The 57,671-nt window shown below is 40.6% G+C and carries 50 protein-coding genes (2 of these 50 running past the window's edge); 22 read left to right on the top strand and 28 right to left on the bottom strand.

All coding sequences use genetic code 11. From position 1 onward, the window contains the following. On the bottom strand, positions 1-67 hold the 5' end (the start) of the coding sequence (locus tag FPK91_RS10045) for a DEAD/DEAH box helicase (protein ID WP_144210989.1). The gene continues 1,352 nt to the left of window position 1, outside the view; the window shows 67 of its 1,419 coding nt (coding positions 1-67); the start codon lies at positions 65-67; the stop codon falls past the left edge of the window. A 296-nt stretch (positions 68-363) separates the two neighbouring features. On the opposite strand from FPK91_RS10045, the gene FPK91_RS10040 reads away from it, so the two are divergent. Next, positions 364-1,434, top strand: coding sequence for a DUF3626 domain-containing protein (locus tag FPK91_RS10040; RefSeq protein ID WP_144210987.1), 1,071 nt, complete (start codon positions 364-366; stop codon positions 1,432-1,434). A 65-nt stretch (positions 1,435-1,499) separates the two neighbouring features. On the opposite strand, the gene FPK91_RS10035 is transcribed toward FPK91_RS10040, so the two are convergent. Then, positions 1,500-2,381 (bottom strand): diguanylate cyclase domain-containing protein, encoded by an 882-nt coding sequence (locus FPK91_RS10035; protein WP_144210985.1) that lies wholly within the window; start codon positions 2,379-2,381, stop codon positions 1,500-1,502. A 352-nt stretch (positions 2,382-2,733) separates the two neighbouring features. On the opposite strand from FPK91_RS10035, the gene cydD reads away from it, so the two are divergent. Then, positions 2,734-4,620, top strand: a complete 1,887-nt coding sequence (cydD, locus tag FPK91_RS10030) for a heme ABC transporter permease/ATP-binding protein CydD (RefSeq protein ID WP_144210983.1) — start codon at positions 2,734-2,736, stop codon at positions 4,618-4,620. Then, positions 4,620-6,407, top strand: coding sequence for a heme ABC transporter ATP-binding protein/permease CydC (gene cydC / locus FPK91_RS10025; protein ID WP_144210981.1), 1,788 nt, complete (start codon positions 4,620-4,622; stop codon positions 6,405-6,407). The genes cydD and cydC overlap by 1 nt, the downstream gene beginning before the upstream one ends. Before the next feature lie 92 nt (positions 6,408-6,499). Here the strand turns inward: cydC and FPK91_RS10020 are convergent, their stop codons facing one another. Next, positions 6,500-7,210, bottom strand: a complete 711-nt coding sequence (locus FPK91_RS10020; RefSeq protein ID WP_144210979.1) for a Rossmann-fold NAD(P)-binding domain-containing protein — start codon at positions 7,208-7,210, stop codon at positions 6,500-6,502. Between the two features lie 168 nt (positions 7,211-7,378). Here FPK91_RS10020 and FPK91_RS10015 point away from each other — a divergent pair, with 168 nt between their 5' ends. The 3 genes from FPK91_RS10015 (at position 7,379) to FPK91_RS10005 (ending at position 8,901) form a co-directional block, all read left to right on the top strand. After that, positions 7,379-7,753 (top strand): PH domain-containing protein, encoded by a 375-nt coding sequence (locus FPK91_RS10015; protein WP_144210977.1) that lies wholly within the window; start codon positions 7,379-7,381, stop codon positions 7,751-7,753. Between the two features lie 166 nt (positions 7,754-7,919). Then, positions 7,920-8,108 (top strand): YbaM family protein, encoded by a 189-nt coding sequence (locus tag FPK91_RS10010; RefSeq protein ID WP_144210975.1) that lies wholly within the window; start codon positions 7,920-7,922, stop codon positions 8,106-8,108. 121 nt (positions 8,109-8,229) lie between these two features. Beyond that, positions 8,230-8,901, top strand: a complete 672-nt coding sequence (locus FPK91_RS10005; RefSeq protein WP_144210974.1) for a nitroreductase family protein — start codon at positions 8,230-8,232, stop codon at positions 8,899-8,901. A 31-nt stretch (positions 8,902-8,932) separates the two neighbouring features. Here FPK91_RS10005 and FPK91_RS10000 read toward each other — a convergent pair whose 3' ends face one another. From FPK91_RS10000 to FPK91_RS09990, 3 genes are all read right to left on the bottom strand, one after another. After that, positions 8,933-9,148 (bottom strand): TIGR02450 family Trp-rich protein, encoded by a 216-nt coding sequence (locus tag FPK91_RS10000; RefSeq protein WP_144210972.1) that lies wholly within the window; start codon positions 9,146-9,148, stop codon positions 8,933-8,935. 377 nt (positions 9,149-9,525) lie between these two features. After that, positions 9,526-10,011, bottom strand: coding sequence for a VOC family protein (locus FPK91_RS09995; RefSeq protein ID WP_144210971.1), 486 nt, complete (start codon positions 10,009-10,011; stop codon positions 9,526-9,528). A gap of 364 nt (positions 10,012-10,375) precedes the next feature. Continuing rightward, a complete protein-coding gene (locus FPK91_RS09990) occupies positions 10,376-10,816 on the bottom strand; it encodes a SirB2 family protein (RefSeq protein ID WP_144210969.1) in 441 nt (146 codons plus the stop codon). A 1,790-nt stretch (positions 10,817-12,606) separates the two neighbouring features. Here FPK91_RS09990 and FPK91_RS09985 point away from each other — a divergent pair. After that, positions 12,607-12,951, top strand: a complete 345-nt coding sequence (locus tag FPK91_RS09985; protein WP_144210966.1) for a hypothetical protein — start codon at positions 12,607-12,609, stop codon at positions 12,949-12,951. Positions 12,952-13,017: 66 nt separating this feature from the next. Next, positions 13,018-13,848, top strand: coding sequence for a leucine-rich repeat domain-containing protein (locus FPK91_RS09980; RefSeq protein ID WP_144210965.1), 831 nt, complete (start codon positions 13,018-13,020; stop codon positions 13,846-13,848). 290 nt (positions 13,849-14,138) lie between these two features. Here the strand turns inward: FPK91_RS09980 and FPK91_RS09975 are convergent, their stop codons facing one another. The 3 genes from FPK91_RS09975 to FPK91_RS09965 all read right to left on the bottom strand — a co-directional run bounded on the left by FPK91_RS09975 (position 14,139) and on the right by FPK91_RS09965 (position 16,960). Next, positions 14,139-14,738, bottom strand: a complete 600-nt coding sequence (locus tag FPK91_RS09975; RefSeq protein WP_144210963.1) for an HAD family hydrolase — start codon at positions 14,736-14,738, stop codon at positions 14,139-14,141. 118 nt (positions 14,739-14,856) lie between these two features. Beyond that, on the bottom strand, positions 14,857-15,411 hold the full coding sequence (locus FPK91_RS09970) for a CIA30 family protein (RefSeq protein WP_144210960.1): 555 nt from the start codon (positions 15,409-15,411) through the stop codon (positions 14,857-14,859). A 163-nt stretch (positions 15,412-15,574) separates the two neighbouring features. Beyond that, positions 15,575-16,960 (bottom strand): DUF4397 domain-containing protein, encoded by a 1,386-nt coding sequence (locus FPK91_RS09965; RefSeq protein WP_144210958.1) that lies wholly within the window; start codon positions 16,958-16,960, stop codon positions 15,575-15,577. Positions 16,961-17,164: 204 nt separating this feature from the next. Between FPK91_RS09965 and FPK91_RS09960 the strand changes: the two genes are divergently transcribed. Then, positions 17,165-18,361, top strand: coding sequence for an endonuclease/exonuclease/phosphatase family protein (locus FPK91_RS09960; protein WP_227006726.1), 1,197 nt, complete (start codon positions 17,165-17,167; stop codon positions 18,359-18,361). A 134-nt stretch (positions 18,362-18,495) separates the two neighbouring features. Here the strand turns inward: FPK91_RS09960 and pepN are convergent, their stop codons facing one another. From pepN to FPK91_RS09930, 6 genes are all read right to left on the bottom strand, one after another. Continuing rightward, positions 18,496-21,129: an aminopeptidase N gene (pepN, locus tag FPK91_RS09955; RefSeq protein ID WP_144210956.1), complete on the bottom strand. Its 2,634-nt coding sequence runs from the start codon at positions 21,127-21,129 to the stop codon at positions 18,496-18,498. 104 nt (positions 21,130-21,233) lie between these two features. Further along, positions 21,234-21,827, bottom strand: coding sequence for a penicillin-binding protein activator LpoB (gene lpoB / locus FPK91_RS09950; RefSeq protein ID WP_193559187.1), 594 nt, complete (start codon positions 21,825-21,827; stop codon positions 21,234-21,236). Positions 21,828-21,953: 126 nt separating this feature from the next. Further along, the gene (locus FPK91_RS09945; protein WP_168926919.1) at positions 21,954-23,321 is read right to left on the bottom strand and encodes a COG3014 family protein; all 1,368 of its coding nucleotides are present in this window, start codon (positions 23,319-23,321) and stop codon (positions 21,954-21,956) included. Next, positions 23,321-23,857 carry a peptide deformylase gene (def, locus tag FPK91_RS09940; RefSeq protein WP_144210950.1) on the bottom strand — a complete coding sequence of 179 codons (537 nt, stop codon included), beginning with the start codon at positions 23,855-23,857 and terminating at the stop codon, positions 23,321-23,323. Before def ends, FPK91_RS09945 begins: the two co-directional genes overlap by 1 nt. Before the next feature lie 90 nt (positions 23,858-23,947). Further along, complete coding sequence (locus FPK91_RS09935) at positions 23,948-24,160, bottom strand: SlyX family protein (RefSeq protein WP_144210948.1); 213 nt, start codon at positions 24,158-24,160, stop codon at positions 23,948-23,950. 21 nt (positions 24,161-24,181) lie between these two features. Beyond that, entirely contained in the window at positions 24,182-25,147 is a 966-nt protein-coding gene (locus FPK91_RS09930) for a WD40 repeat domain-containing protein (protein ID WP_144210946.1), read from the bottom strand. A 149-nt stretch (positions 25,148-25,296) separates the two neighbouring features. Between FPK91_RS09930 and fkpA the strand changes: the two genes are divergently transcribed. Beyond that, on the top strand, positions 25,297-26,049 hold the full coding sequence (fkpA, locus tag FPK91_RS09925) for an FKBP-type peptidyl-prolyl cis-trans isomerase (RefSeq protein ID WP_144210944.1): 753 nt from the start codon (positions 25,297-25,299) through the stop codon (positions 26,047-26,049). Between the two features lie 81 nt (positions 26,050-26,130). Here fkpA and FPK91_RS09920 read toward each other — a convergent pair whose 3' ends face one another. After that, positions 26,131-27,099, bottom strand: a complete 969-nt coding sequence (locus FPK91_RS09920) for a zinc transporter ZntB (protein ID WP_144210942.1) — start codon at positions 27,097-27,099, stop codon at positions 26,131-26,133. Between the two features lie 254 nt (positions 27,100-27,353). Between FPK91_RS09920 and FPK91_RS09915 the strand changes: the two genes are divergently transcribed. Continuing rightward, positions 27,354-27,725: a YacL family protein gene (locus FPK91_RS09915; RefSeq protein WP_144210940.1), complete on the top strand. Its 372-nt coding sequence runs from the start codon at positions 27,354-27,356 to the stop codon at positions 27,723-27,725. 128 nt (positions 27,726-27,853) lie between these two features. On the opposite strand, the gene FPK91_RS09910 is transcribed toward FPK91_RS09915, so the two are convergent. Both FPK91_RS09910 and narQ read right to left on the bottom strand, forming a co-directional pair. Next, positions 27,854-28,483, bottom strand: a complete 630-nt coding sequence (locus tag FPK91_RS09910; protein ID WP_144210938.1) for a response regulator — start codon at positions 28,481-28,483, stop codon at positions 27,854-27,856. After that, positions 28,476-30,212, bottom strand: coding sequence for a nitrate/nitrite two-component system sensor histidine kinase NarQ (gene narQ / locus FPK91_RS09905; RefSeq protein ID WP_144210936.1), 1,737 nt, complete (start codon positions 30,210-30,212; stop codon positions 28,476-28,478). Before narQ ends, FPK91_RS09910 begins: the two co-directional genes overlap by 8 nt. Positions 30,213-30,459: 247 nt before the next feature. On the opposite strand from narQ, the gene nrfA reads away from it, so the two are divergent. Together nrfA and FPK91_RS09895 are read left to right on the top strand one after the other, a co-directional pair. After that, positions 30,460-31,854 (top strand): ammonia-forming nitrite reductase cytochrome c552 subunit, encoded by a 1,395-nt coding sequence (gene nrfA / locus FPK91_RS09900; RefSeq protein WP_168926918.1) that lies wholly within the window; start codon positions 30,460-30,462, stop codon positions 31,852-31,854. A 115-nt stretch (positions 31,855-31,969) separates the two neighbouring features. Continuing rightward, positions 31,970-32,395, top strand: coding sequence for a GFA family protein (locus FPK91_RS09895; RefSeq protein ID WP_227006725.1), 426 nt, complete (start codon positions 31,970-31,972; stop codon positions 32,393-32,395). A 55-nt stretch (positions 32,396-32,450) separates the two neighbouring features. Here the strand turns inward: FPK91_RS09895 and FPK91_RS09890 are convergent, their stop codons facing one another. From FPK91_RS09890 to lpxL, 4 genes are all read right to left on the bottom strand, one after another. Continuing rightward, positions 32,451-34,058 (bottom strand): insulinase family protein, encoded by a 1,608-nt coding sequence (locus FPK91_RS09890; protein ID WP_158638078.1) that lies wholly within the window; start codon positions 34,056-34,058, stop codon positions 32,451-32,453. Positions 34,059-34,114: 56 nt separating this feature from the next. Further along, a complete protein-coding gene (locus FPK91_RS09885; RefSeq protein ID WP_144214304.1) occupies positions 34,115-35,527 on the bottom strand; it encodes a M16 family metallopeptidase in 1,413 nt (470 codons plus the stop codon). Positions 35,528-35,822: 295 nt separating this feature from the next. Further along, on the bottom strand, positions 35,823-36,788 hold the full coding sequence (locus tag FPK91_RS09880; RefSeq protein ID WP_405127359.1) for a L,D-transpeptidase family protein: 966 nt from the start codon (positions 36,786-36,788) through the stop codon (positions 35,823-35,825). 209 nt (positions 36,789-36,997) lie between these two features. Beyond that, on the bottom strand, positions 36,998-37,924 hold the full coding sequence (gene lpxL, locus FPK91_RS09875) for an LpxL/LpxP family Kdo(2)-lipid IV(A) lauroyl/palmitoleoyl acyltransferase (RefSeq protein ID WP_144210931.1): 927 nt from the start codon (positions 37,922-37,924) through the stop codon (positions 36,998-37,000). 103 nt (positions 37,925-38,027) lie between these two features. On the opposite strand from lpxL, the gene hldE reads away from it, so the two are divergent. After that, complete coding sequence (hldE, locus tag FPK91_RS09870; RefSeq protein ID WP_144210928.1) at positions 38,028-39,458, top strand: bifunctional D-glycero-beta-D-manno-heptose-7-phosphate kinase/D-glycero-beta-D-manno-heptose 1-phosphate adenylyltransferase HldE; 1,431 nt, start codon at positions 38,028-38,030, stop codon at positions 39,456-39,458. Beyond that, complete coding sequence (locus FPK91_RS09865) at positions 39,458-40,486, top strand: hypothetical protein (RefSeq protein ID WP_144210926.1); 1,029 nt, start codon at positions 39,458-39,460, stop codon at positions 40,484-40,486. The genes hldE and FPK91_RS09865 overlap by 1 nt, the downstream gene beginning before the upstream one ends. A gap of 229 nt (positions 40,487-40,715) precedes the next feature. On the opposite strand, the gene FPK91_RS09860 is transcribed toward FPK91_RS09865, so the two are convergent. The 5 genes from FPK91_RS09860 to FPK91_RS09840 form a co-directional block, all read right to left on the bottom strand. Beyond that, entirely contained in the window at positions 40,716-42,080 is a 1,365-nt protein-coding gene (locus tag FPK91_RS09860) for a MipA/OmpV family protein (protein ID WP_144210925.1), read from the bottom strand. Between the two features lie 167 nt (positions 42,081-42,247). After that, positions 42,248-43,285, bottom strand: coding sequence for a sensor domain-containing diguanylate cyclase (locus FPK91_RS09855; RefSeq protein WP_144210923.1), 1,038 nt, complete (start codon positions 43,283-43,285; stop codon positions 42,248-42,250). A gap of 174 nt (positions 43,286-43,459) precedes the next feature. Continuing rightward, positions 43,460-44,839 (bottom strand): NAD(P)(+) transhydrogenase (Re/Si-specific) subunit beta, encoded by a 1,380-nt coding sequence (locus FPK91_RS09850; protein WP_144210921.1) that lies wholly within the window; start codon positions 44,837-44,839, stop codon positions 43,460-43,462. 5 nt (positions 44,840-44,844) lie between these two features. Beyond that, positions 44,845-45,120 (bottom strand): NAD(P) transhydrogenase subunit alpha, encoded by a 276-nt coding sequence (locus FPK91_RS09845; RefSeq protein WP_076540864.1) that lies wholly within the window; start codon positions 45,118-45,120, stop codon positions 44,845-44,847. Positions 45,121-45,125: 5 nt separating this feature from the next. Further along, positions 45,126-46,319: an NAD(P) transhydrogenase subunit alpha gene (locus FPK91_RS09840; RefSeq protein ID WP_144210919.1), complete on the bottom strand. Its 1,194-nt coding sequence runs from the start codon at positions 46,317-46,319 to the stop codon at positions 45,126-45,128. A 316-nt stretch (positions 46,320-46,635) separates the two neighbouring features. Between FPK91_RS09840 and FPK91_RS09835 the strand changes: the two genes are divergently transcribed. The 4 genes from FPK91_RS09835 (at position 46,636) to FPK91_RS09820 (ending at position 53,412) form a co-directional block, all read left to right on the top strand. Further along, entirely contained in the window at positions 46,636-48,420 is a 1,785-nt protein-coding gene (locus FPK91_RS09835; protein WP_144210917.1) for an assimilatory sulfite reductase (NADPH) flavoprotein subunit, read from the top strand. Between the two features lie 90 nt (positions 48,421-48,510). Further along, positions 48,511-50,202, top strand: a complete 1,692-nt coding sequence (gene cysI, locus FPK91_RS09830; RefSeq protein ID WP_144210915.1) for an assimilatory sulfite reductase (NADPH) hemoprotein subunit — start codon at positions 48,511-48,513, stop codon at positions 50,200-50,202. 25 nt (positions 50,203-50,227) lie between these two features. Further along, positions 50,228-50,968, top strand: a complete 741-nt coding sequence (locus tag FPK91_RS09825; RefSeq protein ID WP_405127349.1) for a phosphoadenylyl-sulfate reductase — start codon at positions 50,228-50,230, stop codon at positions 50,966-50,968. A gap of 722 nt (positions 50,969-51,690) precedes the next feature. Continuing rightward, entirely contained in the window at positions 51,691-53,412 is a 1,722-nt protein-coding gene (locus FPK91_RS09820) for a hypothetical protein (protein WP_144210911.1), read from the top strand. 107 nt (positions 53,413-53,519) lie between these two features. On the opposite strand, the gene FPK91_RS09815 is transcribed toward FPK91_RS09820, so the two are convergent. Continuing rightward, positions 53,520-54,416, bottom strand: coding sequence for a phospholipase A (locus tag FPK91_RS09815; RefSeq protein ID WP_144214302.1), 897 nt, complete (start codon positions 54,414-54,416; stop codon positions 53,520-53,522). A 243-nt stretch (positions 54,417-54,659) separates the two neighbouring features. Between FPK91_RS09815 and cobA the strand changes: the two genes are divergently transcribed. From cobA to FPK91_RS09800, 3 genes are all read left to right on the top strand, one after another. Beyond that, complete coding sequence (gene cobA, locus FPK91_RS09810) at positions 54,660-55,493, top strand: uroporphyrinogen-III C-methyltransferase (protein ID WP_144210909.1); 834 nt, start codon at positions 54,660-54,662, stop codon at positions 55,491-55,493. A gap of 530 nt (positions 55,494-56,023) precedes the next feature. After that, positions 56,024-57,385, top strand: coding sequence for a Na(+)-translocating NADH-quinone reductase subunit A (locus FPK91_RS09805; protein ID WP_144210907.1), 1,362 nt, complete (start codon positions 56,024-56,026; stop codon positions 57,383-57,385). Next, on the top strand, positions 57,385-57,671 hold the start of the coding sequence (locus FPK91_RS09800) for an NADH:ubiquinone reductase (Na(+)-transporting) subunit B (RefSeq protein WP_144210905.1). The gene runs 931 nt beyond the window's last position; 287 of the gene's 1,218 nt are visible here — the first part of the coding sequence; its start codon is at positions 57,385-57,387; its stop codon lies off the right edge, out of view. Before FPK91_RS09805 ends, FPK91_RS09800 begins: the two co-directional genes overlap by 1 nt.

Raw genomic sequence — 57,671 nt, 5'->3', positions numbered from 1 at the left:
TGTCATAGCCTTGTTTTTCAACAGCTTTTAAAATTGCTGCACTTAAGCCGAGAGAGGCAAAACTCATAGAATGATCTCTTTGGTCAACGCTAACGTTGTTGTCAATGGATGGGAGCCAGTGTATGGCGGGCGTGAAGCTTACCTGAATCGGTGCTTTAGTGCTAATAAATCGCCTATTTAACCGCTTATAGTGTTGTGAACTATGGATAGTATATTTACTAGAGAATTGCGCTATCAGCTGTTTTGCTTCTCATAATTTGACCCCCACCACTGCCAAGATGAATTTGTCTTAATCTTAGATGGCAAAGCTGTTGAATTAACATACAATGAAATACAGTCACTTACCGAATGGAGTCGCGATAAATGAAACCGCAATTTGCCGCGCAAACCCATATCGAAAAAACAGTGGCTTGCCTGAGAGAGCAAGCAAACTCAGTGATTAAAAATGTTTTACTTATGTCAGACATTCCCACCTCTGAAGTGCAACAAGCCATGCAGGCGCTAAATAGTTTTGGGCAAGTGGCATTGCACTTTCACCCTGATCGCATTGATAGTCGTGGCGTTACCGTGGCGGCAGGCTTATTAAAAGATGGTTTCTATAAAAGCCAGTTTGAAACCCATATTTCCAATGGGCAGCTCTCGCCAGAGTTAGGTGGACCGAGAGACCATTGGGAAAACCAGTTGTTTGGTCATCGATATTCTGGCATTAAACAACGTCCCAAATATGGTGCTCTCGATCTCGGATTATGCTCATTAGGGCCTGCACCACGTTTTGGTAGTTGCTATTTCATGACCACATCCCAAGTGTTATCTCGGTGTACTTTTAGTTACCTAGACTCCTATCGACTGCCAAAAGAAAAGGGCACTTTGCAGTATTTTGAAGTAATACTCGCTGCGTTATTGAGTGAAGCATTTGAACGCCAATATGCACTAGGTGTGGCTAACATCAAACCTGCTGGTGTTATTTCGCATATGCGACAACAGCTGCCTTTAGGGGTTAAGCCTCGTTTTGATCGCCTGCCTTTATGTAATCTTGATCATTATATTGAAGCGCAAATCCATGGTGATGTCTCTTTAGATCGAGACATTGGCTACCTTGTGGCTGATCCCAGCTTTAAAGACACTGATACAAGTGATTGTCTACATGAGCTATGTGCTGAATACGACATTGAATTGCTGTGGCACAAGGGTTATCAACTCCATGTTGATAATGTTGCGAAAGACTTCAGAGGCGCAAGTATGCCTGAGGTTGCCAAGGCGATTGCTGAAGAGGGGGTGATAAATGCGCGAATTATTGGTCAAGCAGCCGCAGCACTGACATTAAAACCGGTTTCATGGAGTGAGCGAGGCAAGCAAGCTCAGCAATTACAGCAGTTAAAATTGATGTGGCATATGCTGGTGAAGTTTGGTGCTAATAACCCATTTAAGCGTTAAAAGTGAGAGTTAAGGCCATATTAAGGAAACCTCAACATTGTTGAACTGACGAACAGGGGTTAAGACTAATTAAAACGGTAGGTGGCTCCACCTTGTCGTTTAGATTTATACATGGCGAAATCAGCTGACTTAATCAACATGTCAAAATTGTCGCCAGAATTAGGGTAAGTGGCAATGCCAATGCTGCAATTAACCAGTGCAGAATGTTCACCTAATTGAAACGGCTTATCTAATGAGGCAATAATAATATCAGCCATTGCGGAAATATCATTGTTGTCATTGAGGTTTTCTAGGATTAGCACAAATTCATCACCGCCTATCCGCGCAAGCGTGTCAGAGTCTCTGATTGCGGTATTTAATCGCTTCACTGTTTCAATGAGGACTTTATCCCCCTCGCAATGACCTAATGTGTCATTCACTTTTTTAAAGTCATCTAAATCGATATAAAACAGACAGAATTGACTGCAATTGCGTTTCGCTCGTTCAATATATTGTGTCACGCGATCGATCAATAAATAACGATTCGGAATTTTTGTCAGCTGGTCGTAAAAAGCAATATTTAATAATCGCTGTGAATCTTCAACTCGGGCAGTGATATCACGGTTAATCCCTAATGCGCCGACAAACTGTTGTTGATCATCAAATAACGGAATGCACATAGATTCAACCCAGCCGATGGTGCCATCTTTATGTTTGAAGCGAACTTCTCCTGTCCATTTACCGTGTTCTTCCACGGCAGCAATAACCATTGCCGTTATTGACTCGATATCTTCTGGCGCATGGAGGATATTGACATTGTGGCCAATCACTTCTTCTTTACTGTAGCCATATAAAGATTCTGAGCCTGTATTCCAATCTCTAATTATGCCCTCTGCATCAGTAACCACAACGGCATCAAATAAATAGTTGAATGCTTGAGCGCGAAGGGCAGAAAGATCAAAATCCATGAAATAATTCTCCGAATAGAATCAATATCAAAATACGTGGTGCAAGTTAATAATAAACAAGTTAAAAAAACTGCTAATAACTCTGTATACGCTATAGCAATTTTTAGCTTAGATTTGTTCACATAGCAAGATTAAAAAGTGGTTTCTGCACTGATTAAAATCAACAAATGATAATCTTATAAATCTGATACGCTTAATGACATTGGCGTATAATGAAAGTTCATCTACTACAATGTTTATTAGCATTGTGTGAATCAGTTAACACTTCTATGCAAACGGCTGTAATCTGCCTCTTTAGCTTGCGATACTGCGGCAATTTTCCACTCTTTACGCTTTCACCTTCAGGAATGAAATGGATAAAACTTTAGAAAAGTCTCTCACCCACTGGCTTAAATCACAGAAATCATCCTGCGGTATTTTCCTTAAACTTGCTATTTTTACAGGTGTGACTAATGGTGTGGCCATTGTTATCCAAGCATATTTACTCGCCACTATTTTGCATGGGGTGATCATGCTCGAGTTGCCTATTGGCAGCTTTAGTGTGCAATTTGTGGCATTAGTTTCGCTTATTTTGCTTCGAGCAGGGTTAGCCTATGCCAGAGAAAGGCTCAGCTTTGAGGCGGGTAAAAGACTTCGAAGTGATATTCGTGAAGCGGTACTGAATAAACTGACAGATTTAGGGCCTGCCTATATCAAAGGTAAGCCAGCTGGGGCATGGGCGAGTATCGTACTTGAGCAAGTTGAAGATTTGCATGACTTTTACGCCAAATATTTACCGCAGATGATGTTAGCGGGCTTTATTCCACTGATTATACTGGTGGCAGTATTTCCAATTAACTGGGCCGCTGGCGTTATTTTATTTGCCACTGCACCGTTAATTCCGATGTTTATGATCCTGGTGGGGATGGGCGCAGCGGATGCCAACCGTAAAAACTTCAGTGCGTTATCACGCTTAAGTGGCCACTTTATGGATCGTTTAAAAGGCTTAAGTACGCTTAAGTTATTTCATCGCGGCGAAGCGGAAATTAAAAAAATAGAAACCGCATCAGAAGACTTTAGACAAAGAACCATGTCGGTCTTACGGATGGCATTTTTAAGCTCGGCGGTATTGGAGTTTTTCGCAGCACTATCCATTGCTGTATTGGCGGTTTACTTTGGTTTTAGCTATTTAGACCATCTTAACTTTGGTCATTATGGCCTTGGCATTAGCTTATTCACTGGTTTGTTTATCTTGATTCTAGCACCAGAATTTTTCCAACCGCTACGTGATTTAGGCACCCATTATCATGCTAAAGCCCAAGCCATTGGCGCAGCAGAAGCCTTAGTTGAATTGTTGGAACATCCCAATCCGTTGAAGCAAGTGAATAACAAGTTTGCCGAGCAAACTTCAAAACTGCATGCTGTCGATTTAACGACGGTCACCATTGTTGCATCGGATCTTGAAGTACAGACATTGGATGACACAAGGTTGCTCGGTCCAATCTCATTTACGGTAAAAGCTGGTGAACATGTTGCCATCGTTGGTCCAAGTGGTGCGGGTAAAACCAGTCTGCTTAATGCATTACTGGGCTTTTTACCCTACAAGGGTTCGCTGCAAATCAATGGCGTTGAGCTAAGTTTGCTGGATAAAAACAATTGGCGATCGCACCTTGCTTGGCTCGGGCAAGATCCACAGCTATTCCATGGTTCTATTCGTGAGAATGTCAGTTTGGCTAATCCCGAATTAACAGATGAAGAAATTATGTCTTTGCTGCAACAAGCTAATATCAGTGACTTTGTTGAGGCACATCCTCAAGGACTTGATGCCATTATCAGCGATCAATCAGCAAGCATTTCAGTAGGGCAAGCACAGCGTATTGCACTGGCTCGGGCAATATCTCAACCAGCCAGTTTATTCCTACTCGATGAACCGACCGCAAGTCTTGATAGCAAAAGTGAGCAACTTGTATCAGCTGCGCTAAATGAAGCGAAGCAACAGCAAACCAGTTTAATGATTACCCATCGATTAGATCAATTGCAGCACATGGACACCATTCTCGTTATCGAAGATGGCCAGATTGTGCAGCAAGGCGATTATGCTTCGCTTAGCCAACAGCAAGGATTATTCAAGTCGATGCAGCAACAAGATGATGGCTTGTCTTTATTTCTCGAAGATGAAAGTGATGCAAATCATTCCCTTGATAACAAGGCCGCTCTTGAGCACAAAACCAACGACAGTTCAGTAAAGGAGGATAAATAATGAAGTTATTATATCCGTTCCTTAAACTGTTTAAGCGCCAGTGGTTCATGATGGCGATAGGGTTATTTCTTACCTGTACCACTATCATTGCGGGTATTGGTTTGCTGTCGCTGTCTGGTTGGTTTTTATCGGCCACAGCCGTTGCTGGCCTTACTGCGGCGACTGCACTCGCCTTTAATTTTTTCACGCCTGCTGGTGGCGTAAGATTCTTATCTATTGCCCGTACAGCAAGCCGTTATGGCGAGCGTTTAGCCACGCACGAAGCCACATTTAAGTTACTGACTGATTTACGGGTCTGGTCTTGGAAAAAACTCTTTCCGCTAAGTGCTAACAACCTTAAAGGCTTACGCCAAGGGGATATGCTCAATCGCTTAGTGGCTGATATCGATACCTTAGATCATTTGTACTTGCGCTTACTGGTACCGATGACAGCATCATTACTCACGGTTTTAGCACTGTACGCCTTTTTATCTTGGTTTGATGCAGCCTTAGCGTTAAGCCTTTGCGGTTTATTGCTGAGCGCATGGATTATATTGCCATTGATGTTTTATCGTTTGGGTCGAAAGCCTGGCGAAGCCGTTGTGGACAGCAGACGCCAGTTTAGGGTGCTAATCCTTGATGTTATTCAGGGGCAAGCAGAACTGACGATATTCTCAGCCAATGCGCGTTATAGACAGAAGCTACGAGATGCTGAAAATGCGCTGTTTAATAGCCAAACAGCCATGGCTAATATTACTGGGTTTAGCCAAGGGCTATTGATCGTGGTGAATGGTTTTGCTGTGGTGATGATGTTGTACCTGGCTGGGCAAGGGGTCGGCGATCAAATACCACCAGGGCCGTTTATGGCGATGATGGTATTTGCGACCATGGCGACCATTGAAATGATGATGCCAATTTCGGGGGCATTTCAGCATTTATCCAGTTGTGTGTTGGCGGCAAAACGGATTTCTGAAGTGACAGATCAACAAACCGATATTACCTATGGTGAACGTCAACATCAGGCGGTTGATACTGATGAGATCGAGATTAACTTGAGCGATATCCACTTTGGCTACCATGCTGATACATCGGTATTGAAAGGCTTAAATTTACAGGTTAAACAAGGTCAAAAAGTCGCGCTACTTGGGCCAACGGGTTGTGGTAAGTCAAGCTTACTGGGGCTAGTGACGCGTGAGTGGTTACCACAACAAGGCAGTATAAGCTTATCTGGCCATGATATTGCCGACTATGATGAAACTTCCCTTCGTAGTGCGATGACAGTCGTTAGCCAGCGGATCCATTTATTTGCCGGAACTGTGCGAGATAACTTAGCGATCGCTTTACCTCATATTGAAGGTCAGAAAATAAAGGCTAATGATGAACGCTTTATTACTGTGTTAAAGCAAGTGGGTTTAGAGACTTTACTGACCTCAAAAACCGTTACTGACCGTGGTGAAGAGATTGGTCTAGATAGCTGGATTGGTGACGGTGGACGTCAATTGTCGGGCGGTGAACAGCGCCGTATCGGGGTTGCTCGTGCTTTATTACGTGATGCACCCATTTTGCTATTGGATGAACCCACAGAAGGACTGGATAAGCGCACTGAACGTGAAATACTAAGATTACTGTTTAGCTTTGCTGAGAACAAAACCTTATTAATGATTAGCCACAGATTGACGGCTATGGCTGAGATGGATCAAATCCATATGATGAATGATGGGGTTATTGAAGCTAGTGGCAACCATGTTGATCTCATGGAAGCTTGTGCAGAATACCAAGGCTTATACCGTCATTTAGCCAGAGACTAATCGGTTAATTTGATAACGGTTTAGCTTCTTATCGATAGAGCTAATTAATCAAGGCGCTTATAATAAAGCGCCTTTTTTATGGAAATTAGATTTTACTTAACGCTCAAATGCATGGCTTTGTTATCTATAATTTGCATTGACGGCATGTCGTAATTTTTATCAATTGGCTCAGCTGTTTGCAACATCACTTTCGCAACGTGTTCACCAGTGATGGGTTTATATTTCAAAAGTGGTCCGACAAATAGGCCTGAGCACAGCTTGAATAATGATTGGCCTATATCTTCAAGTGCTCGCTGACTTTGGCGTTGACCTAGCAATAAACTCGGCTGAAATATCACTAATCTAGGCAAGTTAAGTGCGATTAAGGCTTGTTGAACCTGGCCTTTAGCACGATTATAAAAAATGCTTGAATCGGCATTGGCGTCTAATGCAGTTACCACTGAAAAAGACCATTTTTTTGAACTATTACTATTCACCTTAGCTTGATGCTGTTGAATTAACTTCGCAAAATCAATCACCGCAGTCACATCTACTTTGGTAAAATTCTCTTGGCTACCGGCCTGTTTAATGGTGGTGCCTAAACAGCAGAATGCATGATCGATGTCGATCGGTATCGATAAACTTGGGATATCTTCCAGCTGACAATTTATAAAGCTGAGTTTGTCGATACCATGAGTCTCTGACGGAAGTGTTGGAATGCGGCGGCCTAAAACCAGCACCTTGTTGTAGCGGTCATCAGCAAGTAACCCTGCTAAGACATTTGCACCAATAAGCCCAGTAGCACCAATTATTACAGCATTCATATGTTCTCCTAGATCACCAAGCTTGCTTGGTGACTCATTTTTATAAGCGTAGATGTTAGCATGAAATAAGCTTGTTAAACTGACCTAGATAGCGCAGTATTTTGTGATATAAATAAAATTAATATGCTGACTATTCAGTTTTAAACGTTAGATAACAGGGAGAAAGTTATGGGATTATTCGATGCTATTTTAGGGAACTCGTCAGAGGTCGATTTATCGGAATTACAACAAGAGTTAGGGCCAATTCTTGCTGATAATGAGTCTGTGCATATGGGCTATAAGTTGATTAGAGATATGTTTGTGTTTACCGATAAGCGCCTAATATTGATTGATAAACAAGGTATGACCGGTAAAAAAGTCAGTTATCACTCTATTGCTTATAAATCGATGACCCACTTTATCGTCGAGACTGCAGGCACCTTTGATATGGATGCAGAACTTAAAATTTATATCTCAGGCACTGAACAACCCATAGTGAAAGAACTCAAAAAAGGCACTGATGTTATTGGTATTCAAAAAGCCATTGCTAACTTTTCACTTTAATATCAAATTAATGAGTAATATTGCGCGAGTATGCCTAGGCAATGAGATTCATTGCTTAGCATGAAAATATTATCAGATACGTAAAAATTGCATACTTTAGATATTGATAACTCTAGATATTGATAACTTTAGATATTGATAACTTTAAATATTGGACACATCGCAGATGACGACAGAAAGCCCGCAACCAGCACAATTGAATGATGCATCTAAATCCATTCAACTTGCGGTCGATTTAATTCAGTTACTGGAAGAAAATAAAATAGATACCGCGACGGCCATAGAAGCATTACAAATCACTTTAAATGATTTCAAAAGAAAAGCCGCAACAGAGCGAGACAATACCGCTGTTTAACGACTTTTTGAACAAATTCAGCATAAACCATTGATGGTCCATGAATGCTGAATCAATGTATAAAATATGACTCAAAAAAAAATCGAACTAGAATAATAGACTAGAATAATAAGGAACAGTTATGTCCGAAGCTCACTTACCACTTACTGATTTCATTGAATACTCACCATCAGAAATGATCGAACGGGCAAAGCAAAACTACCAAAATGTGCAGCGTCGCCATTCTATACGTAAGTTCTCAGATAGAGCTGTTCCACAGGAAATTATTGAACAATGTATTTTAGCCGCAGGTACCGCGCCCAATGGCGCTAATCATCAGCCGTGGCATTTTGTTGCCATTAGTAATCCTGAAATTAAAGCGCAAATACGCCAGCAAGCTGAAGCTATTGAGCAAGCGTTTTATGCAGGTCGCGGCGGTGAAGAATGGTTAGATAATTTAAAGCCATTAGGGACTAATGCCAGCAAACCTTATCTTGAAACGGCCCCATGGTTAATTGCGGTGTTTTCTAAAAAACGCAGCGAAGATAATGGTGAGCAAAAACAAAATTATTATGTTCATGAATCTGTCGGTATCGCCACAGGCTTCTTAATCCAAGCATTACACAGCGCCGGACTCGGCACATTAACCCATACTCCAAAACCTATGTCCTTTTTAAGTAAGGTTTGTGGCAGAGACAATGACAATGAGCGACCTTACATGCTTATTATTGCTGGCTATCCGGGAGAGGGCGCCACAGTGCCTGAACATGCACTACAAAAAAAATCCTTAAATGAAATATGTGACTTTATTTAATTATTCACTTAAATCGTTATTGGTAACCTTATTATTTCCAGCCTTGTAACCAGAGGCTGGTATTTTTTAACTCCCGCCAATTTATATCAATCTCCTGTCCGTTAAGTTCTGCTCGAATTAAACATTCTATGACATTTTGGTCTTCATCAAAGCTTACTTTGGTGATTGAAAAATGCTTCAATTTATTGGTCACGTTAACTTTTGTCCATTTGCTATTGAGTAGTTTTTTAGGGTGCAGTGGGTTCATTAACTCCTCCTTCTTGGATTATCTTAATTTCGATTATTCACTTACTTTATTACGTTGAAGTGAGTTAAAAGGTTCAGTTACTTCCATAATCGAATCGATATAAATCAAAGCGTAAAACGGGGATCAGGAAGCAGGTACTAAGTTTGATCGGAATTTACAAACAGCGCTTGAGGGTAGCACTAAGGGTAATTGTAGTTGCAGGTTTTTGTTGGCCAGCAACTTAACAGGTCTATTCGATTTTCCTCAATATTCATTATCAGAGTTTGTACTAACAGGTGTATGTCTCAAATGATTTATGACCACAAAAAAGCATATTCATTACAAAAAAATCAGCAACTAACCTAGGTTAGCTGCTGATTTTTTTAAAGCTATAATTGTTATGTGTATTCAGAAGAATAAGTTTCTGAATAAGAATGTGAATACAGTTCAAATAGATTTCCAAATGGGTCTTCTAAATACACCATTTTATACGGCTTATTATCATCTTCTGGATGATAGCGCATAATGTCCATTCTGACTTTACCGCCAAATTTTTTCACTCGCTCTATAACGCCTTCAAAATCATCTGTTTCTAAAGAGTAATGGAAAATACCGATTTTAGTGAAGTCGACATTATGTCTTTCTTCGCGGTCTTTCATTTCAAATAATTCGAAGCCTATTCCATCTGAAGTGACTAGGTGTGCAATGTTAAAACCTTTAAAGCCATCACCAAATACCGCAATACACATTCTACCAATGGCAGTTTGTTTTTCTTCGATGACTTCAGACTTGCCCATGACAGTTTCAAGACCTAATGCTTGGGTATAAAACTCGACAGCTTTATCCATGTCGCCAACCATAATACCTACATGACTCATTTTCATAATAATCTCGCCCTATACGTTAATTTCTAAGCTGCTGCTTGTTCGTTTTGATGGGAGAATTATATGATGAAGCTTTAATATAATAAAATTATGATAATTTATAATAATAATAATTTTTTGTTATTGATTGGGCGTTATGAAGTATTGGATAAAAACGAAGAGAAATACAGCTAAGCAACCTTCTATGTGCTGAGGCTGCTTAGCTTAATTCTTTAACAAATTTGGTAATGGCAAATAGATAGAGCATTACTCAATCGATTAATTCAAGAGATAATTTAGAAAGGCTTTAAGACTCTAATGTAAGAGTCAGTTTTTATTGGGTAATACAGGTCTAAAATACATTAACCATTGAAATGGTAACAGGCTAGCAAGTTGCTGTTAACATAGAGTATCCCACTTCAAAATAAGCATTAGTATCCTCAAAACCTTTTGATTTTAGGTGATGAGCAAAACCAAGTCTGGCACTCATAACTAACCAAAACGTTGCACTAATAAATCCTGCAATACGCCATAGCATTGACTTGGCCCACTTAAGCGCAAAAGTAATAGAGAGTACATAGAGAGCGAAACCAGCTAATTTAGAAGATGCCCAACCATTTACGAAGGGATATAAATTAAGTGGATTTACTAGAACTAGGTAAATGAAAGTACAGATAAATAGGGTATATAAAATGTGTGGTCCTATCTTAAGCAGTTTATTATTGACCTTGTCAGACCCTTTAATCGTTAACACAAAATTAATGATAAAAAATATAAACGTAAGCGCAATTATTGTCAGGTGGATGTGCTTAACCATCATGTACATATTGTTGTTCCTTAAGGTATTTTAAATTTTTATTAATACAGCCTGCTTGTAGTTGAAGTTAATATTTGCAGTGCTAAATTATCATTATTCCATTGGTATTTTTAGATGCTTACTATATTTAATTTACATTTTTTGACTACGTATAATACGCAGAAAAATATAATTAAGATCAACTAGTTTTACTATTTATAATCAAGATTTCTAGAGCATCGAACACATTTAAGTTCAGAATCATATCAGGGGGATAAATCATTTCAGCCCCAAATCTGGTTTGCCATTTTAAATAAATCAACGTCGAGGTACTTAGTTCACAGCAGATTTAGACCGTAGGTTTCCATCCTTTATTTCCAAACGCCGTTTGAATCAAAGTCGTGGCGCTTCGCCCACACCAGAGTCAAGGGAAAAACTGCAATACCCTCTTGGATCACCCAGCAGCCCCTAACGAAAAATGCTAAAAAGCGAATGATTTTCGATGGGGATTTATCCAGCTTTTAACTTCGTTTGTATCCGTCTACGGTCATTGTCGAAAAGCCCTAACGCTTCCAACAGGCCATCCGTGGCCTAACGAAAGCTAGCCTGGCATCCATGCCAAGCTCACGGCCTTTTCTCGATGCCCTCAATTCAAATTGAGCCTTTTAGCTGGTTAGATTTTTGATCTTTTTAGCTTTTTTAAATTGCCACAAATAGAGTCAAATCGAAGAGATAATAATCCCGGTGTAAGCGCGGCTTTGACCGTCCATGACAAGGCGAAGTTTCACCGTGTGAAACGCTCTGAGCGAGAGGCATGGATGCCGAACTGGCCGTTTAACATGGATGTTATATGTTTTGGCAGAGCCTACATGGACCTTTTGATTTATATAAAGAATGCGGCGTCTCGCAGTTGTATCTGCATAAAAGGTCGCTCTTTCATATATGACCCATAGGGATATGGGAAATGTCATTATGATGTCGGGAACATCATTGACCATGTGATCGCGACATTCGTATATCCTATACAGCACTTGCGGCAGGCAATTGGTTAAACTGAAGTGATGTATTACCGTAAACGCCCCAATACAAAAGAAGTATACCGTTGGTGGCTGTAACGCATTTATGCCCCAAAGTGAGTTTCGCAGCTCAAAAGGCAAGTAAGGCTAGTAAAGTTTTGGCTATAGAAAAGCTAATCTGAAAGGTTTTTGCACAATCTAGAATACCTGTCCCGTCTTTTATACGACTTCACGTCGCACGCTCCAAAACGAGTTTCAGCGAATACCTTGAATTGAGGGGGGGGGAATTTGTATTCAAACATCTAAATCACTATTCAACAGAATAAACAGAGCTAATATATCATTAAACTACTTTACTCTAGTTTTGAATATATCTCTCAAAATGGGGGAATACAAACTGATACAGATTTTAATTAAAATTAAACACTATAACTAGCCTAAAAATAAAACAGAGTTATCTTCTCCTTGGCTCTGTTTTACCCTGGTTATAGTGGTTAATTCTAACCTTGATTAGCATGTTCCTTCGTAAACACCATACCTCTCCAAACTTAACGGGACTCACAACTTCGTAACCCGCTGTAACAGTTTGTATTTTTGTTGTTACTCGTATTTACTTGGCGAAAAAAAAAGCCTACTTTGTTTGTTCTTTGAACAGAATGGACTTTGATTAAGAGTACAAAGCCATATTATAGTGACATAGCCGTACATTACTCCGCTGCAGCTGCATTTCGCTATGCTATTTTGGCTGACAGAGTTCACTTCGGAGAAAACAAATTAATATTTATAGAAACCCAAGGTGCACAGATGGCTACTTCAGTTAAAGCTATGGGGGCGGCAAGTGATAAAAAAATTGCAGACAATGTCTATTTAACCTCATTTAGAACGACGCAATGTAAACTTAATCGCGCAGAGATGACTGATACAGAAGATGCCTATCAGGTTTATAACACCCCTTCCGTTTGTTATGACTACTATGTGACAGATAACTTTGATGGGTCGTCTTATCGGTATAGATTCCAAGACCATGGTGGTATCAACAGCAGCATGGCAAGAAATAAACTCAGTAGTTTAAATGCTAATTACCTTAATACCATCAAAGGTGAAGATTATCAAAGTGTGATAGATGATTTGAAGCAAACGTATAACTAACCTAACGATACATTTTATAACTATGTTGAGCGCTACATTGTTAGCGCTCCAATAGGATTGGAATACATGAAAAAAATTTACCTTATATTTATCGCTGTAGTATTGATGGGTTGTAACTCTTCTGATAACACAGTAAAAGAATGGTATGACGATGTGCACTTTGAGCATCCAGCTATGAAAAAATGCTTCATCGGTTGGGTGGAGGAGTATGGTTGGTCAAGCGTTGAAGAGGTCACCGAGCTTAGTTGTAGTCGTAACGGTATAGACTCTATTGCAGGTATTGAGCAGCTTGAAAACCTAAAGACGCTATATCTGCTTTACACCGCACTCACTGAGTTGGACCTCAGCGGTAACCCCAGTTTGGAGTATATAGATATAGCTAACAACCCTTATCTTAAATCAGTAGATATATCTCAAAATTTAGAATTAAACACAGTATATATTAATTACAATACAGCATTAGAGGAAGTAAACCTTTCCCACTTACCGAAACTTAATATTGTGTTTTTAACAAGCAATTTAATTAGCAATATCAACTTAGAGGGCACTGATGTTAGTTACTTGAATGTTTCAGATAATTTAATTGAACATATTAATCTCACCAACTCACGTAGTATTCGTGATATAACGCTAAACAATAACCCCCTTAATGGCATTGATGTTTCTCAATTGCATGATTTAAAGACGTTATTTATTAATGACACTGGGATTAATTCTGTGGATGTTTCGTATAACTTAGAGATTGAGATACTTGTTGCTATGGGGAATAATATTGAGTATATCAGGTTTGATAATAACCCTAAGCTTAGAAGTGTTAATATTGAAAATAACCCCCTTAACAAGGACGCTTTAGATTACCTAGCCACCATTGATTGGCTGGAAGTCCTTAGGTATTAAGTTATATTTCTCGTTGTTTATTATAGGCTGTGTTTATCTATGGACGCATTTTGAACATAGTCGTATCTTCTCATTATTTGAAAACGAGTTGGACTTTTAATCTAACTTGTTTCAGTCCGTTCGACCTGAGGTCTTATTGTAGTGGCTTAGTTAAAATTTGAGCCTTTCCAATTTTAGCCATACTTATCGAGATGTGAGCTAGAGCGTTTTTAACATTAACTCTAAGAAGCTTTTGTCCAAAAACGTGTTACAACCGAATCAGAATAAATGTCGTCAGTTTTGAGTTTTCACTATCCATTATCGTCTTCAATGATCTGTTGTAATTGATGTAAATCATTAACAATAACGTCAGCCTGAGATTGATATTCGGGTTGCTTATTGTGGTTAATAAACACTGAAATCATGCCTGCATTATTTGCGGCCTGAATATCGTATAAGTAATCACCTACATAGATAAGAGAAGCGGGGTCAATATCCCACATTGTGGCAATGGCCAGCAACGCATCTGGTGCCGGTTTTGCTGGGTAACATTCGCGTGTTAACACAAGGTCTAACTCTATATCATTTTGCCTAAGCTTGGTTGCGGTAGCGACTTTACTATTACGTGTGACAATGGCCGTGGGAAGTTGTAATTGCGCAATGGTTTTAAGCAAAGGGTGCATATTAGGGAGTGCTTTCGCATTGATCGCATCTTGAGTTTCATGCTCTAAAATGATGTCATTTGCCTGTGCTTGTTGTTCTTCAGTGGGCATATCAGCAATGAAATCAAGTAAATCGACTTCTGCTGGGCAACCTAGCTGATGCTTAATTTGGCTAAAATCTAATGCTGATTCAACTAGAGTGCCGTCCAAATCAAATATGACGCCTTTAATGCCGACCAAACTATTCATTGCCAATCCTTTGGGTTTATTTAGTGTTATTCAGACTGTGAACTCTGATTATGGAGTTTGATTGTAGTCGACAGTCCACAGGGGCAGTCGATTGCAGTCGATTGTAGTCAACAGTCATTTAGTCAAAATTTACTGACTCAAGGGTAATAGTAAAACGGCCTTGTTGTTTATCTGCAATCAAAAAGCCAATACGATTAACGTCTGCAAATTCTAACGTGGGAGCGTTAATACTTCTACCACGAAAGCGTGCTGTAAAATCTGTGGTCGCAAACTCATGTTCTGTCCATTGATCCACTTGAGTGTCAAAGTCAACAGCATAGGCTTCACCATAACTGAGTTTGGATGTTTTAAGTCTTAGTTGGTAGCGCTTTCCATCGCCTAACACTTTCAGTTTAATAATTTTGCTGCTGGGTATTTGCTGCTGAAGTTGATATTCAATTGAAGCAAATCCACCATTATTCTCTAGGGACACATTGCCGCTGAATACAGGGTTGATACCTTGTTGGCTTTGTATTTCACTTGCAGAAAGTCCACCCATAACGGTGTCATTGCTAATCGTTGCTTTAGTGACATGTGCAGGGGTATCAAAACGAATTTCCATTGCGCTTACCTTTGGACTCAGTAATTGAAACAACACCAAGGTGACAAATAATAGGGTGAGTAACTTTATCATAATGATTAACCTCAAAGTTGTATGAACAATTATTATCGTTATATAAATAAAAAAACGGCTTACCAGGGTTAGGGATAAGCCGCAAAAGGGTGGACGGAGATAAAAATTTAACTGCTAGCGTTTAATTAACACGTTAGGGTTAATGAGCAGGCTAGCGTCTGAGCTATTCTTCCTCTGCCACAAAGTCATCCATTAATATAACGGTGAACATTGAGTTGTCATCTTTAGCATCAACCGCTGCAACACTGTACAAGCCGTTGGCTGCTAGTGTGACTGGAAGTGGACCAATAGCGACAGTTTTTGTACCTGTTACAGTTACGCTTACAGTGTAATCGCCTGGCGTAACACTTAAACTGCCAGATGCTGCTTTGAACGGCACATCAGTCAGAGCAGGGTCTGAAGCGCTGATGTCAGCTGTTGGGGTTAAGTAAACATCCACATTTCCTGCTGAGTAAGAAGCATGAATCACGTTGAGTCTTGCTTCAGTTGCAATGCGACGTGTGTGTTCTGCATATGCCCAAGGTGAAATATCCATACCTGAATCAGTTCCGGCAAGAGAACCTACCGCCAGCACTGAGTAACTGCTGCCAAGCATTAAATCAACTTCTGCATCGCTAATGACTTCAACTGAGTTATCGGCGTTAGCCGCAACGGTGACGGTGTGCATACCTTCTGTGATATTGAGGTAACCTGCTAGTTCACCAAATGACAACATTTCAATGGCTGCTGTCATGCTGCCATCTAAAAACACATCTACTGCAGGGGCATCTGCAACAGCATGTACTACTCGAATATCGCTACCGCTACTGACATCATTTAATAGCACTTGTGCATCTGGTAAAGCGACAAGTAATGCAACTGGTGAATCGCCTGACCATTCGTTTGGAATCGCAGAGATGAAGTAATCAGTCCCAGTGGCTAGATTGACTGTACCTGAATCAAATACCACTGTTTTGTCACCGTTAGGGGTGATACGAATTTGGTAATCATCCGTTGGTACTTCTAACTGGCCGCTGTTATCCATGTAATTGGCTGATAATGTCGGTTCCATTACTGAGATATCTGCCATTGGCGCTGTTACATACACATCGACTAGGCCAACATCTGGCGCGGCATGCAAGACTTGTACTCTGGCATTGCCTGAAGTGATGTCTGCTTTTTCGTTGGCAACGACTTTCAGCATCAAGTTTTCGTCGGAAACATTACCCAGTGCAACGGCGGTGTATTCCATGTCTGCACCAGCAGGCAGGTCAGCCTCTAACACTGTCAGGGTTGTGCCATCGGCTAATTTTGCATCGACAGTGACCGCGTAGGTTGCTGCTTCAACTTCTATTAATCCACTGGATACGGCGTAATCTACATCTTGAAGTAAGGCAGCGCCATTAGCGGTTACATTAACCATTGGAGCATCGCTGGATGCGTGAATAACTCGTACTTGGGCATATTCAATGTTGGGAGTTTCTTCGATAACAATTTTATCGTCGTCATCAGAGCAAGCTGTTAGTGCAACAAGTGAAAAGCAAAGGGCAAGTGAGTATTTCCGTTTCATCTTTAATTCCTCGAATTCAAATTAATGTTTCGGGTGGTAATACGGCAGTTGCTAATTTAGGATCATTTTTTTGTTTAAACTTTGGGCAAATTTGCATGATGAGAGCTTTATTATCGATTGTGGTTTTGTTTGTTGAACAAGCATCGACTTCTTCAGATTAAGGGGCTAACCTGTAGTCTTAATAGGCTTTGTAAGGTGCATGAAGTGAGTTCAATAAGTAGTCAGAATGAGCTTGAAAAAGATCAGAATAAAGATCAACAAAAGCATCAAGAGTTTACCGTTGCCTCGTTTAATTTATTTAATTTTATCGAGCCTCCTGCTGCATATTATGATTTTGAGAATATTTATTCTCACCAACAATGGCAGAAAAAGTGTCGTTGGCTCAGCGATTATTTGACTGAGCAACAGCCCGATATTATCGGTTTTCAAGAGGTCTTTAGCCCTGATGCGTTAAAAGCGTTACTGCAACCTTTGGGTTACCGTTATTTTGCAGTGCTAGATGAGCCTAATTTGATCAGCGATTATGTCTATAAAAACCCTGTAGTGGCTTTAGCCTCGAAATTTCCTATTACTGAAACCGCTTTGGTTAACGTTGATCAATCTTTGCTGCCTCTGATGGGCATTGCCAGTGATTTTGACTTTAGCCGTCATCCGCTGCGCGCCCGAGTGAACATCCCTAACTTTGGCGAGTGTGAGTGCTATGTGGTGCATTTAAAGTCCAAACGCAGCGGCATGGGCGTTGACACATTAACTGATACTGGCATGACTGGCGGCGCAGATATTATGGCAAGGCAAGCGCTGGGCACGTGGGCATCGAATATGCAACGTGGCAGTGAAGCTGCATTACTTTTTTATGAGATCGCAAAGCACCGCCAAGCGAATCATTTACCGGTGTTATTGATGGGTGACTTTAATGATTCAATCCAAAGCACCGCGCTTGAGGCTTTTCGAGCCAACAGTAAAAGAGTCTTTAGAAGTGACATTATCGATCCCACGCTTAAAGTCTTGAATGACGTTAATCTTAAAGCTGAATTTGAACGTTTTAGTTTATTTGATAGTTATGAATTGTTCCAAGCTGGCCAAAAATCAAACGCCACATTAGCCCAAGATGAATATGAATCCAGTGTTAATGAAGATGAGTCGGCCAATGATACTGATGATGCGCCAGCACCTAATTTACATAAGCACGATAGGGCAGCGACTCATTACTTTGGTAATACGGGCTCGGTATTAGATTATATTTTGGCTTCTTGCGAGTTTGATGCAGCCCACCCGCGAAACTTAGCCGAAGTTAGTGGCTATCAAACCTATGATAGGCATCTCGTGCGACCGGAATATGAACGTGACAGCGATAGTACTGATCATGCGCCCATTATGATGACATTTACTTTGCGCAGTTAAATAGTTTTTCAATTTTGGCTCAATAAAAATGCCGCGCCCTTAAAAGGCGCGGCATTTTTTATTCACTTATTTCAGGTTAATAGTTTCACCTTGGTATTAGGTAAGTGTTTAATTTTTTCACCGTATATTACTCACTATTTGGCTAATACTTCACTCATGGTCACGCAACGCTGTTCTTTTTGGCGGGTCTCTAATAAGGCGCGCCGGGTCATTTTTGATAAGTCAGTTTGTGTATTTAAAACCTGATTCAAAGCGTCGATATTCGCATTGGTGCATGCCGTAGGTATCAATGCTCGATTGTAGGCTCGCATAAACACCGGACCTTTATTGTCTAATTCAACAAGGTTAGCTAATCGCTGCTCTGCGGTTGCGGCACTCAATAGCTTTTGCTCACTTGGATAAAGATAATTCATCGCGACACGCTTTTTTGAAAAAGGCAGTTGGGTGTCATGCTCTATTCTATGTAACCACTCACGTTTCAGATCCGCTTGTGGGCGGCTAGCCTCTGCTGCAATGGCAGACTTTTGGCCGCTATCGCTTCTATCTAGCTTGCTTTCATTCTCGAGCAGTGCAGCTCTTCTTGGGTAGTCATGTCGATTTAATTGGATGATGATTTTCCAACGTAAATCCTGGCTGATATTTAAACCTTGAATAGGAGCGTTACCTGCCAAGATATCTGCTAAGTGACCAAGTGCTGCATTGTCGCTGGCTAGTGTTATATAAGCATCAAACCAACGACGCTGAAAGTCGGCATCCTTTTGATGTTCCATGGTCATGCGTAAACTCATTTGAGTCAGTGCTTTGCTGACTTTTTTTGCATAAGCTTGATGGTTTGGTGCCATGCTATTTAAGGTGTTTTGGGCTTGTTTTAAGTAGTCAATCACTTGGCCTAAAATGGTGTAGTCTTTTTCTTTGGGCGCATTGACCAGTGCGACATTAATAAATTGCTCGATTGATGAATGACCATCGCTGACACTGTCCCACATGCTTTGCCACAACATTGAACGAAGTAAGGGATCACTTATCTTATTCAGTTGTGCCTTAGCTGTTTCAAAAGAGCGCTCATCGAGCTCGACTTTGACAAAGCCCCAATCATCAAAGTTGGGGTAAACCAAATCAGGGCAATATTCGCCAATCAGCTCTGGCACTTCAGTTACAGCGCCTTTATAAGTTACGGCAACGGTTTTCCCTTGGTGTACCAAGTGGCGACTGGCTCTAAATAGGGCGACTTGAACACGTTGCTCCCTTAAGGTTGGTAAGTCCTTACTTGGTGCTGTTTGTATAAGTGAAAACTGGCTGATGCGATAGTTTTCACATTGGTATTGCGCTTTTAAGGTGTTTACACCCGCTTGATATAACCAATCCTGAGTCCACTGAGTTAAATCGCGGTTACTTGCTGTAGCAAGGCTATTGATAAAGTCATCTAACTCGGCATTTTGATAACTATATTGTTTGAGATACTGCTGGACGCCTTTTTGGAAAGTCTCTTCTCCTAGCAAGTGTCTTAGTTGTTTTAAAGCCGATGCGCCTTTTGAGTAAGTGATAGCATCAATATTATCAAAAGCATTACTGCTACTGGCTACAGGCACTTCAATGGGGTGAGTGGTCACTAGGCTATCTTGCTCATAGGCACTTTGCTTGCCTGTGGCGTAAAAAGTACGCCAAGCATGGTCAAACTCGGTCGCTTCGCTTGTGGCTAAAGTCCCCATGAACGACGCAAAACTTTCATTTAGCCATAAGCCATTCCACCATTTCATCGTCACGAGATCGCCAAACCATTGGTGCGCCATCTCATGCATTATCACCCCCGCTAAACGCTGTCTTTGCGCCGCTGTCATAGTGTCTTTATACATGAAGCGGCTTTCTGCAAAGGTAATCGCGCCAGCGTTTTCCATAGCGCCATAGAGGAAATCAGGTACTAGTAGTTGGTCATATTTTTTAAAAGGGTAGTCAATATCAAAATAGTCATCAAAGAAGGTTAAGCCTTGTTTCGTGTAGGTAAACCAGTCTTCAGGACTGACTTGCTCAGCAACGGATTGACGGGCAAATAATCGCATTGGATATTTGCCTGAGCTGTCTTCCCAAACATGGTAAGGACCGGCATGCATTGAAAAATTATAAGGGCTGAGTTTAGGCGTAGTAGGGAAAGTCCAAATCTGGCTATTACCGATATCTTCAACATGAGTTTCACGCATAGTACTGATGACATGCCAGCTCAATGGTGCTTCAACGGTAATTTGGTAGGTTGCTTTTAAATCTGGTTGGTCAAATACGGCAAACATCTGTTGAGCCGCAGCAGGTTCAAAGTGCGAATATAGGTAAACATTGCCATCAACAGGATCTTTAAAGCGATGTAAGCCTTCACCATTGGTGCTGTGCTCGCGGCTGTAGCCTATTTCGATACTGTTTTGACCAACAGATAATAATCTAGGGTTAATTGTTAAATATGCGCCGTTGTAATTGGGATAAATATTTTGACCGTTAATCAGTAATTTATTTATATTGGCTTTGTTTAAGTCGATAGTTAACGCTGATTCAATGCTTGAAAGGGCGAAATTCATCTTGGTTACGCCACTAAACTGAGTTTCTCCAGTTAAGGTAAAGCTCAATTGATAACTCACTTCGGAGACTAAATTTGAACGAGACTGGGCTTGTGCCTGAGTGATATTAGCGCTGCCATCTCGCTCTTTTATATTGGGGGCTGTGGCAGTACAGGAAAATAAGCTACCGCAAACAATGACTACCAAAGCTGACTTAAACAAGTTCACAAATTCTTCCCTAAAATGATGAGATATTATTTTTATTATTCATTAAATTTTTGGCTATAAAAAAGCCGACTTAACGTCGGCTTATAATTGTAAAACGAATAGGCTTACAAGCCTAAGAAAGATTTCGATTTAACTTTACGGATTTCTTTTTCGTCAGACCATTCGATTAAGCCTGTTTCAAGATCCATAAGACGCATGGTCATTTTGTAGTAAACATCTTTAGTGCTACCGTCTTGCTTCACGATGCTAGAAAGGTTGCCGTAAAGCATGTACTGAGCACCAACTTGGCGACCAAACTTAATCGCAGTTGATGGGTCAACCATACCTGCATTGTTTTGGTAATCAAGTTGCTTGCGTACTGAGTCAACTTTCGTCATATCGATAAAGCGGAATTTACCTGAACGAAGCAATTTGTTACTGATGGTATCTGTTACTGATTCAGTATCGATGTGCTCTGAGGTTTTGTTTTTGATTTTATCAACGAACATAATCGGACGATCGTTTTGAGTCATCACAATGACTGGTGGGAATGTCAGCATGCTATCAACCATTTTAGCGGCAATGGCTTGAAGATCTGTTGAACCAAAGTTTTCATTAACGGTTTCAACTTCAGTGGCATCACCATACTCAACCTTTGATTGACACGCAGATAGCCCGATTACAGCAGCTAAAACAAAAATCAGTTTAAAATGTTTCATAGTAAGTTCCATGTTTGATAAGACTTAAATTAGTCAAATTGAGTTAAATGTTGAATAAAAATCGCGTTAAGTAAATTGTCATTAAAAAATGTCGTTAAAAATTGTCGTAATGAATAGGTTGTCGAATTAAATTATTATTGAATAAAAACGGGTTTGATTGCCAGTTTCTATTACCCAAATTAAGGTTGCACGGTTAGGTTTCACATCAATTTTTGCAGCTTGGCTGTTGCCTAAGCGCACTTGATATTCGCCAGGTTCAATATATTTGCGCGCAATTTGTGCTTGGCTTGGCAAGGTTAGCCAGCTACGTCTATCAGCTTGTTCTGTCACGACGTTAAATATCTGCATTAATATCGCTGCGGCATCGGCTTCATTGTTGCGGCGTTTACTGCTACTTTCAACGCTGCGAGCCATCTCTGATTTAGTATAGACACGAGCAGCTTGTCGAACCAATGCGCCTGGTAAATCTTCTTTCAATGCATTAATAGCTAAGGCATCAATATTGGCAATTGGTTCCGCTTTTAATACTGTTCCGAGCCCTTGAATGATGGAAGGCTGAATTGCCTGCCTATTAGGTTGGTAAGTGGCTAATGACACAGTTTGCCAATTTCCATGAATAGTAAACGGCACTGTGAGACTTTGTTTTTCTGGCACAAACCCTCTTTCTACTACCATAACGACCTGACCTTGGCCTTCTTTAGGCAACACAGCATCACCCCAACGACGTTTAAACTCATCGTACTGCGGCATTGAAAGTTGCTTGGCTAATCTAACCAGATCTTGTTGTAAATATTTGTTGTTAGGCGTTATTTGGGCAGCTTTTCGATAATCAATATAAGCATCGTTGGGCTCACCTAGTAATTCATGTAGCAAGCCGGTGGTGTAATAACTATAGGCATTTAAAAATGAACTGGTCACAGTACCCGCTGCAGAACCTAATTTATTCATTTCAGCGTCAATGGTGCCATTAGCCATTGCTTGCACTGAACTTTGTGATTTTTGGTAACGGTTTTGTTCACTGGTTTGCAGTTGATTACTGCGCCTAACTTCAATTAACGCGCCTTGAGCATCGCCGGCAAATAAATAATTGAAAGCTTGGTATTGGTGCACCATGATCCGTTCGTAACCTGGGCCGCGATAAGGTATAGCATTATCGTTTAATACCAAGCTACTGGCGGTAGCGGTTAAATCTGATGCGCTAATCACCGCTCTGTCGTCAAAGGCTTGATAGGCTTTGATTGCTTGTTCATAGTAGGTTTTACTGCTATCAAAATCCCCAGAAACTTGGGCTACTCTGCCTGCTTCTTGGGCATAAAGTAAACCGTCGTTAGAATCAATCTCACTGGCTAGCTCATTAAGCTTACTCGTCGGTGTTGGGCTGCTTAATTGCTGTTTAATGGGTGCTATTTGAGAGGGGTAATTGATGAATATGCTATTAAAGGCGCAACCAGACAACAACATTGGCAACAGCAGCATACAGAGTAGTTTTTTCATTAACATACGTCTTGTAACCCTGAGTTGTGTTGCTCTAATGCGGAGACTTGATCTGGCATGTTCATTCTTTCAAGCAAAGTGATACCTTGTAAATGATCAAATTCGTGTTGGAATATGCGAGCAATAAAGCCACTTAATTGCTGTTCGACCACATCGCCAGCTAATGTTTGGTACATCACTTTGATGTGTTGATGTCGAAAAACTGCAACTCGCTCGTTTTCGATAGATAAACAGCCTTCAATCGAAGACTCCATAGCTAATGAACGAGCAGTTATTTTTGGATTAATCACAATGGTTGGAACTGTGTTTGGTGCGGACGGGTAACGTTCATTAGGCCTCGAGTACATGATAAATACTGCTTTATCACTAAATACTTGAGTGGCAGCTAAACCTACACCATTTGCCGCAAACATCGTTGCCATCATATCTTCAGTAAGCTTAACCAGAGCTTGATCAAACGTAACCACGGGCTTTGCTTGGCAAGCTAAAATAGCCTCGCCTGTTTGAGCTATCGTCATGATGTTACTGTCTGGCATAAAATCCCTTACTGAAAATCTAGGTTAGTCATCCATAAGCTAGCCTAATTTTATGTGAATAATTAATGAGAAGTAATTTCTAAACAAAAATTAATAATGCGGCGGTGGTGCTTCATCTGCTTGAGATGCCATATTGCTCGGCTCAATAGCCTGCAGTTTATTGAGGATGAATGACAACTGGTGCTGCTGAAAGGCAACAAGGTCATTCAGTTTAATTACTTCTTGGTTTAGCTCTTCAATGGTCACTTCTTGAAAAGCGACCTTAGTTTCTAAATCATCAAACTTTTGTTGTACATCTTGCATTCACTTCTCCAAAGCATGGCGCTATTTTAATATGCCCCATGTTTCTACTAAACCTTGATTACTGATACTGATGACGTTCTGATTGTCATCACTTGCAATAGAGTATACAACGGCGCCTCTATTTTGACTGTTTTTAGTGAGCTGAATTTGTCTTGTTGCTTGTTTTTTACCTGTTTGGGTCTGCCATAAGATGATTTCTTTAGAGGGTGAACCGGTAATAAGTTGCTCATCTTGGTTTATGAAACGAGCGCTACTAAACGTCATTTGGCGACGATTTATCGCTAATTGGGATTTTATTTCGCCAGTATCATTAGAGTAAATATAACCATGCCCTTTTATATCACTGGCAAAACTCAAACTGCCACTTTTATTAAGTTGAACTTTACTCATGCGAGATTCAAGCTGCCATTGTTGTATGGGTTGCCCAGTTTGCGCTTGCCACAAAATAACCGAACCATCGTTTGAACCTGTTAATGCAGTTTGGCCATTGGCTGAAATCGATACACTGGATACACGTTCTTGATGGCCAAGAAACTTGATTAGGCTTTTCTCTGGAGCTAATGACATGACAGAGCCATCGATAAGTCCCACTAGTGTTTGGGCATTATTGGCAATGGCAACAGACTGAGCCGAAACGGGTAATGACCACCAACCAATCGATTCCCCGGTTTCAATATTCCAAATGGCTAATGAGTCACTACTTAGCGTTGCAGCATATTGAGCGTTGGCAGAAATAGCCGTATCAAATACATTGTTATCGCTAATATTGTCATTTGAACCATGCTGCCAGCGATATTTTAAACTTTTGGCCTTGAGATCCCAAAATTGGACCCCATTACTTGAAGTACTAACAAGGGCATATTGGGCATTTTCAGATAGGCTGGCGCTGTAACTTGAATCATTAGTCACACTAAAAACGTTTTCAGCGGCAGGACTGCAGCCAACGAGTGAGCAAATGCAAATTATCAGCATAATTATCCGAAACATGAACTTACTCCTTTAAATGTTGTCTTAATGGCTGCCATATCTTGCTGGCCATTGCTAAAAACACTTTAATTAGTATAAAGTGGCCAAATATATACGAATTTTATATCCAAAGGTTATTGTAACCGCTAAAGGGTGCTGAGGAAGCTTTAATGAAATCTATTTACAAATTATCGTTAGTTGCATTGGCCGTTGTTGGTCTAACAGCTTGTAATGAAGAGCAAGAAGTTGTTGCTAAGAAAGTTGAATTAACAACTGACGCGCAAAAAGAATCTTACAGTGTAGGTGGTTCAATTGGCCGTTATATGGCTGGCCATATCACTGAACAAGAAGATTTAGGTTTTCCAGTTGATAGAACGTTAGTTATCCAAGGTTTCAGCGATGGTCTAGCAGATACATTAGAGCTGACTGAAGAAGAAATGCAAGTTGTTCTTCAAGGTTTAGATACTAAGTTAAGCGAAAAACGTACTGAGCAAGCGGCATTATTAGCAAGCGCAGCAGTTGAAGAAGGGAAGAAATTCCTTGAAACCAATAAAGCGAAAGAAGGTGTTGTAACAACTGAATCAGGCTTACAGTACGAAGTACTAGAAGCGGGTACTGGTGAAATGCCTGTTGCTGCTGATACTGTTGAAGTACATTACAAAGGTACTTTAATTGACGGTACTGAATTTGATAGCTCTTACAGCCGTGGCGAACCAGCTAAGTTCCCACTAAACCGCGTTATTCCTGGTTGGACTGAGGGTGTTCAATTAATGCCTATCGGTGCTAAGTACAAGTTTGTTATCCCGTCTGAATTAGCATACGGCGAGCAAGACACTGGTACTATTCCAGCTAATTCAACTTTAGTATTTGAAGTTGAATTATTATCTATCGAAAAAGCCGCTGTAGCACCTACTGCACAGTAATTTTTCGACCAATAAAAAAGGACGCTTAATGCGTCCTTTTTTATTGCTTTAAAATCAAAATATGTTCGTTATGATATGTAATTACAGCCATTTAAAACGATAAAACAACCACATCTGTAGCGCTATTATTACAAATAGACCCGCGCAAAACAGGCTAAAAGCCAGGCTATTATCAGTACCCGGTATTCCACCGATGTTAACCCCAAGCAAACCGGTTAAAAACCCCAATGGCAAAAATATTGCTGAGATCAGTGACAGAAAATAAAGCCTTTTATTCAATTGTTCCGATTGCACCGATTGCAACTGCTCTTGAGTCACACTGGCTCTATCACGAATCGCATCCAAATCTTCAATAACGCGAATGAGCACTTCATTTATTTCTCGTACTCTTAGTTTGTGTTCTGAACTGAACAGCATGTGGCTATCATTTAATAAGCGTGAAAAAGCATCTCTTTGGGGAGAAAAGTAGCGTCGTAAGATGACCGTTTGCTTGCGAAGTTCAGCGATGTCCGAGCGCAATGTATGGCTTAGTTGTTCGGTAACCTGTTCATCGAGATTATCCAGTTCATCTTCAAGATTATGAATGAGCTCAACTTTGCGATGAGTTAATCGTTCACATAACGAGATGAGGAAATCAGCACTCGAATCAATGACCCCAGGGGTTGAGATAATTTGCTCAGCAATGTCTTTTACTGATTGTAATTGGCGCTCACAAGTTGAAATAATGCGATGTTGTTGCGCAAAGATCCGCATTGATACCATATCTTCAGGCGCAGAATTGGGGTTGAGATTAACCCCGCGCAATGCCATTAAAATGCCATCGTGAGAACTTACGGTTCTTGGCCTGGTGTGCTCAGCCAGCAGGGTATCTGTTTCGGTTGGCGGTAATTGTGCGTCATTAACCCACTTTATTGCATCATCAGCGCTATATCGTAAATGAACCCACAATAGGCCATCTTCTGGCTGCCAGTGATTAACTTGTTCAGGGGTGAGGCTTTGTCCTGCATTTGGCCCTGATAGCAATAAGCAATATATAAAACCTGTTTCCATGCTATTCCTTATACCAAGATGGTATCTGTCCTTTGGTGTTGCGCTGATTGATAATACCTATGTAAGTCATCGTATCATTGAGTCATAAAAACTCACTATATTTTTGGTTAGCTATTAATTCGTTTTTTGTTGGGTATAGCATCGGTATTGATCAAGTGCAGATATAGATAATTTTGTTGATTTACTCACAGTAACTAAGCAGTTTGCGCCTACATAAGTTAAAATGACCTAAAGCCATTTAGTTGAGTTGTACCATGGAATATGAATTTCGCCGTAATAGTCTAGACGGCACCGTGTTTGCTGAGTTCAGTATGGAGCACGTAATCTTAGGGCGTTTTTTTGCTGAGCAACTTGGCACTAATAAAGAGCAATGTCTTAATATACTGCTTAAAATTGAGCAAATTAGAGCCAGCAAAAAAGTGGATTGGTCTTGGCAAAGTAACGACCTTTCTATTGCTATCGATAATGAACAAGTACGCGTTTATACCAATGCGATTGATTTTGATGAAGAGTTTGAACTTGAAGACTCAATGAATATGTATGATGCTGAATCTGAAGCCTTTTGTGGTTTAGAAGATTTTGAAAGTGCATTAAAAAGCTGGATTGAGTTTATCTCAAGAGCCTAATATGAGTGATTAATCATATTTTACAGGCACAAAAAATGGATGAGGGTGTTAACCGTCATCCATTTATTATTCACCGAAAATCTGTAATAAGATTGAGTGACTAGCCAAAAGTGATTATTAGCTCATACTTAGTGATTTAAGTACCTTACGGCCATTTCAGTTCTTGATTTCGCGTTTGCCTTACGTAGTAAGTTTTTAACGTGAACTTTCACCGTTCCCTCACTGATGTGCAAGTCTTCAGCGACAACACGATTACTTTTACCTTCGGCAAGTTCTTTCAGGATCTGTAACTCTCTCGGCGTTAAAGAGGCAATCCAAGTCTCATCATTATCAGCATTTTTCAGTTCATAAATATAATCTTCAACTTCAGTGCTAATAACGCGATGTCCAAGCATGGCCTTTTTAAGCTGTTCTAATAATAAATCAGGCTCAGTATCTTTTAGTAGGTAGCCATCAGCGCCAGCACGCAGCAGTCTTACAACGTCTTGTTTAGCATCTGATACCGTTAAAATAACGATACGTGCAGTTACGCCTTCTTGACGCATTGCATTTAACGTATCTAAACCTGTCATGCCTTTCATATTAAGATCGAGCAAAATAATATCTGGCTCATCTTCACCGATTGCTGTTAACGCATCTAACCCTGTTCCAGCTTCACCAAATAATTTGAAATCACTATCAGAGGTGATCAGCTGACAAATACCACGACGAAGAAGAGGATGGTCATCGACTACAAGTACTGAATAAGGTTTACCCATTTAGAGGCTCCTGCTGGGGTGGAAATACGAGGGAAACAGTTGTGCCGCCCTGCGGATTATTTTCAAACTTTACCGTGCCGTGCAATTTTGTTGCACGTTCATGCATTATTCCAATACCAAAATGCTGATCGCGTTCTTTTAAATGGGATACGCCAATACCATCATCTTTAATATTGATGTGTATCATACCAGAGTCTGCTAAAAAACAATCAATTTCTATTTCAGATGGCTGCGCATGCTTAATAGAATTAATAGTGGCTTCTCGGGTTAAATGCAGTATATGAATATGCTGGTTCGAGGCAAGTAAGTGCTGTGGTAACTGATAATTTAACTTGATATTGATACCGGATTGCTTGCGTAGATCACTCAGCATAACCTCAATAGCTTGGCCGAGGTTAGGATCTTTAATGACTAACCTGAAGGTTGATAGTAGTTCACGTAACTGCACATATGCAGTACTAACACCTTCATTTATATCGTTTAATTGAGACTCTATTTTTTCAGTTCTTTGTTCGGGAGTAATTTGCTTTCTTAGTAAACTCACCTGAATTTTTAAGTAGGATAATAGTTGCCCTAATGAATCGTGTAGTTCCCGGGCAATAACCGCTCTTTCTTCCATTAATGCCAATTGCTGACGTTCTTCAGTAGCATTGTGTATCACGATAGAGCGGGTGAGCATCATGGCAAAATTGACAAACAAAACATTATTAAGAGGTTTAAGTGAAATAACTTCCAGATAACCCAAATTTTTATCTTCAAGCTGAAGGTTATATTTTACTGGTTTATGGTTTGAGCCATCTTGATAGATATTTAAAGAGTCAGGCCAGCCTGTTTCCGCTTCTATTGAATCAATGGAATCATCAGCGTGTTGTACAACCAGTCTTAAATAATCTAATGCTTCAAATCTTTGTAATTGATTAAGTGCGGAGCCTAGAGCTTTGTAATCAAGTCGATCAGCATGAAGGGTGATTAAGTTGTCGTATAAAAAACTCAGCTCATTGTTGGCACGTGTGAGTGCAGTAGTTTTTTCATTTACTTGACCTTCCAAATCTTGATAAAGCCTATCAAGCTCTGAGGCGGTCTTTTTAAATGCCTCGCCTAATGCATAAAGTTCCATATATTCAGATGGAGGGACCTCAACTTTAAACTTTCCTTTGGAAATAGAATTAGCCACGTCCATCAATCGTAGAATAGGGAGTACCATTTTTTTACGGGTATACCGAGTTGCTACACTGGCAACGACTATCATTAAAAACAAGCCAATGATTTGTCCTATGACTAAGATACGTAACTTCAATGCCGCAAAGCGCTCCATTTCTAGCACTAGCAAATCAATCGTATCGACAAAGTCTTTTAGTGCTGCAGAGTAAAGTTGATTTTGCTCGTTATCAATAAATGCCCGCATGTGTTGCCACTTATCAATGACTAATAAATATTGATCTGAAAGTTCTTTGGGGCTGTACCACGCCGTTGAGCGTTCTAAGGCTTCTGAATGTAAGGTTTGTTCAAATTGTTTGATTCTTTCGTCTACTACATGTTTTTCACTATCCAAAGTCAACTTTAGTCGATAGCTTTGCATTCGCAGTGAGCCTGAAGCATTAATAGCACGGGCATCCCCAATACTAAATGAGAGATTTATTATCGAGTAGACTGCGAGGCTGGAAGAAATAAAAATTAAGACTAACATTAGTCTAAGGATTGTAGATGTGAGGCTGCCTCTTTTAACCATTTATTATCCAACTTGAGTAGTGTTTTGTTTCAAAGTAAGCACTATTTTACATTAGTGATTACTGTACTATGTTAAAAAATATCAAATATGTGACATACAACATATTAACATATTGATCTAGCGCAAGCTTATTACCTAATACCCATAAAGGGGTATTCTTAATTGAACCTTAAATGGATAAGTTTGTTCATGGAGATATCGTGATTATTTAGATAAAAATGTAACACGGAGATGAACGGTGATGAAGATGAATGGAAAGATTGTTGCACTAAGTGCATTATTAGCAACGAGTTTTGCTATGACTAGCGCAATGGCTAGTGATAAAACAGAGCCTCGTAATGAAGTATATAAAGATAAGTACAAGCTTCAATATGAAACTTGGCACGCAACCTCTGAAAGTGATGAAATTGTTGATGTGTTAGCTCAAGATCCAAACCTTGTTGTGTTATGGGCAGGTTACGGCTTTGCTAAAGATTACAATAAAGCACGTGGTCATCATTATACAGTGACTGACTTACGTAATACATTACGTACTGGTGCACCAACAGGCCCTGATGACGGCCCAATGCCTATGGCATGTTGGAGCTGTAAAAGCCCTGATGTACCTCGTATGATTGAAGAGCAAGGCGAAGACGGTTACTTCAAAGGTAAATGGTCTAAAGGCGGTCCTGAAATCGTAAACAGTCTTGGCTGTGGCGATTGTCATGAAAAAGGTTCACCAAAACTACGTATTTCTCGTCCATATGTTGATCGCGCTCTAGAAGCAATTGATAAGCCATTTGATAAAGCTTCTCGTAAAGACAAGCAATCTATGGTTTGTGGTCAATGTCACGTTGAGTACTACTTCGAGAAAACTGCTGATCGTAAAGGTTATGTGAAATTCCCATGGGACAACGGTACTACTGTTGAAGATATGGAAGTTTACTACGATGCAATTAAATTTGCCGATTGGACTCACGCTATTTCTAAAACACCTATGCTAAAAGCTCAACATCCTGGTTATGAAACTTGGATGCAAGGTATGCACGGTAAGAACAACGTAAGTTGTACTGACTGTCACATGCCACGCGTTGCTAAAGCAAATGGTAAAGGTAAGTTCACCGATCATAAAGTGGGTAACCCATTTGATCGTTTCGAAGAAACATGTGCAACTTGTCACGAAGGCAAGACTAAAGAGTTCATGATGGAAGTAACACATGCGAATCAAAAAAGTGTTACAGAAATCAAGCTAAGAGCTGAGACTCAACTTGTACACGCTCATTTCGAAGCTGGCGCAGCTTGGGATGCGGGTGCAACTGAAGCTGAAATGGAACCTATCCTAATGGATATCCGTCACAGCCAGTGGCGTTGGGATTTTGCAACTGCATCTCACGGTGTTGCTGCACATGCTCCAGCTGAAGCATTACGTATTTTAGGTGGCGCTGTTGATAAAGCCGCTGATGCACGTATCAAACTTGCTCAACTTCTTGCTGCTAAAGGCGTGAAAATGCCAATCGCTATCCCTGATATCTCTACTAAAGAGAAAGCACAGGAAGCACTAGGCATGGATATGGACAAAATGAATGCTGATAAGCAAAGATTCTTAAAAGAACTTGCGCCAAAGTGGGATGCTGAAGCTGAAAAGCGTGAAGCGACTTACTAATTAGCACTATTACTTAGGTAATTATGTCTCCTAAAAGCCCTCTGATGAGGGCTTTTTTTTTGCGTTTAATTTATGCTTAAATAGTGTTTCAATATTCTATGGTTGGAGGATGAATATGATGGAAAACACGGAAGATAAATTGACGGTAATAGCAGGCGGTTGCTTGTGTGGCGGGATTCGTTATCAAGTGAATACTGCGCCATTTGATGCTGATTATTGTCATTGTATTCAATGTCAAAAGTCATCAGGTGCGGTGTTTCAAGCTTGGATGGATTTTAAATTAGATCAAATAACCTGGCTTACTGGCGTTGTTACTGAGTATCAGTCTTCTGAACATGTCTCAAGAGGTTTTTGCGTTCAATGTGGTTGTTCAATAAGTTATCGAGATGACCGATATCCAGATTATTTTACCTTAACGATTGCTTCACTAGATAACCCTAGGCTGGTTAAACCGACTTATCATATTCATACCAAGAACCAAGTAAGCTGGCTTAATATTACTGATGATTGTAGCCGCTATGAAAATGAACGAGTGAAGTGAGCTCTTAAATGCACCAATAAACGTTAGCTCTTCTTAACTTGAGCTGCAAGCAATATTAGTTCACCTCGACAAGTTTAATCTGCCATGTGGGGAATTTTTGCTGCAGATCGATAGTGATTTTATCTGCATCGCCCCGTAAGACAATAACAGGGTCATTTAAAGTGGCTGTTTGTGTCATGACCAATAATTCTTGGGGTGTAAGTTTGCTTAACTGCATTAACCCTTGATCAAATTCTGCTGAGGCTTGGTTTTCTAGAGCTTGGTTCTTCAGCTGTTGGGCGAGTGGTTGTTTGTTTTTTAATGCTTTGTTTCTCAATATCTGATTTATATAGAGGCTTTCTTTGCCAAAGGGTCTATCGATAGTGAGTTGTTGCTTACCAATGAGGTAGGTGGCTGCTGAATTGATTTCTTGTTGTGGCGTGAGTTGCTCACTGATAAGCGCTAAATGATCTGTCATGCCTTTTAAAAATGCACCAGAGTTCGCTAAAGCGGTGCTACCATAAAAATACATATATTGGCTCAATGGCGCATCAACGCAGCCGCCATAAACGCCATAGGTTAATCCGCGTGTTTCACGTAAGTCATAAAACAATCTTCCAGAATATCCTCGACCGAGCAATGCCGCGATTATTTTACAACTATTAGCATTTTGACTTTGATAACCTGAGGATTCAGTTAACACACCAACTCTCACTTGGGTTTGTACCGTGTTAGGTGCATCGATTAAATAGAGGGTTTTCTCAGTTTTTGCTTTCTCTGAGCTAGCTTTATATGAATTTGCTTCGTATGAGCCAAATTCTTCAGCATTAGCTTCTTCAGCGTTAGATTGTTGGTTATTAAAGCGCTTTTCTGTGGATAAACTGCTGTTAGGGCTATATTCGGTAAGCCAGCTAGGGAAAAAATTCGCTGGCTGTGCCTTTTCGACATCTGCATGAGCTGCTAATGATGCCTGCTGAGGGGTAAATAGGTGCCATTGCATCTGGCTTCTGATTTGAAGGTGTAGTGTTGAAAGCTTGGCTTTATTTAACTCATTAATTATGGCGTTGTTATCGATATTTTGATTATAAGGATGCTGCTCACCAAGGAGCTTTTTTCTAAATACGGTATCAATTTCAGCACCAGTGAAAGCGCCAATATGCTTATTGAGCTTAAGACTGCGTTGAATACTGTCAATATTGACCTCATCAAGCACACCTTTATCCCAAAACTGCCACAGCAGGTTGCTCTTAACTGCTGTTGGTGCAAAACAACTGATGGTGATGCCAATGCTATGTAAGCTGGCTCTAAAGCGCATACTGTCATAACAGCTAGCTTCTAAGTTGGTTAAGTCTTCATTATTGGTAATGGCTTTTCTATGTTGCTTAAATGCGGCAACTAAAATGTCAGGGTTTGCTATTGGGGTACTCTTTGAAATACCGATGAAGTAAAGCGAATTGGCCTGCTGATCTGGCTGCTGATTGTGATTATTTTCATTCAACGGCCATTGGTGCAGGAAACTATTTTCTGTCAGTTGGGTAGTTTGTGGTGCTTGCATCGCATTGGCTTTTAATGGAGCAACCTTAGGGGCTAATGGCAATGCAGTAAAGCTGGGTAAGTTTGGCGGCGCAGATGGAGTAAATTTGATCGGTGCATGTTGGCAACCGAGTTGAGCCCATATGAGCATAAATATGCTGGCTAGTCTTAAGGGAAACCTTGTGATTACTATTGAGTCTATTAGTTTCATAATGCCCACTTTTCGATTGATTCAGTAAAACCTTCAGGTAACCATTCAAGCAGGGTCTTACCCCATCGGATATACCACGATGGCAGTAAATCAAGGCGAACTTCTTTATTGATAAAGTATTGGTTAGCGACCCTTTTAAGATCATCGCTAGTGACCTTTGCTGTTCTTTGCCAAGGCTGAGTTAATGGAAAGTATTTATCTCGAGTGGATGTTTTTGATAAATACACTGCCAACTGCTGACTATCAGTAAAGCTGATAAGAGAATCATTAAGGGAAACACTTTTTAGTTGGCATAGGGATCGTGGTTCAAGACCCTGACTAGCCACTTTTTCTAATAGTGTACTCACCATTTCGTTGAGCTTATCTAAAGACGTGTTAGCTCTTGGTACTAAAACAAGATTGGTGACACCATGGTTTTGCATCGTTAAGGGTACTGAATAGCTCAACATATGGGGCGGGTTTTCGAGAGTGGCTTTCGTTAAGGCATTAGCAATATTTTGAAATAAGTAACTTTGCAGTAATGATACCGCTTCAAAATCTGCATCTTGCTCGCCTACGGTATGCCAAGCAAGTAATAATGCTGGCCAAGGTCCTCGCCCATCAATAATTTCCGCATGGGTGGCTGTTAATTGGCTAGATTCTATGTTGATTTTAGTAAATTTTTGTTTTGGAATATCAGGGTTCTGCCACTGTCCTAAATAGTCTTCAAGCCAATCGCTGGTTTTATCGTTGAGTTGACCCACCAATGACATTTGCATGGCATCAGGGCGGTAATAGCGTTGATGGAATTCCACTAGCTCTTGTGCTGTGGCACTTTTAACATCTTCGATGCTGCCAATGATGGCATGCCCGTACTGACTCCCTGCGACTTGAGATAACAGAAACTCCATCGCTTCACGTATGTAAGGCTGGTTATCAATGGTCGTCGCCATTTCCTCTAATACCGCACCTTGTTGGTTTTGTACTGTAGTGGCAGAAAGAACTGGCTTGATAAATCTATCTGACTCTAAAAATAGGCTTAGCTCTAATGCTTGTGCTGGAATGGTTAAATAGTAATTGGTGTAGTCGAAGTGGGTACTTGCGTTGAATCTCGCACCAAGCGCGCTCATTTGTTGTGGATAGCTATCATTAGGGGCATTTTCACTGCCTTTAAACAGTAAATGCTCAAATAGATGGGCATAGCCAGTTTGGCCTGCTTTCTCATTTCTGGAGCCGACATTAAATTGCGATGCGATTGAAACAGTATTCAGGCTAGGTTGATGGACTTGTCTAATAATAAGACCGTTCTCAAGTTCAGTGAGTGTAACTTGTCGTTCTATGGAATGAAGTTTCGCGAGCGGTTGTGAAAGATCACATTGGCTTGATGCCTTTGGTTCGCTTGCTGTCGATGCTTGTGTAATAGCGGACATTAACAAGATAGGTAAGCTGACAAAAACGCACAATGAAGATGAATAAATAGATTTCAAGCTGCTACCCAGTCGATGAATTTTAACCGTTCATTTAGGTTACTGAGTATAGATAAAGAGCTCAAGAGTTATTGTTAGCAGCGACTCACTTGATGTTGTTTATTCTGAGGTGGTAGCGAGTTTTAGGGATGGGCGTTTATAGAGATAGGAGTTATTAACACAAGCACAATAGGCGGTATTATACCTATGTGCTTGTGCATGCTGTTTCTAAATTGATTTTGAGTTAAGTGAGAAGACCTTACTCAGAATCAAAAGGTTGAACCATTTCTTCAATTTGAGCTTGTTGTTGCATGCTATTGATCCGTGTTGGCAGACCTGTACGTTGCTCTAATAAGCGTTTTAGCACAAATGAATCAGTATCAGCGTTGGCGACAATAGCCGTGATTTTTTTATCCAGCGTTAAAGGCAGGGGCTCTGATGAGTCAAATTGCTCTTGGGTCTCAGATAAAGGCTGGTGTACTTCTAAATAGCGATTACCGTCTGGCTCAATGGTGGCTTTAATCGGTTGATTAACAAATTCAACACGAGTACCAACCGGTACAGTATTGAATAGATGTTCAATATCATCTTCACGTAATCTTACACAGCCTTGGCTGACTCTGAGTCCAATGCCAAAAGAAGCGTTGGTACCATGTACTGCGAATAAATTACCCACGTATAAAGCAAATAAACCCATTGGGTTATCAGGGCCCGCTGGCCAAACATCAGGAAGTTCTACACCTTTTTCGGCATAAATCTCACGGGTACGTTTGGTGGGTGTCCAAGTCGGATTGGCACGTTTTCGGTAAACTTGGGTTACCCAATTCTCAGGTGTGTCACGACCGACTTGGCCAATACCAATAGGCAAAACCTCAACGATGTTAGTGCCTTTTTTATAATGGTATAAACGCATTTCAGCGCTATTGATCACAATGCCTTTGCGGGGGGCGTCAGGTAAAATAAGCTGATGCGGAATAACTAGAGTGCTGCCAGGTTTTGGTAGATAAGGATCAACACCAGGATTGGCTTCTAGCATGTTGCTTAAACCCAGTTGGAATTGGGCCGCGATAGCCTCTAAAGTCAGCTTACCTTCAGGGACTACATAGTATTGGTTCTCACCAATTAAACGACTATCTTTAGCTGGCATAGCATATTCAACAGCGGTGGCTTTAACGCTAAAAATTACAGTAGAGACAATAATTAAACTGGCACAAAAAGACTTCATCATATGCTGGATTCATTCCTATGAGAGCTGTGCTCACAATGGTTTACTTGAGAATTATAAAAGTGCTCCTGCAGGATAAATCTCAATATCTGGTGAAAACTCAAACTAAAGTTTTGCTTTTTATATCAAAGAATACTTGATCATTTTAACGCCGATTTCAACTAATGTAAGTTTCTAAAGGCTTATTTCCCTAATATTAACACATGCTGTTATTTATATAGCGAAGGTGTGTCTTTTGTCGGTCGAGTTTTAAAGCGGCGATGCAGCCACATATATTGCTTTCTGTTGCGATCGATTAACTGTTCGACAATTTTATTACCGCGTATGGCATCAGTCAGCTCATCTTCGCCAGGGAAGTGGCCAAGTGGGGCTAATATTTCCATATTATAACCAGTGTCACTATCATTACGTTCAACAAAAAAGGGTAATACTTTGGCTCTACCTAACTTTGCTAATGTCGTCGCCCCAGTGATGGTTGCCGCATCTGGCACTTCGTATAAAGGGATGAACACCGCACTTGAACGACCGAAATCTTGATCGGCGGTATACCAAATAACATCAGGGTTACGAAGACTTTTTACCATTTTACGTAGATCGCGTTTAGGTACTAAACCTTTATTTGATCGCAGGCGACCGTTCACCTGCAAATATTCCATAACGGGATTATCATGAGGTCTATAAACGCCGATACCGGGTTGAAATTGACCGAACATTCTTGCGCCCATTTCTAAAGGTAAACAATGTACTGCGAATAAAATCACTCCTTGACCACTATCAAGGGTATTACGCACATGTTCGTCGCCTTTAATGGTCATGTGTTTTCTGACTTTTTCATCTGACCACCACCAAGCGTTGATAGTATCGAATAGTGCTTTGCCCGTTTCTTCAAAGTTTTGTTTAAGGAGAGTTTCACGTTCTTCAATAGGCATGTCAGGGAAGCAAAGCTGTAAATTACGCTCAGCAGTATGCTTGCGACTGGCAGCTACTTTCAGCACCAAACGTCCTAAAGCTTTGCCTAAAGTCATTTGCCAGCTAAGAGGTAATAGTTGTGTTAGCTTCATTAGGCCAACACCTAACCATAAGGGCCAATGCTTGGGATGTAATAAATGTGAGGAGAATTGTGCTTTATCTATCACGACGAACTCATTCAAAAATCAAAATTAGTTTCTATTCTAACTTAATTTTAGAGCAAAATTAGGTACAATCACTGTTAAATATCAGCAAAAGAATAAGTTTACTATGAAGGTATCTCTTCCTGCATTCGAAAAAGCACGTGTTTTAGTTGTCGGCGATGTCATGCTTGACCGTTATTGGGTTGGCCCGACAGGTCGAATTTCACCTGAAGCACCAGTACCTGTAGTTAACATTAATCAAATTGAAGATCGTCCCGGTGGCGCTGCTAACGTCGCATTAAACATTGCAGCATTGGGCGGCCAGGTTCAGCTTGCGGGTATTGTCGGTAATGACGAGGCTGCTAAAGCCCTAACTGTTGGTGTGCAAACTCAAGGTGTAGAACCTCGATGGTTAACGGTTCCTAATAAGCCAACTATCACCAAATTAAGAGTTTTTTCACGTAATCAACAGCTTATCCGTTTAGATTTTGAAGAAAAATATCAGAAAGCTGATAGTGAAAACTTGTTTAATAGCAGTGAAGCCATTTTAGATAATGTCGATGTTTTGGTGCTATCAGACTACGCTAAAGGCGCAATTGATTCTCCAATCGACTTTATTGCCAAAGCTCGTGCTAAAGGCGTAACAGTACTTGTTGATCCCAAAGGCAGTGACTTTTCACGCTATCGTGGCGCTTCATTATTAACACCAAACATGAGTGAATTTGAAGCCGTTGTTGGTACTGTGACAAGTGAAGCTGACTTAATTGAAAAAGCGAAAAAAGTCATTAAAGAAAATGATTTAGATGCAATTTTGGTGACTCGCTCTGAAAAGGGTATGACCTTGATTAGCCAAGATGAAGCTGAATTACACATTCCAACAGTTGCTCGTGAAGTTTATGACGTTACTGGTGCGGGAGATACGGTTATTTCGGCATTGGCAAGTTCACTTGCCGCTGGTAGCTCACTTGCACAAGCCTGTTCAATTGCCAACATCGCTGCGGGTGTCGTGGTGGCTAAACTCGGTACCGCAACAGTTAGCCGTATCGAATTGATTGAAGCATTAGCGTTAAATCAAGGTGAATCAGGTTTTGGTGTCGTTACAGAAGATCAATTAGCTTATGCCATTGAGCAAGCCCGTCTTCGCGGTGAAAAAGTGGTAATGACTAATGGTTGTTTTGATATTTTACATGCTGGGCATGTTAGTTACCTTCAGCAAGCCAAAGAATTAGGTCATCGTTTAATCGTTGCGGTTAATGATGATGCTTCAGTGAAGCGCTTAAAAGGCGAAGGCCGTCCTGTAAATCAGGTTGATCGCCGCATGGCTGTGCTGGCCGGACTTGCTTCTGTTGATTGGGTTATCCCATTTAGTGAAGATACACCGCAACGTGTGATCAGCCGCTTATTACCTGATTCATTGGTAAAAGGTGGAGATTATAAAGTTGAAGAAGTCGCTGGTGGCGAAGAAGTTATCGCTGCTGGTGGCAGTGTCGAAATCCTTGGATTTGAAGACGGCGTCTCTACAACCGCGATTATTGAAAATATCATGGCTAATAAGTAGTGAGTATTCGGGCACTGCTTATTTTAATCAGTGCCATTTTATTTAGTGCTATTGTCATCAGTCAGCCATTGCTGGCTGATGTTACATTACCTTTTAACACTCAAACTCAAATTCAATCTGACACTCATAACCATACTCATAATCAAAACCAGACCAATAACCTTTCATCACCCCAATTTCCCATTACTCAAAATTCTACAAAGCTTTTACATTGGATTCCTATCGCATCTAAGCAAGCTCTGGTCTGTGATATCGCTTTCTATCTTAATTGTTTAAATAAGCTTCCTGTAGCATTAGCCATTCAATTACCCAAGCCAAATAAGATCACAACCTTTTTAGGTCAAAGAACTGCGATGGTATTAGCTGTTGAACATCAAAATATCGCCGGTCTTATTATCGTTAGTGCTAAGTCTTCTATTCCTGAAACGATATCTTCTATAAATGGTGTGACATATCAACTAGACCTGGAGGAGCAATTTAAGCTGACGTTATGGCATGAAATGGGTCATTTGGAGAATATTGCCTTGTTAGGTGAAACGCTTCCTGCTTCCCTATCTGCATATGAACATGAATGGTTAGCTGATATTTACTTAGTGTGGCGAATAGCCCAAGAGCATAAGGATTTGGACTTAGCCTGGCAGCAGTTTCATCGACGAAATATGGATCTTATCAGCGATCGAAATAATATGACCCATTGGAGCGCTCCCCAATTGCAATGGATACTGAGCCAATATCAGCTAAATGACATTCTCGATTTTGAGCTCTACAGTGAATTTGTTACCGCCATTATGCCTATATTAACTGTTCCTGATAAAACTGAACGGTCTGAAATTTCCAGCCTAGTACAGCGTACTTTTAGTCACAGTACGCTTACCTTACCTAAATATATGCTTTGGCGGCAACAGCAACTTATCGATGTCATTTACCCAACCTTATCCATGCTAATGGGTGAGAACAAGGCCCAGCAATGGCTAATTGAACAATTTCCAGAAGCTGAAAAAATGCTGAAAGTAGCACACGCTGAATAGAATGTAGCGTGTTTTATAAATGGCAGAAATTCGGATTGAAAGCACAAAGCTAAAATTATGGTTTTTCGATAATTAAGCTGTGATAGTTGAAATGAGATCAGAACTCTTGTAATCAATCCAAGGGTATTTTTATATTACTGCGGTAGGTGTCAATTAATCAAAAGGCGACCTTTAAGGTCGCCTTTATGCTGTTGGTATTATCATTGTTGTGAGTGTTTATTTCACCGGGTTAAAAGTGCCATTGGACATAAACCGAATTGTAGTTACTACCACCTTTAATTCGGCCAAAGGCTGAACTGGTTTCAAATATGCCCGATCTATGGTGAATGCTGTAACCTAACCAGGCATTTTGCATTGGCGCATAATTGAAAACATCCCCTAAATTGACATCAAACGAAAAATCTAAGTAGTTTAACAATTTAGAAGGTCGGTAATCTTTTTCTGCTAATTCACTACCTTCGATATAGGTCACATCAGAGACATAAGATAAACCTTCAGCTACACCGATACGAAAACGCCAACCTAAATCTACGGTGTAAAATGCTTTCACAGCAATAACGCCTTCAGCTAAGTTATCTTGGACTTCTGAATCGTGATGCCAGACGGCACCCGTCGTTAGATATAGATCGATGGGTAAAGTGAATAAGCTATCACTAAGCGGAATACCGTAAAAAAGGGATGTGAGCTGATTATTATAACGGTCACCTTTAGCTTTACCGGTTAATATCGCATTTAAGTTTGAAGGTGTTGCCCAACCATGCGCAACCCTTAAAAATTCCCCACTTTCTTTAGGAACTGGATTAGTGTTTGGTCTTTTGTTGTCAGGGAAGAAGCCAAAGCCTAAGAAGGTTTCAAATTGATATTGATTTTCAATAGTGGGTAAATCATAGATATCATCCTCAAGACGAGTCACGCCAAAGTTACCGAGTAAATACAAATTACTGGCGAGGTGATAACGGGCATTTACACCGGCTGAAAATGATAAACCAGCCCCTGGGTCTGCTAACTCTAATCCATAATAATGTTCATTAAAATCACTGCTTTTCCACTGTAGCTCAGCATAAGGATTAAGCTGCCAGTCACCGCCTTGCCAGTGATATTGTGTGCGGGTATAACCATAGGTGCGTTTGTTACCGTCACTCATTATTGCTACATCGGCTTCTAGACTGTCTTTTTGAAAACGATATTGAAAGCCCACATCAAAGGCGTCTGATTGCGTTTCGTTTTGATATTCTTGCGGTATATCGACAAAGCGAAAACGGCTGTAGACATTGATTTGGTGTTCATCATTTTTCCATAAATGCACCCCGCCTTCTAAACCATCTAAGTAAAAATAGTCATTTTTAAACTCGAGGAGTGGCATGACATCTGAAACGTTATCATCTTCGGTTGCGTAGGGAATACCGGCTCTGCGTAAACCAATTCCTACCCCCCAAGTTGTTGGGAAATACTCAACCTCACTACCATTTTCCTGTTCAATGTTTGTTTCTGACTTGGTCGTTTTAAGCGTTTCATTTTTTGGCGCTGCCATGACAGGAAAAGCGCATGCGCTGACACAAATAAGGGCTGTAAATAAGTGAGGTGTTGTTGACATAAACGTTTTACCAGTAATCTTTAATGCTAATGACTAACCTTTACCTAGCTGAAATCATGATTTTCAAAACTAAGTTGGCGCTAATTTTCGTTTGGTTTTTCAATATTATAGCATGCTGATTTTAGCTTTTGCTGTAACAGCACTGCAATGAGTTTATCTTTTAAATTTTACTGGTTGTCGCAATGTTTTAAATTAGTCCTTAAAGGACTGACATTTTGATCTTTTTGCCAGAATGAAAAATTATGTTTCCCAGCTTGTTTGATCCCATACATGGCGTTATCGGCCTGCTCACAGACTCGAATGAATTTGTCTAGATGATTAAAACAACTTATGCCGATACTCAGACCTAATGAAAGAGTTTTATTATCAATTTCTTGTAAATGCTTAAAGTGGGATATCAATGCCCTCGCAAGCACACTGATGGTCTCATATTCTGAAATAGAGCTAATGACTACAAACTCGTCACCACCCAACCGTGCTATTTTTGCATCATGATTGGGTAGCAAGGTGTCGCAATAATGCTTGAGAATCTGGCTAATTTCCACTAATACGAGATCGCCGAAATGATGACCGTATTTGTCGTTAACTTTTTTAAAGTTATCGACATCAATAAAAAGCAGGGTTCCTGAACTGAAATGTTTATCTTGCTGTATTTGTTGGTAAGCTTTTTCTGCTGCGGTTCGATTTAATAAATCGGTGAGAGGGTCTTGGTGGGCAAGTCTGGCTAAATCGAGTTCATAGCGTTTTTCTTGAGTGATATCGATATGGGTGCCCATTATCCTAAGGGGTTGTCCATCTTGGGTATACTCAACAATACGCCCCCTGTCTGAAACCCAACTAGTGGTACCATTTTTATGGATCATTCGGTGGACCGCTTGGTACACTTCTTCTTTGCCTACGAGGTGATCTTCAAAGGCGGCAATGACCCAATCTTTATCTTCAGGATGTAAATGACCTTTCCAGCTAGAAACGTTTGCAGCCCGTTCTTCAAGCGTGTAGCCCAGCAATGCGCCCCAATCTTGATTAAATATGGTTAAGTCGCCCGTTGGAATATGTTGCTCCCAAAGGCATAACCCTGTGCCATCTAAGGTTGCTGATAGTTTTTCTTCACATAGCTTTAGCTGCTTTTTTAGCGATTGGTTCTCTTTAGTTAGTTGTTCTAACTTAGCATTCAGCAGTTGAACTTGTGAAGCTCGGGGATCCATTAGCGAAAATCTTCCTTTTTCGTAAAAGTATTGATTATTATTTGTACTTTTAATAAGCGAAATAGTCAATGTTCGCTTAATATCCATGACTAGAATATCACTTTTGCTTTTTTTACCAATAAAAAAGGCCGCTAAGCGGCCATTTTGTTGGTTAAACTTTCAACATGTTGAAAATTAATCAGCTTCTTTTAAGCTCTGAGTGAGCTCAACGATGCCTTTTTTACCATCACCAAACAACATTAGGGTGTTATCCATGGCAAATAATGGATTAGGTAAACCGGCAAATCCAGGGCTTAATGAACGCTTAACCACCACAACAGTGCGGGCTTTATCGACATTCAGAATAGGCATTCCGTAGATTGGGCTGCCTTTATCTTCACGAGCCATTGGGTTGGTAACATCATTTGCACCAATAACAATCGCCATATCCGTTTGAGCAAATTGTGGATTAATCTCATCCATTTCAATTAACTGCTCATAAGGCACTTCAGCTTCTGCAAGTAATACATTCATGTGACCAGGCATCCGACCAGCAACAGGGTGAATCGCATACTTAACATCAACACCGCGCTCTTGTAAGACGTTAGCTAGCTCACGAACTGCATGCTGTGCTTGTGCCATCGCTAAACCGTAACCAGGAACAATAACCACACGTTCAGCTGTTTCTAGCATCATTGCAATTTCATCTGGAGAGGTTGATTTCACTTTACCTGCGTAAACTTCATCAGCATCAATTTTCTCGCCGCCTTCAGCCATAACACCGAACAGTACATTGAACAGTGAACGGTTCATCGCTTTACACATGATTTGCGTGAGGATGATACCTGACGCGCCTACCAGTGAGCCTGAAACTACCAGGACGGTATTACCAGTAATGAAACCCGTTGTTGCAGCTGCGATACCTGAATATGAGTTCAGTAGTGCAATCACAACCGGCATATCAGCGCCGCCAATTGGCACTACTAATAACACACCTAAAACCACAGCAACTGCAACTAAGGCATACATTAACGCAGGGTTAGAAGGGTCAATCACTAGTGCTATGGCTAAACCAACGGCAGTGATAAGCAATAATGCGTTAAGTATTTTATTGCCAGGGACTTTGATTGGATTACCAGAAATTAGCTCTTGGAGCTTGGCAAACGCGACAAATGAACCAGATAACGTCACTGAACCAATAATTATCGTCGCACCAATAGAGATTAGTGCAACAACACTGGTCGCAGCGGTTGGATCAAGGAAGCTTGCTGCTGCAATAGCGAGTGAAGCACCACCACCAAAACCATTCAGTAGTGCAACCATTTGAGGCATGTCGGTGACTTTAATTTTAGTCGCCATAACCGCACCAATGGTGCCACCTAATAGTACGCCGGCAATGATCCATTCATAGCTAAGAATACTCTGGTCAAATAGCGTTACCACCACGGCAATGAACATACCCATTGCAGATAATTGGTTGCCACGAACCGCTGTTTTAGGTTTTGTCAGCCCTTTAATACCAAGAATAAAAAGGACTGCGGCAACAAGGTAAGCCAAATAAATAAATGTTGTCATTGAGTCTATTTCCTCTTGAACATAGCTAGCATGCGGTTGGTTACCATGTAACCACCAACCACATTAATGGTAGCCAGTACTACGGCGATAAAACCAAGTACGTTAACCATGATGCCACCGCCAGAACCTGCTGACAGTAGGGCGCCAACCAGTGAAATACCTGAAATAGCATTCGAACCAGACATTAATGGCGTGTGAAGAGTGGGTGGAACTTTAGTAATAAGTTCAACACCTAAAAATACCGCGACGACAAAAAGCGTCAGCAATAATAACAAGGTCATATCCATTATGCTTTTTCCTCTACAGTCGTGTCAGCTTCAGGCGTTGCTAAAGGCGCTAGACCTAATAAATCTCTCAGGCGAGCACTGGTCACTTCTTTGCCATGGGCAACGACAGTATCTCTTACAATTTCGTCTTCAAAATCAAGAACCAGTTCACCTTCTTTACTGATGATTAAGTTCAGTAAATTTTCGACATTTTTACCATACATTTGGCTGGCATGATTAGCGGCAGTGCTAGGCACGTTAGAAGGGCCCAAGATCATGACGCCGTTATGCATAACAACTTCATCAACACGGGTCAATTCACAGTTACCACCTGATTCAGCCGCTAAATCAACGATGATGGTGCCATTTTTCATGCCATCAACCATTTCTTTAGTAATCAGAACAGGGGCTTTGCGACCTGGAATTGCTGCTGTGGTAATCACAATGTCTTGTTGCGCTAACACATTAGCCATAGCTTGTTGTTGACGCTTTAAAAAGTCATCACTTTGCTCGGTAGCATAGCCACCTTTAGTTTCGGTGTTTTCAGCTTCGATATCGAGCTCAACAGGTTTTGCACCAACAGAAATAATCTGTTCGCGCGCCGCTGGGCGAATATCATAGGCTTCGACAACTGCACCGAGACGTTTAGCGGTTGCACAGGCCTGAAGGCCTGCTACACCCACACCCATAATAAAGGCGCGAGTGGGTTTTAATGTCCCTGCTGCAGTCATCATCATTGGGAATAAGCGCGGCGCTTTATGAGCCGCTAGCAATACGGCTTTATAACCTGAAATCGTTGCCATTGATGACAAGATATCCATGCTTTGAGCGCGAGTAATACGCGGAATCAATTCTAAGGCAATCGCGCTGCCACCCGTGTCTGCAATAGCTTGTGCATTCTGAGGATTAATCAGAGGATCCATCATTCCAATAACCAATTGATGAGGCTTGATTACAGCTTTAATTTCATCAAATTGATCGCCCTTACAGTTAACCACTGTAAGGATATCGGCATCTGCTAGTAATGCTTCTCTTGAAGAAGCAATAGTGGCTCCAACCTTGACATAATCGTCGTCGGTAAAGCCTGCGTTTAATCCAGCGCCTGATTCTACGATCACTTGTAGCTGTTTTTTCAATAATACGGTCACATTAGCAGGGATTAACGCAACGCGTAGCTCACCTGGGTGACTCTCTTTCGGTAGACCTAATTTCAAAAGGACAACCTCTTAGTTATTTTGATAGGGAAGGGTCGGGTCGTTTAAGCACCTAATACATACTAGATGATTTAAGTACCATATTTTTTTTAAAGTGCATCATTCTGGCAATTCTTAAGTTTGATACAAGTAAAGAATGCGCTAAATCGCATTTTTACAGAGGTCTGACCTAAAAGTTTGCACTACACCACACTTTTGTAGCTTAAAAATCACGCTTTGCATATTCCTTAATGGAATAAAGAATCAACTTTTATTCTTTTTTGGTTTTAAGGAACCAGAGTAATCTTATGACATTAAATTGTTATAGGGCTCTCTAATGTTGTTAAAAGAACTTTCTTCATTCGCATCGCCATTGTCACAAGGACAAGTCGATAAGCTAAAACAGCTCACTTCTGAATTATCTGCAGTGCAATTAGCTTGGGTTAGTGGCTATTTGGCAGCATCTTCAAACCAAGGGCTAACAACTGCAGCGCCAGAGGCAAGTGCAGCACAAACAGTGACTATTTTATTTGGTAGCCAAACGGGTAATGGTCAAGGCATTGCTAAAGATTTGGCTGCGCAAGCATCCGCTAAAGGTTTTTCGGTTAATTTAACCTCAATGGCTGATTACAATGTACGTCAGTTAAAACAAGAAACCATTTTGATTGCGGTCGTGAGTACCCATGGTGAGGGTGAAGCGCCAGATGATGCCATCGAATTACATAAGTTTCTTGCTTCAAAACGAGCGCCTAAGTTAGATCAACTTAATTTTTCAATTTTGGCACTGGGTGATTCAAGTTATGAGTTTTATTGCCAAACTGGCAAAGACTTTAGTGAACGCTTATCTGCTTTAGGTGCAAAAGAATTATTGCCTCTTGTTGAGTGTGATGTTGATTACGAAGAAGCTTCAGAGCAATGGCTTGAATCTGTATTAACGGTTGTTGAGCCATTGGTTGAAACCAGCAGTGCCAGTGTTGTATCGATTGATACAGCCAAGTCTGTTGGTGAAAGTGAATTCACTAAGCAAAATCCTTATGAAGCAGAAGTGTTATTAAGTCAAAAGCTCACCGGTCGTGATTCTGATCGTGATGTTCGCCATGTTGAAATCGATTTAGGCGAATCAGGTATTAATTATCAAGTGGGCGATGCCTTAGGTATTTGGTTTACTAATAATGACTCGTTAGTCACTGAAGTGATAAGCGGTCTAGCATTAGACGGCGCAGCTGAAGTTGTTGTGAGTAAAAATACGTTATCACTACAACAGGCATTAACAGATAAAAAAGAGCTAACTCAACTTTACCCTGGTCTTGTGACGGCATGGGCAGAGCTTGCGGGGAATGCAGACCTTAGCGCGATTGCTGCAGATAAAGAGCAAACTCGCCAGTTTGTATTAGGTCATCAATTAGCTGATTTAATCAGTTTGTATCCAGTAAAAATCGATGCTGCAACCTTAGTGAGTTTATTACGCCCATTAACACCGCGTTTGTATTCAATTGCTTCTAGCCAAGCTGAAGTTGAAAACGAAGTGCATTTAACTGTCGCACTGGTTGAAGATGAACGTGAAGGTCAAGCTCGCTTTGGCGGCGCTTCGCACTTCTTAGCTTCAGCAGAAGAAGGTCAGCAAGTTAAGGTATACGTTGAACCGAATAAGCATTTCCGTTTACCAGACAATAGCGACATCCCAGTGATCATGGTTGGTCCGGGAACGGGTGTAGCGCCATTTAGAGCCTTCATGCAGCAGCGTGCAGCAGATGGTGTGAATAGTGATAGCTGGTTATTCTTTGGTAACCCACATTTCGAGCAAGACTTCCTTTATCAAGTTGAGTGGCAACAGTATTTAAAGTCGGGCGATCTATCTCGTCTTGATGTGGCTTTTTCTCGTGACCAAGAACATAAAATTTATGTGCAACATCGTATTGCTGAACAAGGCGAAGCGATTTGGGCATGGTTACAAAGTGGTGCACATTTCTATATCTGTGGCGATGCAGATCGCATGGCGAAAGATGTCCATCAAGCATTGTTAGATGTCGCGGTTAAGTTTGGTGGTTTAGATGCACAAGGTGCAGAAAACTATCTTGAAGAACTTCGCAGTGCTAAGCGTTATCAAAAAGACGTTTACTAAGTTAAGACTGAATTAAGCATACAGAACAGAATAAACACGCTGGTGAGATGAAGTGACTGGCGTAATAAAAGCATTGATAGAGGCCACACGATGAGTGAGCAAAAGTTAGCAGTAAATGAATATTTAAAAACCGACAGTGATTACTTGCGCGGTACGATCAAAGAAGGGTTAGATACCCAAGTAACAGGTTCATTTAGCGATGGCGATCAGCAGTTGATCAAATTCCACGGATTTTATCAGCAAGACGATCGTGATTTGCGTAATGAACGTAAGGAACAAAAACTTGAGCCTTTATATAGTTTCATGTTGCGTGCCCGTGTACCTGGTGGGATCTGTAGCCCTGAGCAATGGTTAGATGTCGATAAGATCTCATCAACACTAACCACATCAAACAGTATTCGTTTAACCACCCGCCAAACGTTTCAATATCACGGTATTCCAAAGCGTAATTTAAAAACGCTGATCCAAGGCCTTGATAGAGCAGCCTTGGATTCAATTGCGGCATGTGGTGACGTTAACCGTAACGTAATGTGCAACCCAAACCCAATTGAGTCTAAGTTACATCAACAGGCTTATGCAGTCGCCAAAGAGTTGTCTGATCATTTACTACCTCATACTCATGCTTATGCTGAAATTTGGTTAGATAAAGAAAAGCTGCTTGATACCGAAACTCACGAACCTGTGTACGGTAAAACCTACTTGCCACGTAAGTTTAAAATGGCAGTTGCGGTTCCACCTGACAATGATGTTGATGTGTATACCAATGATCTTGGTTTTGTTGCCATCGCTGAAGCGGGTGAATTAGTTGGTTTTAACCTAGTCGCTGGTGGTGGTATGGGTTCAACCCATGGTGAAGTTGAAACCTTCCCGCGTTTAGCAGATGATTTTGGTTTCATTAAAACTGAAGATGTTATTAAATTTGCTGAAGCGGTAATGACTGTTCAACGTGACTGGGGTAATCGCGTAAACCGTAAGCGTTCACGCTTAAAGTACACCATTGTTGATCATGGTGTTGCAGAATTTAAAGCGGAAGTTGAAAAACGTACCGGGGTGAATTTTGAACCTAGACGTGATGCTGTAATTGGTGATCGCGGAGACCGATATGGTTGGGTTAAAGGCTTAGATAACAACTGGCATTTAACTTTATTCATTGAAAGTGGTCGTATTAAAGATGAGCCTGGTCAAATGCTGCAAACAGGTTTAAGAGAAATCGCTAAAATCCATAAAGGCGATTTTAGAATGACCTCTAACCAGAACATGATTATTGCTGGTGTTGCCGAGCAAGATAAAGCTGCGATTGAAGATTTAGCCCGTAAACATGGATTTTTTGGCAAAGTAATTAGTCAAACTCGCGGCCATTCAATTGCCTGCGTGTCACTGCCTACTTGTCCATTAGCGATGGCGGAAGCAGAAAGATATTTCCCTGAGTTCATAGATCATATTGATGCGCTTCAAGCTAAGCACGGTATTAGCGATCAAGCGATAGTGGTAAGAATGACAGGTTGTCCAAATGGATGTGCGAGACCGTTCGCAGCAGAAATTGGTTTAGTGGGTAAAGCGCCGGGACGTTATAACTTGTATTTAGGTGCAAGCTTTGAAGGCACAAGACTTAATAAGATGTACAAAGAGAATATTCAAGAAGCTGAAATTTTAGCTGAGTTAGACAGAATATTCGGATTGTACGTGCTAGAACGTGATGCTGGTGAAACGTTCGGCAACTTTACTGTTCGTCATGGCATTGTTAAAGCTGTGAATGATGCAGCTGTAGATTTTCATGGCTAATGCGTTAGCGACAGAGGTTAACACAATGATTAATCAGAATGAGTTGCGCGCGTTATTATCAGCGCCCAAATCTGAGCAAGACATTGTTTTAAAAAAAGTGAATACTTTCTTAATGGAGTTATCTCCTCAGGATCGTGTAACTTGGGGACTTGCTCATTTACCTGGTGAACATGCTTTATCGTCCAGTTTTGGTATTCAAGCTGCCGTTATGCTGCATATGGTAAGCCAAGCGCAAACAGATATACCAGTTATTTTAACTGATACCGGATACTTGTTTGCTGAAACCTATCAATTTATTGATGAGTTAACCCAAAGACTGGGTTTAAACCTGCAAGTGTTTCGCGCACAGCAATCTTCTGCGTGGCAAGAAGCGCGTTACGGTAAGCTTTGGGAACAAGATCTTGAAGGGTTAGAAAAGTATAATCGCATCAATAAAGTGGAACCTATGCAACGTGCTTTGGCTGAGTTGAATGTAGGGACTTGGTTTGCGGGGCTGCGTCGATCACAAGCCAGTACCCGTGAAGCACTGCCAATTCTTGCAATCCATGGTGATAAATATAAGTTGCTGCCCATTATTGAATGGAGTAACAAAGATGTGCATGAGTATTTAACTGAACATGAACTCCCTTACCACCCACTGTGGGAAAAGGGATATGTTTCAGTTGGTGACACTCATTCAAGTAAGCCGCTTGAATTGGGGATGAGCGAAGAAGAAACCCGATTCAATGGTTTGAAGCGTGAATGTGGATTACATTACGAAATTTAGCTAATTGCAGGTTAGTCATTTGGTTATAAACATATCAGTCCAATGAGGCTGATATTTTTTGCTTAACGAAAGGCTCAGCATTGAGAAAAACGTAACCTTGTGACTCATCGTTATTCTAAATTGTTGATAATTTGAACGCTTATTATTGGGCTGTGAATATTCATTCGACCAAAGTATTAAGTCCAATGACTGATATTGATAGATGTTGTATTTTTTCACTAAAATCGACTAAAAACTTAGGCAATAATTAATTTTATAGTCTAGATTAAGAAGTTCCCGTAGATGGTTTTGTTGACACTTTAGGCATGTTTTTGCACGCCACGTACCTCCAAAGCCTCGCTCGTATATACGAGTGTTAGTGATTGGCTTGCTAGCGTAAGCATAATCTTTGGTTATCTCGGTTGGCCTTAAATGTGGCCAATCGAGAAACCTTCCCCTGTAGTCGCTTTCTGCAATCGTCCTCTTTTCAAGTACTCTAAAAAACGCGTTAATACTTCGCTTCCTCGTTGTTAATATTTGTTTAATTCCAGTGGTTTGTCATTGATGGATATTATTTGTCGATGAAAAGTATGCTAAATTATTGCGATGCTTACCCAATATTAAAATCTATCAGCTCATAGCTAGTTAGAGGCTATGGGTTTGTTATAAGCATTCAACTAACCATTTACTCTCAAGGAAGAGTGACTTGTTATAACTTACATGTGAATTATGGAGCACGAATAATGAAAAAACTGGCTATAGCAGTGGCAATCGTCGCAGCTGGTGCAGGCGCATATATGCTATCGAGTAATGATGATGCAGACATTGCTGACAACGAAATGCTAGCGTATATCCCCGCTGACACCTTACTTTTTTCAGGGCAGTTTGAACCATTTCCTTTAGAGGATTATTTGTACTCAATGCCAATGGGGCAAAATACAGCCGCTCAACTTGAGCAGCTTGAGCAAGCGGGTTCATATGACAGTGAACAAGAACGTTTTTTTGTTAGTCTCTATAAAAGTTATTTAGTCAGCTTTGAAAATCCAGATGTTTTTTTGAAAACCTTTGGCCTAGATGCCAATATTCAGTCTTATACCTACACCTTAGGGGCGCTACCGGTATTTAAAGTACAAGTAGCCGATGAACAAGCTATTTGGAATGTTCTGGATAAAGCGACTGAAGAAAGTGGCTTATCTTACAAGAGTGAAACCATTAAAGGATTAGAATATCGCGCTTACTCATTGATTGAGGACGATGAATCAATTGATTTAGTGGTTGCTCAGAAAAATGGCTGGTTAACAGTAACCTTAAATACTTCATTCAATAAGCCAGAATTATTAGAAACAGCATTAGGGCTAACCAAAGTCGATAACCCGATTAGTGATAGCGGTATTATTGCTGATATTACCACTTCTCACGGGTTCTTAAGTGACAGTGTGAGTTTTATCAATCATGTGGAACTGGTTAAAGGTTTAACGTCATCTGATGGCAATATGCTGGCTAAACAATTAGCTAAGTTAGGCGAATTAGATGGCTCTGGTAGCGATCCTTTTGCTGAATTTAAAACAGCAGAATGCCAAAGTGAACTCAGTTCTATTGCATCAAATTGGCCTCGCACAGTGATGGGCTTAAAATCATTCGATGTGACGCGCCAAGAAGCAAAATTTGACGCTGAAGTCGTGATTGAGTCTAAAAACCAAGTGATACTAGGTGCATTTAATAAGATGCGCGGCTTTATCCCTAGTTTCAGCAATGGTCTAACTGACAATGCGATGTCTTTAGCTTTTGGCATTGATGTCGCGCAACTTGCGCCAGCATTAACTGAAGTGTGGCAGGATCTGCAAACACCGAGTTATCAGTGTGAAGCATTAGCGCAAATGCAATATGAAATTAGCGGTCAAAACCCGGCAATGCTAGGGATGATGACGGGAATGGCTAATGGCGTTAAAGGCATGAGTGCAACGATTATCGATTTCTCACTCACAGATGAGAATGGTGAGCCAGGGTTTAAGCATTTAGATGCACTCATTAGTTTATCTGCTGAAAACCCTGAAATGCTATTGAATATGGTGAAACCATTTGTGCCTCAGTTAGCACAAGTTCAACTTGAGAAGAATGGTGACCCTATTGATGTGTCTCCATTATTGATGCTACCTCCTTCTATGGGGATTTCTGCAAAAATGGCAATCAAAGATCATCACATTGTTATCTATAGCGGCGATAAAGGTGAAGATTTAGCTAATGAGCTGGCTAAAGAGCCACTGGTTGCGAATGGATTAACGAGCATGTCTATCGACTATCAAAAAGTACTGACGCCAGTATTCAAATTGATAGAAGACAGTGGTGAGGAAGTACCAGAAGAGCTAGAAATGTTGAAAGATTATGATATGCGTATGCAGCTTAACTTCGATATTACTGACAAAGGTATTTCAATTTCTACCCGCGGTCATTCAAAAGCGAAATAGGCCTAGGCTTATTTTAGTTTTGTTTTCGTTTTGCACGGATAGAATAGTTTAAGTGATAAAAAAGGTGAGCCAATTGGCTCACCTTTTTATTATTCGTTTAAATTAATTTACAGAATATCGCCGATAGAAACACCGATACCAATGCGCTGATTATGATGATTATAATCAATCATGCTTTCGCCATAACCATTAAAGTATTGCGTATATAAACGTAAATTGCCTAATATCGGGTAACTCCAAGTAAACTCAATGGAGCCTTTATTGGGATTTTGTAAATTATTACGGGCCATTAGGGTAAACATGTGCTCATCAAGCCCATAAGCCGCAGTCACTTCAAAGTTACCCATATAATCTTCAATATCGGGATTGTCATCTCCCTCAGGTGAGTCAGGTGTTTCTTTCTCATCTTCTGGTATTCTCCACCACGCTTTAAGGCCTAATGCGAAAGGACCTCTATCAAAAACCATCGTGCCGTAAAGTCTATTCCAACTGCGTGAAAGTGAACCTGACTTGCCGTTAGATTGATGAACTGCACCTACACCCCAAAATGAATTTCTTAAACCTGCCACTTCCCAATCATTGTTAAACAACATGAACATTTCTGGTTCATGATTAGTTTCTCTAAATGGTGAGGAAATTTCTTTGTTGTAGACTTGCCAGTAAGACTGGTTGGTATAGGCAAAGTAGAGGTGGCCATTATCGCCAAAAACGTTATACCAAAGTGGAAATTTAAAGCTTATTTGAAATTTTGCTTCAGCGTTATCGATGACTTCTTCAGCATTTTCATCTTTAGAAAGCGTTATATAAGGATCAACATTTGGGCTGTCGTTATAAGTGTATGGCAATATATAATTGACTTTATGCGGGGTAATCACAAAACGTTGGTCAGCAGTTTTAAGTTCATCTTCAACACGCTGATCTACTAGTGAGTCTTCAGCTAAAACGTGTTGATTTACCCCTATGAACAATCCTGCTGTTAAGAATATTTGAAGCCACTGTTTCATCATTATCTCTTCCCGTATATTTTTGTGTAGATTAACACCCTGGTTACAGATGGGGAATGAATTTAATAACTTAGCTTTATCTTGTCTACATTTAGCTATTTTTGAGCTAAACAGGGTTAATAAAAATCGCTTCAAACTAAATCTATATAACTAAATAGAATAAAAGCTAAGTAATATCTATTATATATGGAATATATAAACCGCTATATTTGATGCTAATCAAATAAAGTGGGGTTTTGGGTAATGGAATTGGTTTCAATACCGGGTCAAGAGGCCAAAGGTAAAGTATGGATTGTTGGTGCGGGGCCTGGGGATGTAGAACTTCTCACCCTCAAAGCTTATCGCGTGCTTAAACAAGCTGATGCTGTACTTTATGATGCCCTTGTTAGCCAAGACATATTAGATTTAATCCCACAAAGCGCCGAGAAAATTGCCGTAGGTAAGCGCGCTGGTAAGCATAGCGCTGCACAAGATGAAATTAATCAGTTACTGGTGACTAAAGCTTACACTCGCAAAAACGTGGTACGCCTTAAAGGTGGTGACCCATTTATTTTTGGCCGTGGCGGTGAAGAACTGCAAACTCTGGCTGAAACAGGTGTTGCTTTCGAAGTTGTCCCTGGCATCACCGCTGCAAGCGGCACCGCAGCTTATGCTGGTATCCCACTAACACATCGAGACTTTGCCCAAGGGGTGACGTTTATTACTGGCCATTGCCAATTACAAAGTCGCCCGATGGACTGGCAAGGTTATGCTAATCCTAATAACACCTTAGTGGTTTATATGGGCATTTTGAATGCTGAGATTATTCGTGATGGATTAATGAGTAATGGCCGCCACGGTGATACGCCTGTTGCTATTGTTTCCAAGGCGACGACTTCATCACAACAACGATTTATTGGTAAGTTAAGTGAATTATCCCAACTTGCAGCAGATCCTGCTTTGCAAATGCCTGCATTGATGATTATTGGTGAGGTGGTAACCCTAGCTGATTCGTTGAACTGGTTTAATCCAGTTGAAATGCCTGAAGCAGATAAGAACGTTTACACATACTCCCAAACTACTGGATCTAGCCTTTAGTTTATCAAACCTTGGCTTCAGCTAACAATTTGAAGAGCTATGGTAAAAATCTTTATTTGATTCTCATAGGCATAAGCATTTCATCAAATCTTTAGGTATAACTACTCACGTTAAATTGTATTGATTTTATTACATGGCTGGAATAACAATTCCGGCCATTTTTATTATTTTTTATATCTCCTGCTAAATATTAACATTCATCAATTTGCTACACTCTGCCATTAACATCTTCTTTTTTAATTCATGTCATTGCTATTCATTGTTTGGTTGAGTTTTTTGTGAACAGTGTCTATGTTGGTTTAAGGTTAATATGCTAGGTGTGATGTATTTTTTGTCGTTAATGTGTTTTTTGTTCGTTTTTAACTTTCATTATTGAAATTTAATGCCGGACTTAGTTCAAGTTTTTCAGTAATGCAATGGTTTATCTGTACATTTATTTCACAATATTTTTTAAAGGTGTGACTTCAATAGCGGATTTGGCTCACAAATCTATTTATTATGTGGTATCTGAATTTTAAAGGTTACAAGTAATGGCTGGATCCTCAAATCAGGTTATAACAATTAAGAGAGGCCTTGATGTGCCTATCGTGGGAGAACCCCAACAAGTCATCGAATCTGCTACTAAACCAACCAGAGTCGCCGTACTTGGTGAAGAATATGTTGGTTTAAAACCCACTATGCTGGTTGAAGAGGGTGATTTCGTCAAAAAAGGCCAAGCGCTTTTTCAAGATAAGAAAACACCGGGCGTATTTTTTACTGCTCCAGCAAGCGGCGAAGTTATCGCGATTAATCGTGGTGAAAAGCGTTTGCTATTGTCTGTAGTCATTCGTTGTGAGGGAGACGAAGCGGTACGTTTCGACACTTCTGAGAATGTAATGTCTGTGGCTCGCGAAACAGTCAAAAAGAATTTGATTGATAGTGGTTTGTGGACTGCTTTACGCACTCGTCCTTTTTCAAGAATTCCTGCAATAGAATCTACTCCTTCTGCAATATTTGTGACGGCAATGGATAGTAATCCACTTGCAGCAGAACCAAGAGTTATTATTGCTGAACATCAGCAAGCTTTCGCTACTGGTTTACAAGTATTAACTCGTCTTACTGATGGCAAGGTGATGTTGTGTCATGACGAAGGTGAAGCGTTACCAGGACATGATATTGAACAAGTTGATTCTCATCAGTTTGGCGGTGTTCACCCTGCAGGATTAGTGGGTACGCATATTCATTTGCTTCATCCTGTCAGTATTGAACGCGTCGTTTGGCATATCGGTTATCAAGATGTCATTGCTTTTGGCAAGCTGTTTGAGACTGGAGAATTGTTTAATGAACGGGTTGTGTCACTTGCTGGCCCGAACGTGATTAAACCAAGGTTGCTGCGTACTCAACTTGGCGCAGACTTAGGCGAACTGGTTGATAATGAAATTAAAGATATTCACTCGCGAGTGGTGTCCGGTTCAATTTTATCCGGTCACACCGCCATTGGTGTTTATAACTATTTAGGCCGTTATCATTCACAAGTGAGTGTGTTAACTGAAAATGCTCGCCATGAATTGTTGCCTTGGGTGCGTCGTAATAAAGATAGATTCTCACTGACTGGCATTATGATGTCAGGCTTTAGCCGCACTAAAAAACTGTTTGATTTTACCACTCATGCGGGAGGTTCTCCTCGCGCAATGATGGCTTTTGGTCAGCTAGCGCGTGTGATGCCATTAGATATTTTACCGACATTATTGGTGAGAGATTTAGTCGTCAGAGACACTGATGAAGCCCAACTACTTGGCGCTTTAGAGTTAGATGAAGAAGATTTAGCACTTTGTACCTTTGTTTGTCCTGGTAAGTATGACTTTGGTAAAGAGTTACGTGCTTGCCTAGATATCATTGAGAGGGAAGGTTAATGAGCCAGGAACAGAAAAAACCGAGTAAGCAAGAGCGTTATTACGCTCATGGTCACTCGATGAAAAGCTACTTGCGATCGTTATGGATCGCCCGTGGTCGAAGTACCAAAGGTAAAGTGCATGTTCGTGATGCAATTGATGTTAAGCGTACTATGCATATTGTCGGTATGTGTCTGCTACCTGCGATATTTTTTGGTATGTATAACCTAGGTTTACAAGCTCAAATAGCCATCATTGCTGGTGCTACACAACCAGATACTTGGCAAGCTGGGATGTTTTCGGTTTT

This window comes from Shewanella donghaensis (assembly GCF_007567505.1).
Classification (GTDB): Bacteria; Pseudomonadota; Gammaproteobacteria; order Enterobacterales; family Shewanellaceae; genus Shewanella; species Shewanella donghaensis.
This window is presented reverse-complemented; position numbering and strand designations above follow the sequence as displayed.

Coding starts and splice junctions, on each gene's coding strand:
- FPK91_RS10040 (WP_144210987.1), top strand. CDS start 364: ATGAAACCGCAATTTGCCGCGCAAACCCATATCGAAAAAACAGTGGCT.
- FPK91_RS10035 (WP_144210985.1), bottom strand. CDS start 2,381: ATGGATTTTGATCTTTCTGCCCTTCGCGCTCAAGCATTCAACTATTTA.
- cydD (WP_144210983.1), top strand. CDS start 2,734: ATGGATAAAACTTTAGAAAAGTCTCTCACCCACTGGCTTAAATCACAG.
- cydC (WP_144210981.1), top strand. CDS start 4,620: ATGAAGTTATTATATCCGTTCCTTAAACTGTTTAAGCGCCAGTGGTTC.
- FPK91_RS10020 (WP_144210979.1), bottom strand. CDS start 7,210: ATGAATGCTGTAATAATTGGTGCTACTGGGCTTATTGGTGCAAATGTC.
- FPK91_RS10015 (WP_144210977.1), top strand. CDS start 7,379: ATGGGATTATTCGATGCTATTTTAGGGAACTCGTCAGAGGTCGATTTA.
- FPK91_RS10010 (WP_144210975.1), top strand. CDS start 7,920: ATGACGACAGAAAGCCCGCAACCAGCACAATTGAATGATGCATCTAAA.
- FPK91_RS10005 (WP_144210974.1), top strand. CDS start 8,230: ATGTCCGAAGCTCACTTACCACTTACTGATTTCATTGAATACTCACCA.
- FPK91_RS10000 (WP_144210972.1), bottom strand. CDS start 9,148: ATGAACCCACTGCACCCTAAAAAACTACTCAATAGCAAATGGACAAAA.
- FPK91_RS09995 (WP_144210971.1), bottom strand. CDS start 10,011: ATGAAAATGAGTCATGTAGGTATTATGGTTGGCGACATGGATAAAGCT.
- FPK91_RS09990 (WP_144210969.1), bottom strand. CDS start 10,816: ATGTACATGATGGTTAAGCACATCCACCTGACAATAATTGCGCTTACG.
- FPK91_RS09985 (WP_144210966.1), top strand. CDS start 12,607: ATGGCTACTTCAGTTAAAGCTATGGGGGCGGCAAGTGATAAAAAAATT.
- FPK91_RS09980 (WP_144210965.1), top strand. CDS start 13,018: ATGAAAAAAATTTACCTTATATTTATCGCTGTAGTATTGATGGGTTGT.
- FPK91_RS09975 (WP_144210963.1), bottom strand. CDS start 14,738: ATGAATAGTTTGGTCGGCATTAAAGGCGTCATATTTGATTTGGACGGC.
- FPK91_RS09970 (WP_144210960.1), bottom strand. CDS start 15,411: ATGATAAAGTTACTCACCCTATTATTTGTCACCTTGGTGTTGTTTCAA.
- FPK91_RS09965 (WP_144210958.1), bottom strand. CDS start 16,960: ATGAAACGGAAATACTCACTTGCCCTTTGCTTTTCACTTGTTGCACTA.
- lpoB (WP_193559187.1), bottom strand. CDS start 21,827: ATGAAACATTTTAAACTGATTTTTGTTTTAGCTGCTGTAATCGGGCTA.
- FPK91_RS09945 (WP_168926919.1), bottom strand. CDS start 23,321: ATGAAAAAACTACTCTGTATGCTGCTGTTGCCAATGTTGTTGTCTGGT.
- def (WP_144210950.1), bottom strand. CDS start 23,857: ATGCCAGACAGTAACATCATGACGATAGCTCAAACAGGCGAGGCTATT.
- FPK91_RS09935 (WP_144210948.1), bottom strand. CDS start 24,160: ATGCAAGATGTACAACAAAAGTTTGATGATTTAGAAACTAAGGTCGCT.
- FPK91_RS09930 (WP_144210946.1), bottom strand. CDS start 25,147: ATGTTTCGGATAATTATGCTGATAATTTGCATTTGCTCACTCGTTGGC.
- fkpA (WP_144210944.1), top strand. CDS start 25,297: ATGAAATCTATTTACAAATTATCGTTAGTTGCATTGGCCGTTGTTGGT.
- FPK91_RS09920 (WP_144210942.1), bottom strand. CDS start 27,099: ATGGAAACAGGTTTTATATATTGCTTATTGCTATCAGGGCCAAATGCA.
- FPK91_RS09915 (WP_144210940.1), top strand. CDS start 27,354: ATGGAATATGAATTTCGCCGTAATAGTCTAGACGGCACCGTGTTTGCT.
- FPK91_RS09910 (WP_144210938.1), bottom strand. CDS start 28,483: ATGGGTAAACCTTATTCAGTACTTGTAGTCGATGACCATCCTCTTCTT.
- narQ (WP_144210936.1), bottom strand. CDS start 30,212: ATGGTTAAAAGAGGCAGCCTCACATCTACAATCCTTAGACTAATGTTA.
- nrfA (WP_168926918.1), top strand. CDS start 30,460: ATGAATGGAAAGATTGTTGCACTAAGTGCATTATTAGCAACGAGTTTT.
- FPK91_RS09895 (WP_227006725.1), top strand. CDS start 31,970: ATGATGGAAAACACGGAAGATAAATTGACGGTAATAGCAGGCGGTTGC.
- FPK91_RS09890 (WP_158638078.1), bottom strand. CDS start 34,058: ATGCTCATATGGGCTCAACTCGGTTGCCAACATGCACCGATCAAATTT.
- FPK91_RS09885 (WP_144214304.1), bottom strand. CDS start 35,527: ATGTCCGCTATTACACAAGCATCGACAGCAAGCGAACCAAAGGCATCA.
- FPK91_RS09880 (WP_405127359.1), bottom strand. CDS start 36,788: ATGAAGTCTTTTTGTGCCAGTTTAATTATTGTCTCTACTGTAATTTTT.
- hldE (WP_144210928.1), top strand. CDS start 38,028: ATGAAGGTATCTCTTCCTGCATTCGAAAAAGCACGTGTTTTAGTTGTC.
- FPK91_RS09860 (WP_144210925.1), bottom strand. CDS start 42,080: ATGTCAACAACACCTCACTTATTTACAGCCCTTATTTGTGTCAGCGCA.
- FPK91_RS09855 (WP_144210923.1), bottom strand. CDS start 43,285: ATGGATCCCCGAGCTTCACAAGTTCAACTGCTGAATGCTAAGTTAGAA.
- FPK91_RS09850 (WP_144210921.1), bottom strand. CDS start 44,839: ATGACAACATTTATTTATTTGGCTTACCTTGTTGCCGCAGTCCTTTTT.
- FPK91_RS09845 (WP_076540864.1), bottom strand. CDS start 45,120: ATGACCTTGTTATTATTGCTGACGCTTTTTGTCGTCGCGGTATTTTTA.
- FPK91_RS09835 (WP_144210917.1), top strand. CDS start 46,636: ATGTTGTTAAAAGAACTTTCTTCATTCGCATCGCCATTGTCACAAGGA.
- cysI (WP_144210915.1), top strand. CDS start 48,511: ATGAGTGAGCAAAAGTTAGCAGTAAATGAATATTTAAAAACCGACAGT.
- FPK91_RS09825 (WP_405127349.1), top strand. CDS start 50,228: ATGATTAATCAGAATGAGTTGCGCGCGTTATTATCAGCGCCCAAATCT.
- FPK91_RS09820 (WP_144210911.1), top strand. CDS start 51,691: ATGAAAAAACTGGCTATAGCAGTGGCAATCGTCGCAGCTGGTGCAGGC.
- FPK91_RS09815 (WP_144214302.1), bottom strand. CDS start 54,416: ATGAAACAGTGGCTTCAAATATTCTTAACAGCAGGATTGTTCATAGGG.
- cobA (WP_144210909.1), top strand. CDS start 54,660: ATGGAATTGGTTTCAATACCGGGTCAAGAGGCCAAAGGTAAAGTATGG.
- FPK91_RS09805 (WP_144210907.1), top strand. CDS start 56,024: ATGGCTGGATCCTCAAATCAGGTTATAACAATTAAGAGAGGCCTTGAT.